General features: G+C 56.8%; 55 protein-coding genes and 1 tRNA gene (1 of these 56 cut by a window edge). 27 read left to right on the top strand and 29 right to left on the bottom strand.

What is annotated here, in order from left to right:
• The 3 genes in view from fahA to hmgA are tightly spaced (at most 7 nt apart) and all read right to left on the bottom strand, a layout consistent with a single transcriptional unit that may run on beyond the window.
• Positions 1-273 carry the 5' end (the start) of a fumarylacetoacetase gene (gene fahA, locus Q0864_RS12805; protein ID WP_298570548.1) on the bottom strand. The gene continues 987 nt to the left of window position 1, outside the view, so only the first 273 of its 1,260 coding nucleotides appear in the window; the start codon lies at positions 271-273; the stop codon falls past the left edge of the window.
• Between the two features lie 7 nt (positions 274-280).
• Entirely contained in the window at positions 281-919 is a 639-nt protein-coding gene (gene maiA / locus Q0864_RS12800; RefSeq protein WP_298570546.1) for a maleylacetoacetate isomerase, read from the bottom strand.
• Positions 919-2,271, bottom strand: coding sequence for a homogentisate 1,2-dioxygenase (gene hmgA / locus Q0864_RS12795; RefSeq protein WP_298570544.1), 1,353 nt, complete (start codon positions 2,269-2,271; stop codon positions 919-921). The genes maiA and hmgA overlap by 1 nt, the downstream gene beginning before the upstream one ends.
• 190 nt (positions 2,272-2,461) lie before the next feature.
• On the opposite strand from hmgA, the gene Q0864_RS12790 reads away from it, so the two are divergent.
• The 5 genes from Q0864_RS12790 to Q0864_RS12770 all read left to right on the top strand — a co-directional run bounded on the left by Q0864_RS12790 (position 2,462) and on the right by Q0864_RS12770 (position 8,306).
• Positions 2,462-3,274, top strand: coding sequence for a flagellar motor protein MotB (locus Q0864_RS12790; RefSeq protein ID WP_298570542.1), 813 nt, complete (start codon positions 2,462-2,464; stop codon positions 3,272-3,274).
• Positions 3,275-3,394: 120 nt separating this feature from the next.
• On the top strand, positions 3,395-4,702 hold the full coding sequence (locus Q0864_RS12785) for a flagellar hook-basal body complex protein (protein ID WP_298570541.1): 1,308 nt from the start codon (positions 3,395-3,397) through the stop codon (positions 4,700-4,702).
• Between the two features lie 26 nt (positions 4,703-4,728).
• A complete protein-coding gene (gene flgK, locus Q0864_RS12780) occupies positions 4,729-6,186 on the top strand; it encodes a flagellar hook-associated protein FlgK (RefSeq protein WP_298570539.1) in 1,458 nt (485 codons plus the stop codon).
• A gap of 9 nt (positions 6,187-6,195) precedes the next feature.
• Complete coding sequence (locus Q0864_RS12775; RefSeq protein WP_298570537.1) at positions 6,196-7,206, top strand: flagellin; 1,011 nt, start codon at positions 6,196-6,198, stop codon at positions 7,204-7,206.
• Positions 7,203-8,306: a flagellar basal body P-ring protein FlgI gene (locus Q0864_RS12770; RefSeq protein ID WP_298570535.1), complete on the top strand. Its 1,104-nt coding sequence runs from the start codon at positions 7,203-7,205 to the stop codon at positions 8,304-8,306. The genes Q0864_RS12775 and Q0864_RS12770 overlap by 4 nt, the downstream gene beginning before the upstream one ends.
• 170 nt (positions 8,307-8,476) lie before the next feature.
• Here Q0864_RS12770 and gyrB read toward each other — a convergent pair whose 3' ends face one another.
• The 9 genes from gyrB to mutM all read right to left on the bottom strand — a co-directional run bounded on the left by gyrB (position 8,477) and on the right by mutM (position 18,625).
• Positions 8,477-10,894 (bottom strand): DNA topoisomerase (ATP-hydrolyzing) subunit B, encoded by a 2,418-nt coding sequence (gene gyrB / locus Q0864_RS12765; protein WP_298570533.1) that lies wholly within the window; start codon positions 10,892-10,894, stop codon positions 8,477-8,479.
• 100 nt (positions 10,895-10,994) lie between these two features.
• Positions 10,995-11,615, bottom strand: a complete 621-nt coding sequence (locus tag Q0864_RS12760; RefSeq protein ID WP_298570531.1) for a LysE family translocator — start codon at positions 11,613-11,615, stop codon at positions 10,995-10,997.
• Entirely contained in the window at positions 11,612-12,028 is a 417-nt protein-coding gene (locus Q0864_RS12755) for a VOC family protein (RefSeq protein ID WP_298570529.1), read from the bottom strand. Before Q0864_RS12755 ends, Q0864_RS12760 begins: the two co-directional genes overlap by 4 nt.
• A gap of 97 nt (positions 12,029-12,125) precedes the next feature.
• Complete coding sequence (gene recF / locus Q0864_RS12750; protein ID WP_298570527.1) at positions 12,126-13,244, bottom strand: DNA replication/repair protein RecF; 1,119 nt, start codon at positions 13,242-13,244, stop codon at positions 12,126-12,128.
• Positions 13,245-13,284: 40 nt separating this feature from the next.
• A complete protein-coding gene (gene dnaN, locus Q0864_RS12745) occupies positions 13,285-14,403 on the bottom strand; it encodes a DNA polymerase III subunit beta (RefSeq protein WP_298570525.1) in 1,119 nt (372 codons plus the stop codon).
• Between the two features lie 137 nt (positions 14,404-14,540).
• On the bottom strand, positions 14,541-15,896 hold the full coding sequence (gene dnaA / locus Q0864_RS12740) for a chromosomal replication initiator protein DnaA (RefSeq protein WP_298570523.1): 1,356 nt from the start codon (positions 15,894-15,896) through the stop codon (positions 14,541-14,543).
• Between the two features lie 608 nt (positions 15,897-16,504).
• Positions 16,505-16,768: a 30S ribosomal protein S20 gene (gene rpsT / locus Q0864_RS12735; protein WP_298570521.1), complete on the bottom strand. Its 264-nt coding sequence runs from the start codon at positions 16,766-16,768 to the stop codon at positions 16,505-16,507.
• Between the two features lie 161 nt (positions 16,769-16,929).
• The gene (locus tag Q0864_RS12730) at positions 16,930-17,706 is read right to left on the bottom strand and encodes an enoyl-CoA hydratase (RefSeq protein ID WP_298570520.1); all 777 of its coding nucleotides are present in this window, start codon (positions 17,704-17,706) and stop codon (positions 16,930-16,932) included.
• 67 nt (positions 17,707-17,773) lie between these two features.
• On the bottom strand, positions 17,774-18,625 hold the full coding sequence (mutM, locus tag Q0864_RS12725) for a bifunctional DNA-formamidopyrimidine glycosylase/DNA-(apurinic or apyrimidinic site) lyase (protein WP_298570519.1): 852 nt from the start codon (positions 18,623-18,625) through the stop codon (positions 17,774-17,776).
• Positions 18,626-18,699: 74 nt separating this feature from the next.
• Between mutM and ubiE the strand changes: the two genes are divergently transcribed.
• The gene (gene ubiE, locus Q0864_RS12720; protein WP_298570518.1) at positions 18,700-19,452 is read left to right on the top strand and encodes a bifunctional demethylmenaquinone methyltransferase/2-methoxy-6-polyprenyl-1,4-benzoquinol methylase UbiE; all 753 of its coding nucleotides are present in this window, start codon (positions 18,700-18,702) and stop codon (positions 19,450-19,452) included.
• A 1-nt stretch (position 19,453) separates the two neighbouring features.
• On the top strand, positions 19,454-20,983 hold the full coding sequence (gene ubiB / locus Q0864_RS12715) for a 2-polyprenylphenol 6-hydroxylase (RefSeq protein WP_298570517.1): 1,530 nt from the start codon (positions 19,454-19,456) through the stop codon (positions 20,981-20,983).
• Here the strand turns inward: ubiB and Q0864_RS12710 are convergent.
• The 3 genes from Q0864_RS12710 to Q0864_RS12700 form a co-directional block, all read right to left on the bottom strand.
• A complete protein-coding gene (locus Q0864_RS12710; RefSeq protein WP_298570516.1) occupies positions 20,969-21,850 on the bottom strand; it encodes a phosphotransferase in 882 nt (293 codons plus the stop codon). The genes ubiB and Q0864_RS12710 overlap by 15 nt on opposite strands.
• A gap of 63 nt (positions 21,851-21,913) precedes the next feature.
• A complete protein-coding gene (locus Q0864_RS12705) occupies positions 21,914-22,585 on the bottom strand; it encodes a flagellar hook capping FlgD N-terminal domain-containing protein (protein WP_298570515.1) in 672 nt (223 codons plus the stop codon).
• 11 nt (positions 22,586-22,596) lie between these two features.
• Positions 22,597-24,135, bottom strand: a complete 1,539-nt coding sequence (locus Q0864_RS12700) for a flagellar hook-length control protein FliK (protein WP_298570513.1) — start codon at positions 24,133-24,135, stop codon at positions 22,597-22,599.
• 115 nt (positions 24,136-24,250) lie between these two features.
• Here Q0864_RS12700 and Q0864_RS12695 point away from each other — a divergent pair, with 115 nt between their 5' ends.
• The 6 genes from Q0864_RS12695 (at position 24,251) to Q0864_RS12670 (ending at position 28,041) form a co-directional block, all read left to right on the top strand.
• The gene (locus Q0864_RS12695) at positions 24,251-24,553 is read left to right on the top strand and encodes a rod-binding protein (RefSeq protein ID WP_298570512.1); all 303 of its coding nucleotides are present in this window, start codon (positions 24,251-24,253) and stop codon (positions 24,551-24,553) included.
• Positions 24,540-24,890, top strand: a complete 351-nt coding sequence (locus Q0864_RS12690; protein ID WP_298570511.1) for a flagellar biosynthesis protein FlgN — start codon at positions 24,540-24,542, stop codon at positions 24,888-24,890. The genes Q0864_RS12695 and Q0864_RS12690 overlap by 14 nt, the downstream gene beginning before the upstream one ends.
• 208 nt (positions 24,891-25,098) lie before the next feature.
• The gene (locus Q0864_RS12685; protein ID WP_298570510.1) at positions 25,099-26,391 is read left to right on the top strand and encodes a flagellin; all 1,293 of its coding nucleotides are present in this window, start codon (positions 25,099-25,101) and stop codon (positions 26,389-26,391) included.
• 77 nt (positions 26,392-26,468) lie between these two features.
• A complete protein-coding gene (flaF, locus tag Q0864_RS12680) occupies positions 26,469-26,849 on the top strand; it encodes a flagellar biosynthesis regulator FlaF (RefSeq protein WP_298570509.1) in 381 nt (126 codons plus the stop codon).
• A complete protein-coding gene (gene flbT / locus Q0864_RS12675; protein ID WP_298570508.1) occupies positions 26,846-27,250 on the top strand; it encodes a flagellar biosynthesis repressor FlbT in 405 nt (134 codons plus the stop codon). Before flaF ends, flbT begins: the two co-directional genes overlap by 4 nt.
• Positions 27,247-28,041: a DUF1217 domain-containing protein gene (locus Q0864_RS12670; RefSeq protein WP_298570507.1), complete on the top strand. Its 795-nt coding sequence runs from the start codon at positions 27,247-27,249 to the stop codon at positions 28,039-28,041. The genes flbT and Q0864_RS12670 overlap by 4 nt, the downstream gene beginning before the upstream one ends.
• Before the next feature lie 21 nt (positions 28,042-28,062).
• Here Q0864_RS12670 and Q0864_RS12665 read toward each other — a convergent pair whose 3' ends face one another.
• Positions 28,063-29,379, bottom strand: a complete 1,317-nt coding sequence (locus Q0864_RS12665; RefSeq protein ID WP_298570505.1) for a FliI/YscN family ATPase — start codon at positions 29,377-29,379, stop codon at positions 28,063-28,065.
• An 84-nt stretch (positions 29,380-29,463) separates the two neighbouring features.
• On the opposite strand from Q0864_RS12665, the gene Q0864_RS12660 reads away from it, so the two are divergent.
• Genes Q0864_RS12660 through Q0864_RS12620 form a run of 9 tightly spaced genes read left to right on the top strand, consistent with a single transcriptional unit; the run spans position 29,464 to position 34,039 of the window.
• Positions 29,464-29,856 carry a FlgB family protein gene (locus tag Q0864_RS12660; RefSeq protein ID WP_298570504.1) on the top strand — a complete coding sequence of 131 codons (393 nt, stop codon included), beginning with the start codon at positions 29,464-29,466 and terminating at the stop codon, positions 29,854-29,856.
• A gap of 11 nt (positions 29,857-29,867) precedes the next feature.
• Complete coding sequence (gene flgC / locus Q0864_RS12655) at positions 29,868-30,260, top strand: flagellar basal body rod protein FlgC (protein WP_298570503.1); 393 nt, start codon at positions 29,868-29,870, stop codon at positions 30,258-30,260.
• A gap of 11 nt (positions 30,261-30,271) precedes the next feature.
• Positions 30,272-30,562, top strand: a complete 291-nt coding sequence (gene fliE, locus Q0864_RS12650) for a flagellar hook-basal body complex protein FliE (protein ID WP_298570502.1) — start codon at positions 30,272-30,274, stop codon at positions 30,560-30,562.
• On the top strand, positions 30,562-30,831 hold the full coding sequence (locus tag Q0864_RS12645; protein ID WP_298570501.1) for a flagellar biosynthetic protein FliQ: 270 nt from the start codon (positions 30,562-30,564) through the stop codon (positions 30,829-30,831). Before fliE ends, Q0864_RS12645 begins: the two co-directional genes overlap by 1 nt.
• 3 nt (positions 30,832-30,834) lie before the next feature.
• The gene (locus Q0864_RS12640; RefSeq protein WP_298570500.1) at positions 30,835-31,554 is read left to right on the top strand and encodes a flagellar hook-basal body complex protein; all 720 of its coding nucleotides are present in this window, start codon (positions 30,835-30,837) and stop codon (positions 31,552-31,554) included.
• Positions 31,555-31,566: 12 nt separating this feature from the next.
• Positions 31,567-32,352 (top strand): flagellar basal-body rod protein FlgG, encoded by a 786-nt coding sequence (gene flgG, locus Q0864_RS12635; protein WP_298570499.1) that lies wholly within the window; start codon positions 31,567-31,569, stop codon positions 32,350-32,352.
• Complete coding sequence (flgA, locus tag Q0864_RS12630; protein ID WP_298570497.1) at positions 32,352-32,792, top strand: flagellar basal body P-ring formation chaperone FlgA; 441 nt, start codon at positions 32,352-32,354, stop codon at positions 32,790-32,792. Before flgG ends, flgA begins: the two co-directional genes overlap by 1 nt.
• Positions 32,793-32,801: 9 nt before the next feature.
• A complete protein-coding gene (gene flgH / locus Q0864_RS12625) occupies positions 32,802-33,530 on the top strand; it encodes a flagellar basal body L-ring protein FlgH (protein WP_298570496.1) in 729 nt (242 codons plus the stop codon).
• Positions 33,531-33,541: 11 nt separating this feature from the next.
• A complete protein-coding gene (locus tag Q0864_RS12620) occupies positions 33,542-34,039 on the top strand; it encodes a flagellar basal body-associated FliL family protein (protein WP_298570495.1) in 498 nt (165 codons plus the stop codon).
• Between the two features lie 20 nt (positions 34,040-34,059).
• Here Q0864_RS12620 and Q0864_RS12615 read toward each other — a convergent pair whose 3' ends face one another.
• The 3 genes from Q0864_RS12615 to Q0864_RS12605 are packed head-to-tail and all read right to left on the bottom strand — an operon-like array spanning position 34,060 to position 37,238.
• Complete coding sequence (locus Q0864_RS12615) at positions 34,060-35,307, bottom strand: FAD-dependent oxidoreductase (protein ID WP_298570494.1); 1,248 nt, start codon at positions 35,305-35,307, stop codon at positions 34,060-34,062.
• Between the two features lie 45 nt (positions 35,308-35,352).
• Positions 35,353-36,288 (bottom strand): proline racemase family protein, encoded by a 936-nt coding sequence (locus Q0864_RS12610; protein WP_298570493.1) that lies wholly within the window; start codon positions 36,286-36,288, stop codon positions 35,353-35,355.
• Positions 36,279-37,238, bottom strand: coding sequence for a dihydrodipicolinate synthase family protein (locus tag Q0864_RS12605; RefSeq protein ID WP_298570492.1), 960 nt, complete (start codon positions 37,236-37,238; stop codon positions 36,279-36,281). Before Q0864_RS12605 ends, Q0864_RS12610 begins: the two co-directional genes overlap by 10 nt.
• A 163-nt stretch (positions 37,239-37,401) precedes the next feature.
• Here Q0864_RS12605 and Q0864_RS12600 point away from each other — a divergent pair, with 163 nt between their 5' ends.
• Positions 37,402-38,067: a GntR family transcriptional regulator gene (locus Q0864_RS12600; RefSeq protein ID WP_298570491.1), complete on the top strand. Its 666-nt coding sequence runs from the start codon at positions 37,402-37,404 to the stop codon at positions 38,065-38,067.
• Here Q0864_RS12600 and Q0864_RS12595 read toward each other — a convergent pair.
• The 9 genes from Q0864_RS12595 to Q0864_RS12555 all read right to left on the bottom strand — a co-directional run bounded on the left by Q0864_RS12595 (position 38,064) and on the right by Q0864_RS12555 (position 49,696).
• Positions 38,064-38,762, bottom strand: a complete 699-nt coding sequence (locus Q0864_RS12595) for a fumarylacetoacetate hydrolase family protein (RefSeq protein ID WP_298570489.1) — start codon at positions 38,760-38,762, stop codon at positions 38,064-38,066. The genes Q0864_RS12600 and Q0864_RS12595 overlap by 4 nt on opposite strands.
• On the bottom strand, positions 38,759-39,595 hold the full coding sequence (locus Q0864_RS12590) for an alkaline phosphatase family protein (protein ID WP_298570488.1): 837 nt from the start codon (positions 39,593-39,595) through the stop codon (positions 38,759-38,761). The genes Q0864_RS12595 and Q0864_RS12590 overlap by 4 nt, the downstream gene beginning before the upstream one ends.
• Before the next feature lie 29 nt (positions 39,596-39,624).
• The gene (locus Q0864_RS12585; RefSeq protein WP_298570487.1) at positions 39,625-41,262 is read right to left on the bottom strand and encodes an ABC transporter ATP-binding protein; all 1,638 of its coding nucleotides are present in this window, start codon (positions 41,260-41,262) and stop codon (positions 39,625-39,627) included.
• Positions 41,259-42,074 (bottom strand): ABC transporter permease, encoded by an 816-nt coding sequence (locus tag Q0864_RS12580; protein WP_298570486.1) that lies wholly within the window; start codon positions 42,072-42,074, stop codon positions 41,259-41,261. The genes Q0864_RS12585 and Q0864_RS12580 overlap by 4 nt, the downstream gene beginning before the upstream one ends.
• The gene (locus tag Q0864_RS12575; RefSeq protein ID WP_298570485.1) at positions 42,071-43,027 is read right to left on the bottom strand and encodes an ABC transporter permease; all 957 of its coding nucleotides are present in this window, start codon (positions 43,025-43,027) and stop codon (positions 42,071-42,073) included. Before Q0864_RS12575 ends, Q0864_RS12580 begins: the two co-directional genes overlap by 4 nt.
• 1 nt (position 43,028) lies before the next feature.
• A complete protein-coding gene (locus tag Q0864_RS12570; protein ID WP_298570484.1) occupies positions 43,029-44,612 on the bottom strand; it encodes an ABC transporter substrate-binding protein in 1,584 nt (527 codons plus the stop codon).
• Between the two features lie 222 nt (positions 44,613-44,834).
• A complete protein-coding gene (locus Q0864_RS12565; protein ID WP_298570483.1) occupies positions 44,835-47,492 on the bottom strand; it encodes a TRAP transporter large permease subunit in 2,658 nt (885 codons plus the stop codon).
• Between the two features lie 12 nt (positions 47,493-47,504).
• Positions 47,505-48,503, bottom strand: a complete 999-nt coding sequence (locus Q0864_RS12560) for a TRAP transporter small permease subunit (protein ID WP_298570482.1) — start codon at positions 48,501-48,503, stop codon at positions 47,505-47,507.
• Between the two features lie 110 nt (positions 48,504-48,613).
• Positions 48,614-49,696 carry a TRAP transporter substrate-binding protein gene (locus Q0864_RS12555; protein WP_298570481.1) on the bottom strand — a complete coding sequence of 361 codons (1,083 nt, stop codon included), beginning with the start codon at positions 49,694-49,696 and terminating at the stop codon, positions 48,614-48,616.
• A gap of 396 nt (positions 49,697-50,092) precedes the next feature.
• On the opposite strand from Q0864_RS12555, the gene Q0864_RS12550 reads away from it, so the two are divergent.
• From Q0864_RS12550 to Q0864_RS12540, 3 genes are read left to right on the top strand one after another with little or no spacing between them, the layout of a single operon-like run.
• A complete protein-coding gene (locus Q0864_RS12550) occupies positions 50,093-50,560 on the top strand; it encodes a MarR family transcriptional regulator (protein WP_298570480.1) in 468 nt (155 codons plus the stop codon).
• Between the two features lie 10 nt (positions 50,561-50,570).
• Entirely contained in the window at positions 50,571-51,620 is a 1,050-nt protein-coding gene (locus Q0864_RS12545; protein ID WP_298570479.1) for an efflux RND transporter periplasmic adaptor subunit, read from the top strand.
• Between the two features lie 13 nt (positions 51,621-51,633).
• Positions 51,634-54,681, top strand: coding sequence for an efflux RND transporter permease subunit (locus tag Q0864_RS12540; protein ID WP_298570849.1), 3,048 nt, complete (start codon positions 51,634-51,636; stop codon positions 54,679-54,681).
• Between the two features lie 81 nt (positions 54,682-54,762).
• Here the strand turns inward: Q0864_RS12540 and Q0864_RS12535 are convergent.
• Positions 54,763-54,836, bottom strand: a tRNA-Gly gene (locus Q0864_RS12535).
• Positions 54,837-55,649: 813 nt separating this feature from the next.
• On the opposite strand from Q0864_RS12535, the gene Q0864_RS12530 reads away from it, so the two are divergent.
• The gene (locus tag Q0864_RS12530) at positions 55,650-56,081 is read left to right on the top strand and encodes a hypothetical protein (RefSeq protein ID WP_298570478.1); all 432 of its coding nucleotides are present in this window, start codon (positions 55,650-55,652) and stop codon (positions 56,079-56,081) included.
• Positions 56,082-57,079 lie beyond the last annotated feature (998 nt).

The following is a 57,079-nucleotide window of genomic DNA, read 5'->3' as shown; positions in this document are numbered from 1 at the left end:
CTGTTCCATACGGGTACGTAGGGCAGACCAAGCGTCTGACCCCTGCTCCATCAACTCGTTCCAGAACGGGACGTCGAAGACGGGGTCGTCGCTAATTTCGATCAGGCCAGCCTCTTCTGCTGCGGCCACATCAAAGATCATATCCCCGATAGCGACGCCACAGCGCGGCTCATCATCCCCGACCGAGAAGACACCATAGGGCAGGTTGTTCAGCGGAAAGGGTGTGTCGGCGGAGTTCGCGCTTTCCACCCAGGATTTTTTCAGTTTGCTCATGTGATCCTCACTCGGCGTCCGGCTGTGCCTCGGGTCGCGCATCGGCGAAGGCGGGTAGGGCCAGACAGGTTTCTTCAATCTCGGTCAGACGCGGATAGGGGGCCAGGTCCACCCCCCAGCGCCGCGCATTGTAGTATTGCGCGACAAGGCAGATGTCCGCCAGTGACGGCGTGTCGCCAAAGGAAAAGCGCGTATCCTTGCGCACCATCTGTTCCAGCGCCGCAAAGCCCCTGTCCATCCAATGGCACATCCACGCTTTCTTGTCTTCAGGTCCAGCGCCGAAAGTGTCGCCCAGATGGGCCACGACACGCAAGTTGTTCACCGGGTGAATGTCCATCGCGACAACATGAGCGGCGGCAAGCACATGCGCGCGCTCAACCGGGTCAGGCGGAAGCAATGCGGGGTCGGGCTGTAGTGCCTCAAGATAGTCGATGATCGCCAAGGACTGCGTTAGAACCGTTCCGTCATACAGCACCAGTGTCGGCACCAGATGGGCGGGGTTCATTTCAACATACGCTGGCGAATGTTGCTGCCCGCCATCCTTCACCAGATGAACGGACTCAAGATCCGCGTTGATCCCTTTCAGGTTCAACGCAATGCGCACGCGGTAAGCCGCGGTGGACCGCCAATAGGTATAAAGCTTCATTATTTCTTACCGGGCGTGCCGTCGAACTTCTTCTCAAGGCTCTCCCAGCAGTCGATGTAGTCGTCCTGCAGAGGTGCCTCGTTCGCGGCGAAGGCGGTCAGGTGTTGGGGGAAGCGGGTTTCAAACATGAAGGACATGGTTTTTTCCAACTTATCAGGTCCAAGGTTCGAATTCGAGGCACCCTCGAACGCATCACGGTCTGGCCCGTGCGGCAGCATCATGTTGTGCAAGCTCACGCCGCCCGGAACGAAGCCCTGCGGTTTCGCGTCATACTGACCATAGATGTTGCCCATCAGCTCGGACATGATGTTCTTATGATACCATGGGGGGCGGAAGGTGTTTTCCGCCACCATCCAGCGGTCGCGGAACAGAACGAAGTCGATATTCGCCGTGCCGGGTTGACCCGAAGGCGCGGTGAGGACGGTGAAGATCGAGGGGTCCGGGTGATCGAACAAGATCGCGCCGACCGGGCAATAGGTGGTCAGGTCATATTTGTAAGGCGCATAGTTGCCGTGCCATGCGACCACATCCAAGGGCGACTGGCCGATCTCGGTCTTATGGAACTGGCCGCACCATTTGATGGTGATGGTAGAGGGCACTTCGCGGTCTTCAAATGCTGCGACGGGAGCTTTGAAGTCACGCGGATTGGCCATGCAGTTCGCGCCGATCGGGCCACGCCCCGGCATCTCGAACTTCTGGCCGTAGTTTTCGCAAACGAAGCCGCGCGCGGGGCCGTCCAGCAGTTCGACGCGGTAAACAAGGCCACGCGGGATGATGCCGATTTCCTGCGGGGCAAGGTCGATGATTCCAAGCTCGGTATAGAAGCGCAGCTTGCCTTCCTGCGGCACGACCAGAAGCTCGCTGTCTGCCGAGAAGAAATAATCGTCCACCATCGATTCCGTCACCAGATAGACGTGGCTTGCCATGCCGACCTGAGTGTTCACATCACCGGCTGTGGTCATCGTGCGCATGCCCGTGATCCAGTTCAGACCCTCGGCAGTCGGCACGGGATCCCAACGATATTGACCCAGCGAAATCACGTCCGGGTCCACATCTGGCGCGGACTTCCAATAGGGTACGTCGATCTTCGTGTAGCGCGCGGAATGTTTCACCGATGGGCGAATGCGGTAACACCACGTCCGTTCAGGCGGGTTGGCCGTGAAAGCGGTGCCGGACAATTGCTCGCCATACAAGCCGTATTCGCATTTCTGAGGGCTGTTCATCCCTTGCGGCAGCGCACCGGGCAGAGCCTCGGTTTCGAAATCATTTGCCCAACCGGGCATGTAATGGGTTTCGGTGCCGACCGACGACACCGCGCGCGTCATGTCGCGCCCAGAGCTTTGCTGGTTCATCTGAAGCCTCGTTTCAATGCCCACGGAGGGCGATCCTGTTTGCAGGGCAATGGTATCGTTGCGCTTGCAATGAAGTCAAGGCGGACGGAGGCAGGGATCGACCAGCTGAAAACCCGAACAATTTGAAAGGTTAAACGCCCGTCAACACACCTTTGCTATCCATGTCCTTGGGTGAAAATGAGGTGGTGGGATGAGCGCGAAAACAAATGCGCCTATAATCATCAAGAAAGTGAAGAAAGTCAGTGGCGGTGGCCACCATGGCGGCGCTTGGAAAGTCGCTTATGCAGACTTCGTGACAGCCATGATGGCGTTCTTCCTTCTGATGTGGCTTTTGAATGCAACAACGGAAAAACAACGCAAAGGTATCGCGGATTATTTCAGCCCCACGATCCCGGTCAACCGTGTTTCCGGGGGCGGTGATGGGTCGTTTGGGGGTGACAGCATCTTCACGGATGAGACGCTGTCGCAGACCGGGACTGGCGGTGTGCCGCTGAACACACCGGGTGGCCAAAACGGCGAACCGGACGCCGAAGAATCAGCTAAGCTGGAGAAGCTAGAGGATATGTTGCTGGGGCGCAGCGGTGAAAGTATGGCAAGTGATGGGGTGGAGCGCCACATCGTCACCCGTGTCACCGACGAGGGCTTGTTGATCGAACTGTTCGATCTGGAAAACGAACGTTTGTTTGAACCACAAAGCAGCGTTCCAACTGCGGCGATGAAAGATCTGATCGCGATGGTGGCCCGCGTCTTCGACCTTGTCAAAAATGGGGTCGCGATCGAAGGTCATGTTGCGACGATGCCGATCGTGATTGCCAACAACACCGCCTGGGATCTTTCCTCGGACCGCGCTAGCGTCGTGCGCAAGCTGTTTGGCGCGCAGGGCTTTGAGCCAGAACGAATCCGACGCGTCACGGGCCATGCCGATCGTCAGCCAGTTGCAGGAAACACGATGGCAGTGCGCAACAATCGCATAGAACTGATCCTTCTCAGGTCTGACAAATAGTGACCCCGTGCAGGTCGAGCACTGACATTTCAGAAGATTTTCTTCCGTTAGCCGCCTGTTAAGGTCGCACCGGTAATGATGTGCCTCAAGACGAAGAATGATGCAGCAGAAAGGCGCACCATGACAATCTCCTCTTCCTTGAGCGCCGGCGTAGCCGGTTTGAACGCACATGCAACGAAATTGGCCACGATTTCGGACAACATCGCGAACTCCTCCACATTCGGATACAAACGGGCGACAGCAGATTTCCAAAGTCTCGTCATTGGCGGCTTGGCGGGATCCGGCACCTATTCAGCCGGCGGGGTCCGAACCACAACGCAACGCCTGATCGATGAACATGGGCCACTGATTTCGACTTCAAACCCGATGGACATCGCGGTCGGTGGGCGCGGTATGCTGCCAGTCACGCAGGAGGTCTTTGCCGACGCAAATCCTGGCGAACGACCGATGATGATGACCACGACCGGCTCGTTTCGAACGGATTCCGAAGGCGTGCTGAAAACCGAAACTGGTCTTGTCCTGCTGGGTTGGCCAGCGGACGCTGATGGAAACATTGCGACCTACCCGCGCGATACGGGAGTCGGGCTGGAGCCGGTTGTCATCAACGCCAACCAGACAGCAGGCGACCCGACAACTGAAATGAAGCTGGGCGTCAACCTTCCGGCAATTGAAACTCAGGCAGGGGCTGACGGAACTGCTCTACCGCTTTCGGTCGAGTATTTCGGAAACTTGGGCACCTCCGAGACTCTGGATTTCTCATTTACCCCGACCGTACCTGGCACCGGGTCGTCAAACGAATGGACAATGGTCATCACGGATAGCGCGTCAGGCGGTGCCTCGATCGGGGAATACACGCTGACGTTTGACAATAGCCGTACAGATGGCGGCACCCTTGCGTCGGTCTCGGTCGTTTCGGGCGGAACATACAATGCGGCGAATGGGACTTTGGACCTGACGGTCCTGGGTGGCCCCATGTCACTGACAATCGGTAAAATTGGCGATCCAAACGGGTTGACCCAACTGTCTGACAGTTTCGCTCCTGTTTCGATCACCAAGGACGGATCACCTGTCGGCAACCTAACGGCCGTCGAGGTTGACGAACACGGCTACATCAAGGCGACCTATGACACCGGCTTCATCCGGACGATCTATCAGGTGCCGCTTGTCGATGTGCCAAATCCGAATGGTCTGATTTCGATGTCGAATCAGGCCTACCAAGTCTCTCCCGAAAGCGGTTCTTTCTTCATGTGGGACGCCGGTGACGGCCCAACCGGAGAGGTTGTGGGTTTCGCCCGTGAAGGGTCGACAACCGACGTAGCCGGCGAACTGACAAACCTGATCCAGACGCAGCGCGCCTACAGCTCGAATGCGAAGGTGATCCAGACCGTGGACGAGATGCTTCAGGAAACAACCAACATCAAACGGTAATGACGCGCGCCACCGGGAGCTAATTCATGAGCATCGCAGGAGCCCTCTCCAACGCCCTTTCAGGCCTGAACGCAAACGCCAGAGCCGCAGAACTTGTGTCTTCAAACGTGGCCAATGCGATGACGGAGGGCTATGTACCCAGATCGTTGGAGCTGTCGACCAGATCGCTCGGTGGCGCGGGTTCGGGCGTGCGCGTCGAAGGTGTCATCCGGCATACGGACAACGTGCTGATTGGCGACCGTCGCCTTGCCGACGCAGCTATAGGGCACACCGGAACACATGCTCAATTCCTCTCGGATCTGGAGCGTGTGATCGGAAGCCCCGACAGCGCGGGGTCCCTTTCGGGACGCATCGCTCAATTCGAAGCGTCTCTGGTCGAAGCTGCAGCACGTCCCGACAGCGAAGCACGCCTGTCCGCAGTTCTGGACGCAGCCAAAGGTTTGACCTCCCATTTGAAGACGACCACCGACAACATTCAAAATGCGCGCCTTGAAGCTGACCGGGGCATCGCGCTTCAGGTCGACCAGCTGAACGCTGGCCTGAAAGATGTTCAGTTCCTCAACACCAAAATTCAAGAAGCCATGATGCGTGGCGTCGACCCGTCCGGCATGATGGACCTTCGCCAAATGAAGATTGATGAAATTTCGTCAATTGTCCCACTCAAGGAGATACCCCGCGACCACGGCCAAGTAGCGCTGATCACCACGGGTGGGGCTTTACTTCTGGATGGCAAAGCTGCCGAGCTGGAATTCTCCACCGTAAACATGATTGTTCCAGAAATGACACAAGCAGGCGGGGCACTATCCGGCTTGACGATCAATGGGCGGGCAATTGTCACCTCGGCTGAGCGAGGCCCGATTGCCGGCGGCTCACTGGCCGGTCTGTTCGATGTCCGCGACGATCTTGCGGTTTCTGCCCAAAGCCGCGTTGACGCTGTTGCCCGCGATCTGGTTGAACGGTTCCAGGACCCTTCACTTGACCCGACACGTGCACCCGGTGGTGCCGGTCTTTTCACGGATAACGGCGCGCCGTTTGACCCACTCGATGAAGTCGCGCTTTCAACGCGCCTTACGGTTAACGCTGCTGTCGATCCTGACCAAAGCGGCGCGATTTGGCGCTTGCGCGATGGGCTTGGCGCGGCCGTTCCGGGCGATGTTGGAAATGCCTCGTTGCTAGGAGACCTTGCCGATGCCTTGTCTGAAAACCGCGTGCCCGCATCGGGCGGGTTTCTTGGCGCGGCCCGGTCGTCCGCTGGCCTTGCGGCTGATCTTTTAACAGTCATTGGCGCAGAACGAAATCAGACCGAAACGCGCCTGACCTTCTCAACAGCACAACACAACAGTTTGCGGCAAATGGAGTATTCGAAGGGTGTCGATACTGATGCGGAAATGCAAAAGCTCATGATGATCGAACAGGCCTACGCGGCGAACGCACAAGTCATTTCGACCGTCGATGAGATGCTTCAAACGATCCTTGGGCTGTAGGAGGCGACCATGTCATTTGCCACATATGGTGATCTCGCAAGCACCTTTCAGACACGACATTTGAATGCCCGCATGAAGCAGGATCTTTCACGACTTGGGATGGAGCTTGCCACAGGTCGCAAATCCGACGTGACCTCTGCGACGTCAGGGGATTACGGTCCGATTGCCGGAATTGAACATAGCCTGAAACTCCTGACCGCCCACAAACAGGCAACCAACGAGGCGGCGACATTGACCGCAACAGCGCAGCTTGTTCTTGGAAATATCCAAGAACAAGCGCAAGATGTATCCAGCGGATTGATTGGCGCCATCAGCTCGCACAACACGACGCTAATTGGCGTCACAGCTGTCGATGCACGCGAGAAGTTCGCTTCGATCATTTCCTCTCTGAACACCAACGTCGGCGGTCGATCTCTGTTCGCAGGGGCCGCGACAGATGGTCAAGCACTGGCCGACACAGACACAATCATCAGCGCCCTTCTAAGCGCCGCCTCAGGGCAAACCACAGCATCTGGTGTCGCGATGCAAATCGACGCTTGGTTTGATGACGTCGGCGGCGGATTTGAAACCACCGGTTACATTGGCGCCGACGCAGATATGGGACCTATCCAGCTGGGCAATGGTGAAACCGTGTCGTTGTCAACGAAAGCAGATAGCACCGAAATCCGTGATTTGCTTAGCGCCCTCGCAAAGTCGGTGGTGATTTCGGAAGGCGTCCTTTCTGGGGACGCCACCGCACAAAGAGAGCTAAGCGCGTTGGCCTCGTCCGAGCTGCTTGGCGCCATTGATGGGCTTACGATGACACGCGCCCGGGTCGGAGCGGTCGAAGCGCGGATCGAAAATGCCACTGTTCAAAACGCTGCTGAACGCGCCGCTCTTGAGCTTGCACGAAACGAACTGACGGCCGTTGACCCTTATGAAACCGCAACGGCACTTGAAGCACTCTATGGACAAATGGAGTCGCTCTACACAGTCACCGCGCGGCTCTCGAAACTCTCATTTACGGACTACATGCGATGATCCGACTTTTCGTTCTTCTCGCTGCTTTTTGCTTGATCGCCAGTTCTTCGACCGCGAATTCCGTTCGCATCAAAGACCTTGTTGAATTCGATGGCGTGCGCGGCAATGACCTTGTTGGCTACGGCCTTGTCGTCGGCTTGAATGGTTCAGGGGATGGCATCCGGAACGCGCCATTCACTGAAGATATTATGTCAAACATACTAGAGCGGCTCGGTGTTAACATCACCGGTGAACAGTTCAGGCCAAAGAATGTCGCGGCCGTTTTCGTCACCGCAACCCTGCCGCCTTTTGCGCGTGCTGGTTCGCGAATTGATGTCACGGTTTCTGCAATCGGTGACGCCAAAAGCCTTCTGGGCGGAACGCTGATCATGACCCCCCTGAATGCAGCCGACGGAGAAATCTACGCGGTTGGTCAAGGTACCGTAATCGCAGGGGGGGCGACTGCAGAAGGCGATGCAGCAACAGTTACGCAAGGTGTTCCAACAAGCGGCGTGATCCCGAATGGTGCACGTGTAGAGCGAGAGATTGACTTTGACTTTACAAAGTTGAAATCAATTCGCCTTGCGCTCAGAACACCCGACTTCACCACAGCCGAACGTATTGAAACCGCAATTAATGGCAAATATGGGCGCATCGTTTCGCGCATGCTGGACAGCGGCACAGTTGTTGTCGACATCAGCGCAACACGGGCTATTTCACCGGCTCATGCAATTGGCACGATCGAAAACCTCGGTGTCCAACCAGAACGGAAAGCAAAAGTTGTCGTTGACCAAAGATCCGGCACGATTGTGATGGGTGCCGATGTCAGGATTAGTCGGGTGGCAGTTTCTCAGGGAAACCTGACACTACGCATCCAGGAGCAACCAGTCGTTGTTCAACCCAACCCATTCTCGGCCGGAGAGGCTATCGTCGTCCCCCGCACCAACGCTAGCATCGAAGAAGAGCCGGGGACAGGCCTTGCCGAGGTTGAAGGCGGCACATCGCTTTCAGAAGTGATCGCTGGGTTGAATGCTTTGGGGGTCGCGCCACGTGACATGATCGACATATTGAAAAGCATAAAGGCTGCCGGCGCGCTGCACGCTGACTTCATTGTCAGATGACCACTAAGATATGGCGCTTTGCGCAACGCAAAGGGCGACCACCTTTCATTGAAAAAGGCCAACTCAGACCTCGGCGGGCTGGTCCGCTCAGCTAGGGGGTCCGCATCTTCGATTGCTTATCAGCAAAACTCATGGAGGCGGCAGTGTTGGCGAGTCCCGTCCTTCGTTGATTAGAAATCCAGATTCTCAACTGACAACGCATTTTGTTGAATGAACTCTCGACGCGGCTCAACCACATCCCCCATCAGCTTTGTGAAGATGTCGTCAGCTTCGGCAAGATCATCTACTTTCACCTGCAAAAAGGTGCGCGCTTCTGGATCAAGTGTGGTTTCCCAAAGTTGGTCGGGGTTCATTTCACCCAAGCCCTTGTATCTCTGGAGGGTCAAACCCTTTTCGCCCTCGGTCAGAATGGCTTTCAACAGATCGATCGGTCCCTGCACCAGTATCTCGCGATCCTTGCGAACAAGTTTGGAGTTGTCGTGGTAAAGGTCACGGGTTTCCTTTGAAATCTCGGAAAGGCGTCGCGCCTCACCGGATCTCAACACCGCGCCATCAAGGGTCCGGATTTCTTCGACGCCGCGAAGCACTCGTGCCAGACGAATCCCATGGTCTTGCGTAATCCGGCCCTGCCAACCCTTTTCATACTCGACTGCGACCTTGTCCAACCGCGCCGCAACACTTTCTGCGACGGCCTGCAGGTCTGCGTCTGCGCGTCCGGCATCAAAGGCACCTGAGAGCGCCGCTTGTTCAACAATATTGCGTGGATAGTGCGTCGGAAAAGCGTCCAGTATTCGCTTGAAATTGCGCGCGGCCTCCACCACGCGTGCCAGATCTGCGCCAGCGATTTCTTCGCCATTTGTCAGGCGCAAAACCGTGCCGTCAATGCCCTGCTCGATCAGATAGTCCTCTAGCGCGACTTGGTCCTTCACATAGACCTCGGACTTGCCGCGGCTCACTTTGTAAAGCGGCGGTTGCGCAATATAGAGATAGCCCCCTTCAATCAGCTCGGGCATCTGGCGGAAGAAAAACGTTAAAAGCAGCGTGCGGATGTGCGCACCATCGACATCTGCATCGGTCATAATGACGATCTTGTGGTAGCGCAGCTTCGATATGTCGAATTCGTCACGGCCAATCCCGGTGCCCAGCGCGGTGATGATCGTGCCGATTTCCTGGCTCGACAGCATTCGATCAAACCTTGCCCGTTCCACGTTCAGGATCTTACCTCGAAGGGGAAGAACGGCCTGATTATGGCGCGAACGGCCTTGCTTGGCAGAACCACCGGCCGAGTCCCCCTCGACCATGAACAGTTCACGCTTGGCTGGATCACGCTCTTGGCAATCAGCGAGTTTGCCGGGAAGGGACGCCACATCAAGAGAGGATTTTTTGCGCGTCATCTCACGGGCTTTGCGCGCCGCCTCGCGGGCGAGCGCGGCATCAATGATTTTTCCGACAATCATCTTGGCGACGGTCGGGTTTTCCTCGAACCATTCTTGCAGCTTTTCGTTCATCAAGCCCTCGACAGCGGGTCGCACTTCCGAGCTGACCAGTTTGTCTTTGGTCTGGGACGAGAATTTGGGGTCGGGAACTTTAACAGACAGCACGCAGGTCAGCCCCTCACGAGCATCATCGCCCGTGAAATTCACCTTTTCTTTCTTCGCTAGTCCTGTTGAATTTGCGTATAGGTTCAGCGTTCGCGTCAACGCGCCGCGAAAGCCCGCCAAGTGTGCGCCACCGTCACGCTGTGGAATGTTGTTGGTGAACGGCAACACGTTTTCATGGTAGCTATCATTCCACCACATCGCCACTTCGACGCCAATTCCGTCCTTTTCGCCGGTTACAAAAATCGGCTCTTCCATCAAGGCCGTTTTGGATCGATCAAGGTATCGCACGAATTCCTTGACGCCCCCGTCATAGTGCATTTCCGAACGCAGTTTTTCTGCAGGACGCTCGTCTTCGATGATGATCCGCACGCCCGAATTCAGGAAAGACAGTTCGCGAAGGCGGTTCTCTAGCGTCTTGAATTGATATTCCAGGTTCGAGAACGTGGTGGTTGAAGCAAGAAACCGCACTTCGGTTCCGGTGCGATCCCCGCAATCACCGACAACTTTCAGATGCTCGACGGTCTCGCCCCGCTCAAACTTGGCATAGTGTTCCTTGCCATTGCGCCAAATACGCAATTCAAGCCAGTCGGACAGTGCATTCACAACCGAAACCCCAACGCCGTGCAGGCCGCCTGAAACTTTGTAGGAGTTTGAGTCGAACTTACCGCCTGCATGCAGTTGGGTCATAATGACTTCGGCAGCCGAAACACCTTCTTCGGAGTGAATATCAACCGGAATTCCGCGCCCATTGTCTGAAACCGAAACCGAACTGTCGGCGTGAATTGTCACGTTCACTGCGTCGGCATGGCCAGCCAATGCTTCGTCGATCCCGTTATCGACAACCTCATAGACCATATGGTGCAGGCCTGACCCATCATCGGTGTCACCGATATACATGCCCGGACGCTTGCGGACAGCATCTAAACCTTTGAGAACTTTAATAGATTCGGCGCCGTATTCGGTGCCGTTCTGCGCGTCATCAGCCATGTGGGCATTCCTGTTTATTGTTCCGGAAAATATAGGGTTTTCCGGGGGTGTTGTCACCTATCTGACACAAGATTTAGTGTCAAACCGCCCAGATTTCCGCTTATGCGAAAGGAATGACCAGACCGACCAGAATTAGCAGGCTTCCGGCGGCCAAATTCATGCGCTTAAGCGACTGTGGTGAGGACAAAAGGCTGCGGGCGCGGTCGATGAAGAACGCCAGTCCCAAATTGCCGACAAGCGGGACCACAAACGAGGCGACGCCAATCGCTACGACATCCGGAAGCGTCAACCGCGTCAGGTCGAAAAATCCTGGCAATACACCCATGTAGAATAGGATCGCCTTGGGGTTGGACAGTATGACAATCAGTCCTGCCACGAACCCCGCCCAGACGCCGGGGCGGGTCAGTCTGCGGTCTCCCGATATGCCCGCATCTGCTGACCGGATAATGGTGACCCCGAGCCAGATGAAGAAAAGGGCAGCGATGGCCCTCAACACCAGCATTGCACCGCCGATGCTGGAGGCGACCCAGCCCATTCCCAGCGCGGCCAGCACAGCCCAGAAGATATCCCCAATTGCGACACCCATCGCCAGCGGCCACGCCTGCGCAAAGCCGCCCGCCAAGACGCGCGCGACCAAGGCAACCCATACCGGACCAGGGGTGAGAAACAGGATAAACAAACCGAGGATGTAGAACCCCAGCTCGGCGACGGTAAGCGTCAAACCAAATGACCTTCTTCATCCAGCGGCCAGAACGGGTTGAATGCATATTCCCAGATATGCCCATCAGGATCGGCAATATAGCCCGAATACCCACCCCATTCCGTCTTCACTGGCGCAGTGACTTCGCGCGCACCAGCTTTCAGTGCGCGTTCATACGCCGCGTCCACTTCGGCTTCCGAAACAAAGCACTGCGAAAGCGTCATTGCACCGGTCGACAGGTCTTCCATGGGACGACCCTGTTCACGCGCAAGCCCTTCGAGCGTGAAGAAACCAAACTTCATCCCGTTCATGTTGTAGAAAACGACAAGGTCCAACACGGTATCAGGCACCCACCCGATCGCTTCGTAGAAGGCACGCGCGCGGTCTATGCTGGCCACACCAAGAGTGATCAGGCTGACACGGTTCATGTTCATTTTGTTTCGCCTCGCTTTCATGACGCCCCACACGGAAGGTCGTGATCAGGCGCGTGAACTCTGGCAAATCAACTGCCTTTCGGCAATGGGCTAGTTGTCAAATCGCGCCGTCGTGCAGAACCTCTATGAACGATGTTCCATCAACTTCGCCCACGCTCATATGCTGGGCACGAGCCCCAAGCGTGCTGAACAACTCGGGCCCGGTTCCCGTCATGAACGCTTGCGCCCCCAAGGCGCAGATCTCGTCATACAGGGCGGCACGTCGACCGGCGTCAAGATGGGCCGCCACTTCGTCAAGAAGCAGGATCGGAGGGGCGCCAAATGTCTGGGCCAGCGCGCGACCATTGGCCAAGATTAGTGAAACCAAAAGCGCCTTCTGCTCGCCTGTTGAACAATCGCGCGCGGCCATGCCTTTGGTTGCATAGCTCGCGGCCAGATCAACACGGTGCGGCCCGACAAGCGTGCGGCCTGCCAGCACATCGCGCGCGCGGCTTTCGGCAAACGCAACTGCAAGTCCTGCCTCATCTGTCGGCGCGTCAGATTCTTGCGCATGAACAAGTAACAGATCGGCGACGGGAAACGCGGTTTCTGCCTCGGCTTGCGCCGCCCTCAGTTGGATCAGCGTCGCCGCCCGGTTCGCCGAAATTGCCGCACCCGCCTTGGCCATCTGCGCCTCGAGCGCGCGATACCAATGGGCATCGCGCTGCCCGTCCTTCAAAAGGCGGTTCCTTTCGCGCATCGCTTTTTCATAGGTCAGAACCGCATCTGCATGTGAGGGCTCGAAACTCATGGTCATGCGGTCCAGAAACCGCCGGCGACCGTCTGCGCCTTCGACCCATAGCCGGTCCATCACCGGCACCAACCAGATCACGCGCGCAATGCGACTAAGCGCAATCTGTGGCGCGGTCTTTCCGTCAATTCGAACTTGCCGGGTTGCGCCGGCCTCAACCCAGGTTTCGACCTCGTGCATCTGGTGCAGGCTTTGCAAGATCGCAGCGACCTTCCAACCGACGCCCTCGGGTCGCCGGATCATTTCATCAACCGTCGCACGGCGAAGCCCCCTGCCCGGCGACAGCATGGATACCGCTTCAAGAATGTTCGTCTTGCCCGCCCCGTTGACCCCGTGGATCGCCACGGGGCGTCCATCAAGATCCAGCTTGGCGGCTTTATGACTGCGAAAATGGCTCAATCGCAGTTCGCGAAGGGCAAGTGTCATGGCGCCCACCCCTCTGGTTCGTCAGGGCTGATACACCGGTTCACACACGCATCGGCATCACGACATAAACGGCGCTGGTGTCGTTGCCTTCGCGCATAAGCGTCGGGTCGCCGGACGAATTGAACATGAACACGGCATTCTCGCGGTCCACTTGGCTGGCGATCTCAAGCAGGTATTTGGCGTTAAAGCCGATTTCGAGCCGCTCATCACCATAGGCCACGGCAAGTTCTTCTTCTGCGGCGCCTGCGTCGGGCGCATTGACTGACAGGATCAAGCGATCTTCGTCAAGTTGCAGCTTCACAGCGCGCGATCGTTCGCTGGACACGGTCGCCACGCGGTCGACTGCCTGCGCGAATTCGGCAGCGTCCACCTCTAACTTCCGTGTGTTTCCGCTTGGGATCACGCGGGTGTAGTCCGGGAAAGTGCCATCAATCACCTTCGACGTCAGTGTGATCGCAGGCGTCGCAAACCGGATCTTCGTTTCCGAGACAGACACCGCGATGGTCGCGTCGTCGTCATCCAGAAGTTTGCGCATTTCGCCAACCGTCTTGCGCGGCACGATCACACCCGGCATGTCTTCGGCACCTGCGGGCAAGTCAGCATCGATGCGGGCCAGACGGTGGCCGTCGGTGGCCACACAGCGCAAGACTTTGCCCCCTTCCGCCTCAGAGACATGCATGTAGACACCATTCAGATAATACCGCGTTTCTTCGGTGGAGATGGCGAATTTCGACTTGTCAAACAGGCGCCGCAGAACCGGCGCAGGGGCCGAGAAGTTCGCCGAATACTCAGACGAGGCCATAACCGGGAAATCTTCCTTGGGCAGCGTCGCCAACGAGAAATTCGACCGCCCGGCTTCGACCGTCAAGCGCCCAGTTGCGCCATCGTCGGTCAGTTGAATCAATGCGCCATCGGGTAATTTGCGCACGATTTCATGCAGGGTTACAGCGGATACAGTCGTGGCACCTGCGCGTTCTACAACCGCATCCGCTTTGTCGACCACTTCGATATCCAGATCAGTGGCACGGAAGGTGACACTGTTTCCGTCCGCTTCGATCAACACGTTTGCCAAAATTGGGATCGTGTTGCGGCGTTCTACAACTGATTGCGCTTGGGCCACGGCCTTAAGAAGCGCGCCGCGTTCGATACTGATCTTCATGTCCCACTCCTGACAGATACCGGGGCGGGGAACATATCACGTTCACCGCCCGGCTCAATTGATTATTCGGAATGTCTGATTCTTTCGCGGGCGGGTCAAGGCTTTAGCACCCTAAAACCCGCCAAATCCAAGCCTGTTCAGGCTTCAAGCGCCCTTCGCAGAAGCTCCAGGTCTTCGGCGATCTGATCGTCGACGCCCTTCAGTTCGTCAATTCGCTTTACCCCGTGCATCACCGTCGTGTGGTCGCGACCGCCGAAGCGGCGCCCAATTTCAGGCAGCGACCGCGACGTCATATGCTTGGCAAGATACATCGCCACCTGACGTGGCCGCGCGATGGTGCGCACCCGTTTGGGGCCAATCAGGTCAGACAGTCGGATATTGTAATGCTCGCTGACCTTGCGCTGAATCTCTTCGACCGTGACCTTGCGATCGGATGCGCGAAGGATGTCGCCAAGGCAATCTTGTGCCAGCTCAAGTGTGATTTCGCGGCCCACCAGCGACGCAAACGCGAAAAGACGCATCAAGGCGCCTTCCAGCACACGCACATTGGTCGAAATACGGTGCGCAAGGAAATCCAGAACACCATCTGCAATCACAAGACCATTATATTGCGCCCGGTAAGAATCGACCTTCTTTTGCAGGACACCAAGGCGCAGTTCAAAGTCGGTCGGGTGCAAATCCACCACAAGACCGCATTGCAGGCGGCTTTTGATGCGATCCTCAAGATCCTTGATTTCACCCGGCGCGCGGTCACCCGAGATGATGATTTGCTTGTTCTGGTCTACCAGCGCATTGAACGTGTGGAAGAACTCCTCTTGCGTTGAATCCTTGCCTGCGATGAATTGAACGTCATCCACCATCAGCACATCCACGGACCGGAAAAGCTGTTTGAAATCCATCATCTGCTTTTCGCGAATGGCCTGCACAAAGCGATACATGAATTGTTCGGCCGACAGATAAACGACGCGCAGTTCTGGATTGCGGGTCTTCATTTCATGCGCGATGGCGTGCATCAGGTGGGTCTTGCCAAGCCCTACGCCGCCATAAAGGAAAAGAGGGTTAAAGGTGACAGGACCACCTTCGGCGACCCGGCGCGCGGCAGCGTGCGCCAGTTCATTCGGTTTACCGACCACGAAGCTGTCAAAGGTAAATCGGGCGTCAAGCGGAGCGCCCGGCAGCTCTTCCTGATCTGTTTTGGCGGGTATCGCGCTGACCGTGTCGACAGCAGGGGCCGCTTGGGTGGCAACCGTCCTGGCAGGGACGGAAAATTCCAAACGCGAGACTTTCAGGCCTTCGCCGATCATGTGACGCAGAATCTTGTCACCAAAGTTGCGATCGACCCAATTGCCCATGAAATTCGTCGGGACCAGAAACGTCGCGACCCCGTTTGCGAGGTCGGCAAACTCAAGCGGTTCGATCCAGTTTGTATAGTTGTTTTGTCCCACTGCTTTTTGCAGCTTGCTTCGGACCTGTCCCCATTCTTCGTTCGTCATGTCACCTCGACCCGAGTTTCTTGTAACAAGGCCGTTCGACGGCAGCCTTTTACCAATACTATCCAACGCTCAAATTGCGCTTGCGCACCGCAATTCACGTCGGTTTCGTCGCCTCTGCCCCAACAGAGGAAACCGAAACGCCGAGCCAAGACATGCACCTGACGCAAACAGAAAGTTCGCAACTCAGATGCCCTCACAGGCAAAGAGACATGACAATAGCTTGTCCGCCGGGCCAAAAACGGCCCCACAGACATCAGCACGATCAATACTGGAAACCCACCCCCAAGCAGGCACAGAATTCTCATGCAGCTGGGCCAGGTAAGAATCTGGTCCAACCAATAAGCTAAGGATAGAAACCCTTAAGTTTCGCGGGTTTAGCCCGCATTTTTATCATAGTCCCAAGTCGGCGATGTGAATCGCTGAGGGCAAGCTAGCAATCTGTCCGCAGCGCGCGCAATAGAACTTCGCGCTTGACTCTGACTTTCCGAAAGCGAATCCCAAGCCGCTTGCACATTTGCAATTTTTGCCGCCAAAAACGGAAACAGAGCGTGCCATTCCGGACACGCTCTGCTTGTTTTTCATCAGTGACCTTTGGGTCGAAGCGACGCTTAACCCAGGGCCTTCACGCGAGACGACAGGCGCGACATTTTGCGCGCCACGGTGTTCTTGTGATAGACGCCTTTGGTCACGCCGCGCATCAGTTCGGGCTGGGCTGCCTTGAGGGCGGCCGAAGCTGCGTCTTTGTCGCCGGACTCGATCGCTTCTTCAACTTTACGCAGGTAGGTGCGGATGCGCGAACGGCGGGCTTTGTTTACAGCAAAACGAGCTTCGTTCTGACGCGCGCGTTTTTTAGCTTGGGGCGAATTTGCCATGTGTCTGATCCCTTCATCGGGTGTGTATTACGTTTCAATAGCTGCGCGTCAGCACCCGACCGGGTTCAGAACCGGTGATTCTGGCCAGAGCGGGCCTCACGCGCATGTATGACGGCACCCTTTACGGAAAAACTTCCGCAAAGGGAACCCAAAAAACGGCGTTACTTGTCGCGGAACTGCGGTTCGCGCTTCTCGGTGAAGGCGGCCATGCCTTCCTTTTGATCTTCCGTCGCAAACAGCGAATGGAAAACGCGGCGTTCGAACAGGATGCCCTCGGTCAGCGGAAGCTGCTCTGCGCGGTTGACCGTTTCCTTGATCGCCATGACGGTGATCATCGACTTCTCGGCAATCTTCGCGGCTGCAGACATGGCTTCGTCCATCAGCTTTTTGGCCGGCACGACGCGGCTGACAAGCCCGGAGCGTTCAGCCTCTTCCGCGTCCATGAAACGACCGGTCAGATTCATATCCATTGACTTGGCGCGGCCAACCAGCTTGGTCAGACGTTGAGTGCCGCCCATACCGGCCATCACGCCCAGATTTACCTCGGGCTGGCCAAACTTAGCGGTGTCAGATGCGATAATGAAATCACACATCATGGCCAATTCGCACCCGCCGCCCAGCGCATAGCCAGACACGGCTGCGATGATCGGCTTGCGAATGCGCATGATGGCATCTTCTTCCGGGGTGAACAGATCGCCCGCAAAAACATCAACGAAGCTTTTTTCCGCCATCATCTTGATGTCGGCGCCAGCCGCGAAAGCTTTTTCAGATCCGGTGACGACGATGCAGCGCACCTTGTCGTTCTTCTGGGCGTCTGCCAGCGCATCGCCAAGTTCACCCAACAGCTGAAGGTTCAAAGCGTTTAGCGCGTCGGGTCGGTTGAGCTTGATCAGGCAGATATGATCTTCGGTCTCAACGATAATATTCTTATAGGCCATGGTTCCCCTTGCCTTTGTCCGTGGTGGTCGAAGCGGAGTCGTAAGCATGCCCGCCTCTGTGATCAAGCTATCTTTGGCATTGCGCGCAATAGAAAGTTGAGCGACCGGATTGCGTGATTCGCCTTATTTTTCCAGTGCAACCTTGCGTCACGCAGGGTTCACCCTCGCGGCCATAGACCCGAAAATTGTGTTGGAAATAGCCCAGATCGCCGTCTGTCTGGCGATAGTCTTTCAACGACGAACCGCCACTTTCGATCGCTTCAGACAGCACGTCACGGATGATCGGAACAAGCCCCGCAATCCGCGCCGGTGCAATGCGCGCGGCCTTGCGGGTTGGGTGAATCCCTGTGCGAAACAGCACCTCGCACACATATATGTTGCCCAGCCCTGCAATGATTCCCTGATCCAGCAGGGCAGTTTTGATGGGCGAATTGCGGTGACTTAGGGCGGCTTGCAGATATGGCTCGTCAAAGGTGTTGCCCAGCGGCTCTGGCCCAAGCACGCGGATCAACTTGTGGTCGCCCAATGTCGCAGTCTCGCATAAATCCATTGCCCCGAACCGGCGAGGATCGTTGAACGTCACCCGCGCGCCGTTGTCCATGTCCAACACCACATGGTCATGTTTTTCGGGCGCCGGGTGGTCGTGCTGAAACTCCCCCAACTGATGACCCGAGATCAGCATCCGCCCTGACATGCCAAGATGGGTAATCAACGTCTCACCCGTATCGAGGTCAGCCAGCAGGTATTTCGACCGCCGCCCAAGCCGCAGCACGCGCGCACCCGTCAGGCGCTCTGCCATCCGGTCGGGAAACGGCCAACGCAGCCCGTCACGCCGGGTTTCGGCGCGCGCAATCCGCGCGCCCTCCATCACGGGGGACAAGCCGCGGCGAACCGTCTCGACTTCAGGTAATTCGGGCATCTCGTCCGCCTCTCCATTGTGTGCCACCATTCGTCACGATATGAGGGATCAATCGCAAGGAATGGGCAAGCCTGATGAGCACCTCCGAGAAGAAAACAACCCATTTTGGGTTCAAGACGGTCGCGGAAGACGACAAGGCCGGCATGGTCCATGGCGTTTTCACCAACGTCGCGTCGAAATATGACATCATGAATGACGTCATGTCGGTCGGCATTCACCGTGTCTGGAAAGACGCGATGATGGATTGGTTGGCGCCGCGAAACGGTCAGCGGCTGTTGGACGTAGCAGGTGGCACCGGCGATATCTCGTTCCGGTTTCTTGACCGCGCGTCCGAGGCTTCCGCCGTCGTGCTGGACATGACAGAGTCGATGCTGGTCGAAGGGCGCAAGCGCGCGGACGCGGCCAACAAGGCCGACCACCTTGACTGGGTGGTGGGCGACGCAATGGCGCTGCCCTTCGAAGACAACAGCTTCGATCGCTACACGATCAGCTTCGGCATTCGTAACGTGACGCGCATTCCTGATGCTTTGGCCGAGGCCTATCGCGTTCTGAAACCCGGTGGTCGCCTGATGGTTCTGGAGTTCAGCCAGCTTCCCAATGACGGGATGCAGAAGCTCTATGATCTCTATTCATTCAACGTCATTCCCCGCATGGGCAAGTTGATCGCGAACGACGCGGACAGCTATCAGTATCTGGTCGAATCCATTCGCAAATTCCCCGATCAGGACAGTTTCGCTCAGATGATCAGCGAAGCAGGCTTCGAGAACGTCAAGTATCGCAACCTGTCCCTGGGCATCGCGGCGCTGCATTCCGGGTGGAAAATCTAACATGCGCGGACCCCACAACATCTGGCGGCTGATCCGCACCGGTGCGACCTTTCAACGGACGGGCGCAATGGGCGTTGTGCTGGACGCGATGAATGCGCCTCCGGTTATCCGACTTGCGGCCCGCGTCATTGGCTTTCCGTTCGCATGGCTGGGCAAGAAGGGCGACACGTCCCTGCCGCCCCTGACCCGCGCGATCACGGCGCTGGGCCCGGCGTATATTAAGTTCGGTCAAATCCTTTCAACCCGACCTGATGTTGTCGGCGCTGAACTGTCTGACCAATTGCAGTATCTGCAGGACAAGCTGCCGCCGTTCCCGTCCTCTGTTGCCCGGCGGATGATCGAGAAAGAACTTGGCGTGAAAGTGGACGACGTGTTTTCGGAGTTTTCCGAACCTGTCGCCGCCGCCTCCATTGCGCAGGTGCACCGTGCGCGGGTCGCCGCGACTGGCGAAGATGTCGCGGTCAAAGTGCTGCGCCCGCATATCGAACGCGCGTTTCGCACCGATATCGACGCGTTCCATTTTTCGGCCAGCTTCATCGAATGGCTGCTGCCCTCCACACGCCGCCTGCGCCCCACCGATGTGGTCGAACATTTCGAAGGCGTGGTGATGGGCGAGCTTGATTTGCGTCTGGAAAGCGCCTCGGCCAGCGAGTTTGCAGAGAATACGGCGCAGGACGCGGGCTTCGTGGTGCCCAAGGTGAACTGGGGCCTGTCTGGCCGAACCGTGATGACATTGGGCTGGGGCGAAGGCATTCCGGCAAACGATCTTCCCGCCATTCGCGCCTCGGGGTTGGACATGGACGCGCTGGGCGAACGGGTGTTGCAACTGTTCTTGTCGCATGCGCTGCGCGATGGGCTGTTTCATGGCGACATGCATCAGGGCAACCTGAAATTCGCCGCAAATGGCGATATCATCGCCATCGACTTCGGCATCATGGGGCGGATCGACGAATACACCCGTCGCGTCTATGCCGAGATCTTGTTTGGTTTCATCACCCGCGACTATCGACGCGTGGCCGAGGTGCATTTTGAAGCGGGCTATGTCCCGGCAGACCAAAATGTTGAGGAATTCGCCCGCGCCCTGCGCGCCGTCGGCGAGCCGATTTTCGGCATGGATGCCACGCAGATTTCGATGGGGCGTCTATTGTCATATCTGTTCGAAGTGACCGAGAAATTCGGAATGGAAACTCGCACCGAGTTGATTTTGCTCCAAAGAACCATGGTAGTTGTCGAAGGCGTTGCCAGATCCCTGAACCCACATATCAACATCTGGCAAGTCGCCAAGCCCGTGGTGGAAAGCTACATCTCTAACTCGATCGGTCCCAAAGCATTGATCCGCGATCTGGTGCGAACCTTGCGCGTTCTGGCACGCTTCGGTCCGCGCCTTCCCGAATTGGCCGAGGCAGCGTTGATCCAACAATCGACACCTGAACCTGCGCCAGATCGTGCCCGCCCCTTGCGCGCGATGAGCTATGTGACTTTAGGCGGCGGTCTTGCCCTTGCGGCGGTCTGGGTATCAACGCTGCTCTAACCGGTCCAACGCCGCCAGTTCCAGCCCGATCCCCTGCGCGTAAGCGTCGTCGCCATGCGCCACCTTCCATTGACAATACGCCGCCATGCGCCAGTGAAAAAGGGGCGCAAGGGCACGGTATCTATCGACTGTCAAACAGTCGTGACTGGCGTCGGCATATGTGGCCAGGAAAGTACTGACTTCCTCGGCGCTTAGTGGGCGGCGACCATAGGCCACCTGCATTGCGGGCGACAAAAACACCGCTAGGTCAAGGCTTGGATCACCGATCGCCGGGCATTGCCAATCGATCAACCGAACACCTTTTGGCGTGACAAGAATGTTTCCCGGGACGATGTCGCCGTGCAAAAAAGCTTGGCGTGGGGCAGGCAAATCCGGTGCGGACGGTGGGGCTGGCAAGCCTGACTCAGTCTCCTTCAACATGCGTTGTGCGGTGGCAATCAAGGACTTAGGCGCCGAGCTAAGCGACGGAAGCGCAGCGGGTGGCTGCAACTGATGCAGTTGCGCCATGAGCACTGCTATTTCTTTCAAATCGCCCTGCCAAGTGTTGCCCTCGATGTGTCGGTAGACAAGGCTTTCGCCAATCGCACTTGTCCGAAACGCCACGAATCGCGGCGCGATCGAAACGCCCTCCAGGGTTTGCAACGCTAAGGCCTCGCGGTTTCCATCATTGGCAAACAAGGGTGTCGCGCTGCTTGGGTCATAGAGCTTGCACACAAGGCTCGGCCCGTCAGCAAGGTCTACACGCCAAATGGGGTTCGATCGCCCCCCATCCATGGCGGTCCAGACAGCATCATCCGCAATGACCTTGGCGGCGGACCACATGCGTCTAAGATGTTCCTGTTCGCTCTGAACATTCCGAATTGCCATCTGGCGCACCTCTGAAACCAAACTGGTTCATATCAGAGGCACCTGCCGCGGCAAGCGTCTTCACTACGACTCGCGGATGGCCGAAATACTATCGGCCGAGATTTTTGCACCGCTTTCGGTGATCAGCCACAGCGTCCCACCTTCATTTTGCGTTTCGGTGATGCGGCTGTAGGCTTCGACCGGATCTGACGACAGCACCTGTTCATTCCCGAAGCTGATCAGCTCGAACGAGTAGGTGCCAGATGGCAGAGGATTCCCTGTGTCGTCGACACCTGCCCATTCGATCGGGTCCGATGACACCGGAATGATGGCGTTGTCGACGATATCCCCGACGTCATTGCGAACCACAAGCCGCGTCTCATCCGCGCCGACCGCAGGGTTTGGCACAATCGTAACCGGGCTTTGGTCAAAATAGACAGGCGCTGCCACGCGCGCCTCCATTCCGACCCAGCCAGCGATATCAGACATACCCATAAGGCCAAGCTTTGCACCCAACCCCTCAAGAATATCATTGGTTCGCACCTGCTGCTCGACACCAGAAAAGGTCGCCAGTTGCACAGCATAATCCGTCGATTCAACCGGATTGAGCGGGTCTTGGTTTTCCATTTGTGCCGTAAGCATCTTCAAAAAGGTTTCAAAATCAGACGAGATGACGGCTGCTTCGCCATCCTGTGCTTGAGTGTATTGTGCAGGTGTTGCCGTCAGTGCGGCTGGCATTGGCTGTCCGATCTCCATGACCGTTCCTTTCAAATTCTGATATCGATCCCAGCGCCGTCACTTAGGGTGACGCGAATTGGGTTCATAGCCGCCCTTTCGGCCGTTGAGTTGAATTGCGGCTGCTCAGGGGCAGCATGTTTTTGTTTCTTTTCCTCGCCTGTGTCGTTGCCGCCTTGATCGTGAAACGCGAAATTCACGCTTTCATATCCAAGGTCGCGCATTTCCTGTCCGAGCATGTCGATATGGCGCCGCATCAGATCCAACGTTTCCGGTCGTTCGAACTGCAAAACAACGTTCATGGTAGTCGCCTCAGTGTGAAAGGTCACCCGAAGGCGCCCCAGCTCTTCCGGGTTAAGCACCAACTCCGTCGGCTTGTCAGGCGTCAAACGCGCAATATCTGCAACCTGAAGCGCAATCTGTCGGGGGTATTCGTTGGGTCGTAGCCCGGCAATCGGTGCTTTCAAATCCGCCCCACCTTGCACATTCTTCAGTTCCAGCGGTGAAACTTCGACTTCGCTAAGGGGCACCTCATCCGTGGTAATCGTATCTGTTACGAACAGATCTCCCTGAGGTCGATCTTGGTTTGGGATGGGGACAAGCGTCGATCCTGCGCTCGCTTTTGTAACCTCGGCATTGCTTGTCGTGCTGCGCCGCTCAGTTGGCGATTTACGCTCGTGGGTCGGCGCGTCGGCCTGGGTGATCTCTAATGGCGCGGCCGCGCCTGGCGACAACGGCGTTGGCTGTGGGGCGGAGGATACGAACTGTCCGCCGTCCACCAGCCCGGCGCCTGCTTGCGTTGCTGTGGCGTTGGTGGATGCCTTGTTGTTGTCTGCGGCCACCACTGAAGCTTTCGACGCTTGCCAGGTGTTTAGTGCAATCCCATCGGTCTCGATCGTTGGATCAGCGACCGGTGTCGGGTCTAAACCGCGACCCGTTTCTTTGACAGTTTCTGCTTCGACTGAAGGCTCTGCCAAAGCAGCTGCCGCTGGCAGTTGGACCTTCCCGGCGGCCATGATTTGTGCAGCAATTGGCCCAACGACCTGGCGCCGCTCTGGCTCTATTCGACGAACCTCATTGCCTTGATGGGGCGGAACAGTTTCGCCCGGTTCGAATTGCGCCTTCGGCAAAGCAGTCCGGTCCGTGGTTTCTGCGGAGGGCAGAATTGCCATTGCGTCCGGCAAAGTCTTCGTTTCGAGGGCACGATCAAGCGTAACTATAGCATCCACCGCTTCACCACTTGCGGCACTTTCCAGCGGTGACTTCGCTTCAGATTTTGCAGCTACTTGCGCAGATGCAGGCTCCAGCTTGATGGCTGAGGTCAACACATTCGGCAAGAAAACCTTGGGACTGACAGATAGGTCGGGTTGCAGCGCGGCCTGCTGCACTGGAAAAGGCAGAGAATCACCCTCCATCTCCGCGCTCAAATCCGTGCCAGCAACTGTCACATCAATCAGCAACGCCTCGAAATCAGGCACTTCGCCCTGCGGTGCGGTGGCGTCTGCACCGGCGGTTCCCGCACCAGCTGGCTCACTAAAACCGCCACCAAGTAGCGCCTGTATTATCTGCATATCAACATCCGGGTCTTCTGCCTCCGATGGATGAACCATCGCAGACGCGAGTTACCAGTTCTTTACCGCTTGATGAGATAACAAAAAAAATTGTCATCAAATACGAGGGGCGATCATGGAGCCGATTTCTACAGGAATGACATTTGGCAAAGCGCCAGCAGCAACCCTAAATGCGTCGAAAGAGGACGCGCAGTTGATGGAGGTCGCGCGCGATCTGGAAGCCAGCTTCCTTTCAGAAATGCTCAAGACCGCAGGGCTTGGAAAACCGCGCGAAAGCTTTGGTGGAGGTGCGGGCGAAGATCAGTTTTCGTCGTTCCTGAGGCAAGCGCAGGCTCAGGAAATGGTCAAAGCGGGCGGGATTGGCCTGGCACAGACTCTGTTTGAAGCATTGAAGGAGCACAGCGTTGACGCTTTTTAACCAACCCGCAGCCAGAGCATTGGAGACTTTGCTGGACCGCGAGCGCGCTTTAATCATCAGCGGCGACATTCAAAAACTCGCCCGCCTGTTGCCTGAAAAGGAACGACTGCTCGAACGCGTTAAAACCATGGGTGATAGCGCAGGTAGGTTGGAGCATATCCAGGGAAAGGCCGATCGCAACCAGTCCCTGCTTGATGCCGTTGCCTGCGGAATCAAGTCGGTTCAGAGCCGGCTGGAAGCCATGCGCGAGGGGCAAAAAGTGCTGCGCACATACACTCAAAAAGGGGAAAGCCAGTCCATTTCTCGCAAGACGACAAAGTTTGAGCGTCGGGCCTGACGGTCTAGATTTACTTCAAATTGCGGACATTGCGGATGGCGCGATTCAGTTTTCCTTCAGATTTTCGCGCCAAATTTCAAGGGCATCCAAAGCGGGTGGCGCGTGTCAACGATATGACGTCGCAGAAGACAGAATGGCTTTTAACCCTGCCCGGACAGGCAGATACGAAATCCAGGTGCAAAGCACCTAAGACCGAAGGAACTATTCCATGTCCAGCATTCTGACGAACAACAGCGCAATGGTAGCGCTTCAAACCCTGAAATCTATCAATTCCAATCTTGCCAGCACGCAGGCCGAAATCTCGACCGGTAAGGCTGTCGGATCGGCAAAAGACAACGCCGCTGTGTGGGCGATTTCCAAGGTGATGGAAGCTGATGTAAAGGGCTTCAAAGGTATCTCTGAAAGCCTCTCGCTTGGTGAAAGCACGGTCGCCGTCGCGCGGCAAGCCTCGGAAACAGTCACTGATCTTCTGACCGAGATCAAAGGCAAGATCGTTGCAGCGCAGGAAGACAATGTAGATCGGGCAAAAATCCAGACAGACATCGTTGCTCTGCGGGACCAGATCAGCTCTGTTGTCGGCGCTGCTCAGTTCAATGGCCTAAACCTTGTTGACGGCACTCAATCCGGCACAAACGCCAATGGCGCGGCTGGAATTGATGTCTTGTCGTCGCTTGATCGCAAGTCTGATGGCACAGTCGTCACCAGCTCAATCGGGGTCGATGCGCAGAACCTGTCTTTGACCGCCGGCACCACACTGGCCGCTGCAGCCGCATCGGTCGGCACTGACACCGGCACGGCTGGTGTGATCGACGCCAATGATGGCGGGACAAACGATTCGATTACTTTGGATACGTTTGCCTTCCTTGATGCTTCGGGTGGCGCCACGGCAACCGCCGCTGTCATGCCCGATGCGGCAGGTGTGGATACGGCGGTGAATACCGGTCTGGTCGTTGGCGACGCACTTGCGCTGACTATCGGTTCAGTTCAAGGCAACTATGTCGTGAAAGAAGGCGATACTGCTGAATCCGTCGTCGCAGGCATGAAGAACGCGATGATCTCCGCCGGTCTTGATGGCAACAGCTTCAGCATGGATATCGACACCAATGCCGGTCAGCTTGTTGTCACCAACGAAACCAACGGTGACGCAGCATTCTCGTTCAGCGCCTCACGTGGGTCGGGTGGCCTTGCGGGCCTTACGACCATGGATGTTTCGACTTCGTCAGGGGCTGATGCCGCATTGGGCGCAGTGGAAAACATGATCCAGACTTCGATTGATGCATCCGCCTCGTTCGGTTCGGTCGAAGGTCGTATCGAAATTCAGTCGAATTTCGTCGGCAAACTTTCGGACTCGTTGAAATCTGGTATTGGCGCTCTGGTTGACGCCGATATGGAAGCTGCTTCTGCAAAGCTGCAAGCACTTCAGGTTCAGCAACAGCTTGGAACACAAGCACTTTCGATTGCCAACCAGGCTCCGCAGAACATCCTTTCGTTGTTCCGCTAAGCCATTGACCGGGGCGCCAAAAGGCGCCCCGTCTAGCATCATACCTTGAGCGAATTCGTCACCGGAAGGAAAACCCCGTGAACGCAGTAACCCTGGCCAAAACGGCCTACGCTTCGTCGTCCAGAGCACCGCTACAAACATCTAGAGGCACCGAATACGAGGCTTTCGCGAAAATCACGCACCAACTCCAATCAGCATTGAAGAAAGGACGTTCAGGTTTCGCGCAACTCGCCAGCGCCCTGCATGAGAACAGGAGGTTGTGGACCTTGCTGGCGATTGACGTCGCAGAAGACGAAAACGGCCTTCCAAATGACCTACGTGCAAGGGTCTTTTATCTGTCCGAATTTACAGCTGACCACAGCCGCAAGGTTCTGTCCGACGGCGCAGATGCGTCGGTTCTTGTCGAAATCAACGCCGCAATCATGCGTGGTTTGCGCCAAAAGGGGGATGCAGCATGACAGGACTTGTTCTCAAGCTCAGCCCAAAAGAACGTGTTTTGATCAATGGTGCGGTCATTGAAAATGGGGATCGCAGGTCGCGGCTTTCAATTGTCACACCAAACGCCAATATTCTAAGGCTGCGCGACGCGATTCACCCAGAAGAGGCAAATACCCCAGTAAAAAGGGTATGCTACATCGCCCAACTTGTCCTGTCAGGCGATGTCGAGAAGGATGAAGCGCGTTTACAATTGCTCCGCGGTATCGAGCAGTTAAGCCAAGTTCTGACGGATGAAGACAGTCGAGATCTTCTCGGAAAGGCGACAGCAGCGGTCGCGGCAAGCGACTATTATTATGCGATGAAGCAGTTGCGCGCACTGATGCCACGCGAAAATCGCCTTCTTGCGGCTCAATACTCATGACGTTCCAGCCGGTCATACCATACGGCGGTGCGGCCGGTTGGGCATTCCTGCAGCGAACGCAAGAAAATCAAAAGCAGGCGTTTGAAAGCTCTGCAGAGATTCAACGCGATGTCCAATACTTCAAAGAGAAGATCGGAAAAGTCGAGACCAGCGATGATCTGGTCAGTGACCGCAGACTGCTTTCAGTGGCGCTTGGCGCCTATGGATTAGATGACGATATCAACAACAAATACTTCATCAAAAAAATTCTCGACGACGGAACGTTGGACACAGATGATTTGGCCAACAAGCTTTCGGATAAGCGCTATTTGCAGTTCGCAAAAGATTTTGGTTTTGGCGACTATTCGATCCCAAGGACGCAAATATCTGACTTTGGCGATAATACCGTCGCAGCCTATAAAGAGCGGCAGTTTGAAATCGCTGTCGGCGCACAGAATCAAGATATGCGGTTGGCGATGAGCTTGGAGCGCGAGCTGTCTGAGATCACGCAAAAGAACGCCTCAGACGATACAAAATGGTTCACCATCATGGGCAATCCACCTTTGCGAAAGATATTTGAGACCGCATTTGGCCTGCCGAGCGCGTTTGGAACTCTCGATCTGGATCAGCAGCTTGAAACCTTTCGCGACAAATCCACACAGTATTTTGGCGCAGCAAACGTGAGCCAGTTTGCAGAGCCCGAGAAGCTGGACGAATTGAACAGGCTATTTCTTGTTCGGTCCCAAATTGCCGCTGGCAATGCCGCGATGTCCGGTGGCGCCATCGCTTTGACGCTTCTTCAAAACTTCTAGAGGCAGCTCACCCTAAGCTACTTACGCTGTGACACAATTCGCCAGGCGTCCGAAGCTTGCGACACTCGTATCGACTTCGGGCTCTGTCAAGAAAGCGTCCAGTTTCGGCCAAGCCGCAATTGCTTCATCAAGGGCTTGATCGTTCCCGGCAGTGTAAAGACCCGCCTGGATCATCATCTCCGACCGATCGTAAAGTCCAAGCAACCTGCGCCCCTTCGAGATGAGCGCGTTTTCTTCATCCGTCGCCGCATCTGGCAACGCCCTGGACACGGACCGCAACAAATCGATGGCCGGAAAACGACCCCGCTCGGCGATCTTGCGATCCAGAACCACGTGCCCATCCAGCACACCACGCAGGATATCCGCGACAGGTTCCTCCATATCCGACCCAGCAACCAGAACAGAGAAAACTGCTGTAATATCGCCACCCGCTCCGGCACCCGGACCTGCTCGCTCACACAGGGTCGTAATCTGCTGCGCGGTTGAGGGTGGAAATCCACGCAAATTTCCACCTTCGCCCGAGGCCAGGGCGATTTCCCGGTGCGCCTCGGCGAATCTGGTAACGCTGTCAGCAAGAAACAAAACGTGGTTGCCCTGATCCCGAAAATGCTCGGCCACCGTCATCGCGGCCCACCCGCAGCGTCTGCGCACCATCGGGGATTGGTCCGACGTCGCCGCTACGACCACAGCGCGTTTCATTCCTTCAGCGCCAAGCACACGCTCGACAAACTCGCGAACTTCGCGCCCCCGTTCACCGATCAACGCGATCACAACGACATCGGCATGAACACCGCGCGCCAGATTCGCAAGCAAGGTGGATTTTCCGACTCCAGAGCCTGCAAACAGTCCAATACGCTGGCCTTTGACGATTGGCAGAAAGGTGTTGAACGCTGCAAGCCCTGTTTCCAACCGTCCACCAAGCGGTCGTCGATTGGTCGGGTTGCTGACCTTTCCCCTTAGAGATCGACCCTTTTGCCCGCGCATGATTGGTCGGCCGTCCAAGGCTTGCCCCATCGGGTCAATAACCCGTCCAATCCAACTGTCGTCCGGGGCGATTTCGGCATGCCCGTGCAAGACCACTTCGCCACCGATCTGAAGGCCTTCGATATCGCCGTCCGGCAGAACGGTTATCATATCCTGACTCAGGTTCAGGACTTCGCCCATGCGCAGGCGACCCGATTTGGACTTGAATTCGACCAGATCAGACTGCGCGGCCACCTTTGACAGACCGGAAACCTGCAATGTGCCGCTTCCAATCGCTGCCACCCGGCCAATATCGACGACCGCACGCACTGAGGAAATTTCGGCGCAGAGTTGTTCGAATCCTATTTGGGTCATGTCGGCCTCCGTTTGAGCGTTGAAACTGTTTATAAAGGAATCAGGGTTAAGCCTTGGTTGAAGCCAATCGAGGGAGAAGCCCCGATGATCGAAAAAATGGATATCTTTGCCAAGGCAAGCGGACTGGCCAAACATGCCGCCGCACGCCAATCGGTAATCGCGCAGAACGTTGCGAACGCAGACACGCCTGGATACAGAGCGCGTGACATCGCGTCGTTTGCGGACGCGTTTCAACCCAATGACAGCGCCGGAATGCGTGCGACGCGTGCGAGCCACAGATCGACAGCCGATGCCACCCAGACTTCAGCCACTCCACACGCGGTCTATCGCGAAGGGGCGCTTTCGCCCAATGGCAACTCGGTCGCGCTAGAGACCGAGATGATGGCCGCAGCAGAAGCGAAGCGCGACCATGATCTGGCGCTTGCGGTCTATCAAACCTCACTTGGCATCATGCGCAGCGCGCTGGGCCGCAGGTAGGGGGATAGACAATGAACGACCTTCGAAATTCAGTTGCCGCAGCGGCCTCGGGTATGAAAAGCCAGGCAGCTCGCTTGCGACATGTCTCTGAAAATATCGCGAACGCCGACACTCCGGGGTATCGTCGCAAGATCGCGACCTTCCAGGCTGCCTTGGAAAGCGGTCAGGCCACGGGCCGTGTTGAAGTTGGAAAAGTGACGCTGGACCGAACCGCATTGCCTTCGATCTATGATCCGTCGCACCCGATGGCCGACCAGACCGGGCACTATGAAGGCTCGAACGTCGATCTGGTCATTGAGATCGCGGACGCCCGCGAAGCCCAGCGCAGCTACGAAGCAAACCTGAAAATGTTCGACCAGTCGCGGCAAATGTCGCGCGGACTGCTTGAACTTCTGCGCCGATAGGAGCGTTCGACATGGATATCAAATCAGCCCTCGCCTCGCAGCAATACGCAGCATCGAAATTGGCGACCAAACCAACAGCGCAAAATGAACAAAGCACGAACGCATTTACCAAGGTCGCGCAGGATTTCTCGCAAACAATTCAGCAGGGGGAAAAGACGGCAATGGCAGCGATGTCAGGTGGCGCGGACCCTCACGCCTTGGTGCAAGCCCTGGCACAAACTGAACTTGCCGTCGAAACCGCTGTGACCGTGCGCGACAAAGTCGTGGAAGCCTATCAGGAAATTCTGAGGATGCCGGTCTGATGATGGATGACGTCATCTTCTATGACACATTGCGGGCAGGTCTTTGGAACGCTGTTCTGATCTCAACGCCGATATTGGCCGTTGCGCTTGTCTCGGGGTTGCTGGTCGGTCTTTTTCAGGCACTGACATCTATTCAGGAAATGACCCTGACCTTCGTTCCAAAACTGGTCGCAATTCTTGTCGTGTTCTGGGGCAGCATGGGGTTCATGACGGAAACCCTGGTCAGCTTTTTTCACACACGCGTCATTCCGTTGATTGCAGGAGGATAGGTCTTGGACAATATCGGTTACACCTCTTTGACCCGCCAATCTGGTTTGATGCGCGAAATGCAAAGCATCGCCAACAATATCGCCAACGCCTCGACCACTGGTTTTCGACGCGAAGGTGTCATCTTTTCGGAGTTTGTTCACGCGCTTGAAAAGGACGACCCTTCGCTTTCGATGGCCACAGCGAACACGCGCGCTTTGAACCTTCAACAAGGTGCGCTGACTCAAACCGGCGGTGCATTCGACTTCGCCATCGAAGGCGTGGGCTTTTTCATGGTCGAAGGTCCGAACGGTCAATTCCTGACCCGCGCAGGTTCCTTCACCCCCTCATCAGAAGGTGAGCTGGTTGCCCCTGATGGCTATCGCCTTCTGGACGGTGGCGGATCTCCAGTGTTCGTGCCACCCGACGCTCAGTCGGTGTCCTTGGCCGCAGATGGAACCCTTTCAGCCGACGGTCGCGCGCTTGCCTTGATTGGCCTCTTCAGCCCGACAGACCAAAACGATCTGCGTCACGTGGCCGGATCTCGGTTCGAAGCACCTAACGGGGTGGAACCTGCACTGGCCGATGCGGTCGTTCTGCAAGGTTTCATCGAAGGCTCGAATGTTGATCCCATCACCGAAGTTGCGCGGATGATCGAGGTGCAGCGCAGCTATGAACTGGGTCAGCAATTTCTTGAAAAAGAGGACGAGCGCATTCGCGCGGTTCTGAAAACAGTCATTGGATAAAGGAGGCCCGACATGCGTGCATTGAACATTGCAGCTACAGGTATGATGGCCCAGCAAATGCGGGTTGAGACGATTTCGAACAACCTCGCGAACATGTCGACGACAGGCTACAACGCCCGCCGCGCAGAGTTCGCCGACCTGCACTATCAGCAAATGGCACGTGCGGGCACGATCAATGCCTCGGACGGAACGGTGCTGCCAACCGGTATTCAGCTGGGTCTTGGCGTGCGTCCGACCTCGGTGTCCATGCTGGTTCAACAAGGGACCCTTTCACAGACAAACGGCAACTTGGATGTCGCCATTGAAGGCAAGGGCTATCTGGAAGTTACCCTTCCTTCAGGTGGCTCGGCTTATACGCGTGACGGCGGGTTAAAACTGTCTGGCGACGGACTTATCGTGACCTCTGACGGATATGCTGTCGCACCAGAAATCACAGTGCCCAACGATGCGCGTTCAATCTCGATCAATGCAGATGGAGAGATCTATGCCTATTTCGACAACGCAGTCGAACCAGAGCTTCTGGGGGCATTTACGTTGGCCGGATTCACCAACGACAAGGGCCTTGAAGCCATCGGGTCAAACCTGTTTCGCGAAACGCCAGCCTCCGGCCCAGCTTTTGTCGGTGCGCCAGGCGAGGATGGGCGCGGAACATTGCGACAGGGATACTTGGAAAACAGCTCGGTCGATGCCGTGCGAGAGATCACCGAACTGATCGAGGCACAAAGGGGTTACGAACTTAACTCCAAAGTGATCACCGCAGCCGACCAAATGCTCGCCGCAACCACGCAGGTGCGCTGATGAGGGTCTTATTGTCCATTTTCCTGCTGGCGTTTGGCTCCAGTTTTGCGGTGGCGGACACGGTCGTTGCAGCTCGAAATATACGCCACAATACCGTTATCGCACCGTCAGACCTCAAGCTGGTTGCCACCGATATGGCGGGTGGGTTCACATCCATCGAAGACGTGGTCGGACAGGAAGCGCGGGTCGTTTTGTATGCAGGTCGACCCGTTCTTGCAAATGACATTGGCCCCCCTGCGCTGGTCGAACGCAATCAGATCGTGTCGCTGATCTATGCCACAGGTCCGCTGATGATCTTGGCGGAAGGCCGAAGTCTGGCCCGTGCCGGAGTCGGGGATCGCATACGTGTCATGAACCTGATGTCCCGCACGACCGTCACTGGTTCCGTCGCAGCCGATGGATCAGTTCTTGTTTCTCAACCTCACTTTCAGAACCGTTAGGGAGTTCACATGCGCCCGGTCACTTTTGTTCTTATCTTTTTCGCCTTCGCAGCATCTTGTGCTCGCATGGAGAACGTCGGCAAAGCGCCGTCGCTCAATCCAATAGAAATGAGCGCCGAACACACTGCGATGAATGCTTCAGCCTTGCCGCGCACCGCGCCACCAAAAAGCTCGCCTGTGCGCGCTTCGCTTTGGAGTGGTGGCAGGCAATCGCTTCTGGGGGATCGTCGCGCGCAAGCTGCCGGAGACATTCTGACCGTAGTCATCGAGATCAATGACCGAGCTGAGTTTTCCAACAGTTCCGCCAGATCGCGCGGCGCGTCCGAGGATATGGGCGTTCCTGATTTCTTTGGGCTACCGCAGTCGATTAACGAAGGCTTGCCTGATGGCGCATCAATGGGAAATGCTGTGGCGCTTTCTTCAAACAGCTCATCAAAGGGCAACGGTTCGGTCAAGCGAAACGAAAAGCTGGAACTTCGCGTAGCTGCAACTGTCATCGGAACGCTGCCCAACGGGGTCTTGCAGATACAGGGCACTCAGGAAGTCCGGGTTAACTTCGAACTTCGCGAGCTGCTGGTGACCGGGTTTGTGCGCCCGGAGGATATCTCGCGTCAGAACGAAATATCTTACGACAAGATCGCGTCAGCGCGGATTTCCTATGGTGGCCGCGGACAGATTACCGACGTTCAGCAACCGCGATACGGACAACAAGTCGCAGATATCATTCTGCCCTTCTGAGGACCAAGAACATGGGTAAAATCCTTCCTATCCTTTTGGCGATCATCGGTCTTGGCGGTGGCGTCGGCGTGGGGATGATGTTGAAACCGCCTTCTGAGGTGGTCGAAGTCAATCCGTGCGGCGAGGCCGCTGATCCTGCGAAAGAGCACACTGAACCTTCTGAAAGTGGGGATGCCGCAAACGGAACGACCGAGTTCGTGAAGATCAACAACCAGTTTGTGATCCCTGTCGTCCAAGGCACAAAAATAGCCTCGCTTGTCGTTATGTCTCTGAATGTAGAGGTGAAAACGGGTGGTCGTGAAATTGTCTATCAACGCGAACCGAAACTGCGCGACGAGTTCCTACAGGTGATGTTCAACCACGCCAACAATGGAGGTTTTGACGGAATGTTCACTCAATCGGGTCGCCTCGCCAGTTTGCGCATGGCGTTGAAAGAAGTGGCCGTAAGCATTATTGGCGACACGGTTAGGGATGTGTTGGTAACCAACATCGTGCGACAAGACATCTGAAGCGACCCGACGACCGGCGGCTAAAACCTTTTGGCCGAAAACGGCGACAGGTTGATATCTGGCTCTGTGCCTGCAATCAGATCCGCCGCCAGCTCTGCCGTTCCTGCCGATTGGGTTAGCCCCAGATGCCCATGCCCGAATGCATAAAGAACGCGGTCATCACTTGGCGAGGCCCCGATCACCGGAAGGCTGTCGGGCAAAGATGGGCGATACCCCATCCAGTGTTCTCCGTTTGCCACTTGAAGCGTCGGGAAAAACGTCTTCGCTTTTGAAACGAGCGCCTCTGCACGTCGAAAATTGGGCGGCAGTTCCAATCCACCAAGTTCGACGGCACCTCCTATGCGCAAGCCCTCGCCAATCTTTGACATGACGAACCCATGCGCGGAGAACGAAACATGCGTTTTCAGGTCGACAGATGACGTTTCGAATGTCGTGTTGTAGCCCCTCTCCGTTTCCAGCGGGAATTTGTCGCCAATCATTCTTGCCAGCCTGTGCGACCACGCCCCAGCACAAATGACAACACGCTGCCCGGAAACCAGCCCCTGTTCCGTTTCAAGCTGAATGCAGGAAGGCTTGAGTTGGATATCGCTCACCGTAGAAATCCGAAGCGCACCGCCAAGCTCAAAGAACGCCTGTGCCAGTTTCTCGGTCCACTTCAACGGATCCGTGGTGTTGAACCAACCCGGCGTAAACCCTGCATGGGTAAACCGATCGCTCAAGCCGGGTTGTATCTCCCTGATTTCCTCGGCGCGCGTCAGCAGATCGAAAGGTATGCCAAGCTCTTCTCGCCGTTTCCAAAGGGGGAGCGCCGCCTTGAACGCGGCTGCGCCTTCGTAAAGCTGAAGCTGACCCTCGCGCCGTATCAATGCTGGGTCTCCGAAAGCGACCAACTGCCGTTCAAACGCTGCTGCGCAATGGTGCATCAATGAGGTCTGAGCTTCGACCGCATTTTCATATCGGTCTTTCCAGCTGGATCGCCAGAATCGGAGCATCCACGGCAAAATCCTGATTGCGTAAGAGGGCGGAACTGATAGTGGGCCAAGCGGGTCAATCAGCCATTTCGGGGCTTTTCGCATGATGCCCGGCGTGGCCAAAGGCTCGACCTCGCTGAAGGCAAACGCGCCGGCATTGCCACGCGAAGTTTCTTGCGCAACGCCTTTTCGGTCAACCAGCAGAACCTTTCGGCCCTGAGAGGCAAGCCTGAGCGCCGTGCTGACACCGATGATGCCCGCCCCGATCACGATGATGTCGTGTGTGTCCTGTGTCATAGGTTTTCCAAACGAGACGCGCCCTTTGCACCATCACTATCTTGATCACGTTGGTCGAATTCCATTCCGGAAAGGGTCGCCACCGGCAAAAAGCAATTCAGCTTGCGCGGTGACGTAAGCGCGACCTTCAATTGTTGCGATGACTCCGCCGGTCGGTCCGGGTTCATAACTGACCTTATAGGTGCTGCCGATGATGCTTTCCTGCACCCATACTTCTCCGGCGCGGAGCTTTGCATCAGCCGCCTTGCAAGCGACCGCGGCTGAACAGCCCGTTCCGCAGGGGGACCGATCATACGCGCCGCCGGGACAGAGGACAAAGTTCCGGCTATCTGAACCTGCCAGATGTGGCGGACCGAACAATTCGATATGGTCGATTTGCGCTCCATTTTCTCCAGCTATCCCTTCGCGCTCCAACGCCTCGCGAATCGCTGTCGCTCTGCTTGTCAACGCTGGTATGTTGTCGAAGTTAGCTGCGATGGTCTCGCTATTCGTCAGGAAAAACCAGTTCCCACCCCAAGCCACATCGCCAACAACGGGTCCGACTCCCTCAACATCGATCTGAACGTTCTGCCGATACCGATAGCTTTCGACATTTGTCATGCGCACCGTGTTTGGATCGAGCAGATCGACCGTGACGACCCCGACTGGCGTCTCGAACCGATGAGATCCCACGCCAATCTCGCCTAGATGCGCCAAGGTAACAGCCAGCCCGATCGAAGCGTGACCACACATTCCAAGATTACCGACAGTGTTGAAAAATATTGCGCCAGCCGCACAGGTTTTGTCAGCCGGAGGCACCAAAAGCGCACCGACCATGGCGTCGTGTCCGCGTGGTTCGGCAAGCGCGGCGGCATATATCCAGCTGTGATCGGCTTCCAGCCGCTTTGCACGCTCGGTCACGCTGCCCGACCCAAGGTCAGGCCCGCCCGCCACGATAACCCGCGTCGGCTCTCCTTCGGTGTGACTGTCGATTACGCGCATTCGGTTACGACACCCCCTTGTCGTGCCCATACGGCATACCAGTCTCTAAACAGGCCAAACTGTGCTTCACAATAGTTTCGTTGGGCCGCCGTCAGGCTGTCGGTTTCGTTGAAATGCGTTCGGTAGGCTTCATCCCCTGACAGCGCCATTAGGTGTTTGTAATAAAGCACCAGATCCGGGCCTTCATCGAAGCTCGACAGGACGCCAAGAGCTTCTTCCAGTTCACGCGCCTTCAAGCGGGCATCCCCATCACCGGCTGCGGCACGTTCACACAACGCCACAAGGTGCAAAACCTCGCGCGGCAGCACGTTGCCAATCCCGGTGATCGCACCCTTTGCACCGCAGTTCACATAACCGTGGAACACCGTGGTATCGACCCCGATCATCAGCGTAACATCATCGTCCTGTGAAGTGATGTTTTCGGCGGCATAGCGCATGTCGTCAGCGCCTCCAAACTCCTTGAAGCCAATCAGGTTCGGGTGTTCTGCACGCAAAGCAAAGAATAGGTCAGCGCGGGTCGCGAAGCCATAATAGGGACTGTTATAGATCACCGCAGGTAGGTCTGGTGCAGCAGCCAGGACTGCCGAAAAGTGGTGACGTTGGGCGGTCAGCGATGATCCGCGCGATAACACGCGTGGAATAACCATCAAGCCTTTCGCACCAACTTTGGCAGCGTGGGCAGCATGCGCGACAGCCATCTTTGTGTTCACGGCCCCAGTGCCGACGATGACGGGAATGCCAGCTTGGGTGAGGCGGGCGACCCCTTCCATTCGTTCACCATCTGTCAGAAGCGGCCAATCGCCCATCGAGCCGCAATAGACGACCGCAGACATGCCTGCGGCAATCAGCTCCAGCCCCTTGGCGACGAGGGCGTCGTAATCTGGCGTGCGACCCTTGGTGCACGGTGTCATGAGGGCTGGAATGCAACCTTTGAAGATATCGGCGTTCATTTAAGTCTCCTGCACGGGTTCTGTGTTGCAGCTGGTCGTCAAACCCGCTGCGGCATCGCTTGACTCAGAGCTAAGCAAAATTGTATCCAATATTCAATCTTTATTCATCCGGGCCTTTTCACGACCGGCGCGCGTCGTGAGCTTGCCGGAAGGAGAATGCCCTATGCCATTAGAATCCGTGGATATTTCCCAAACGGCCTCGGCTGCGTCGATCATTTTCGAAGCGCTTAAGAAAGCCATCATCGAAGGTGAGATCAAAGAAGCTGCGCCGCTTCGGCAAGACGAGATTGCGAAAATGTTCAACACATCACGCATACCGGTTCGCGAAGCGATTCTGCGGCTGGAAGAGCACGGCTTGGTCAAATCGCAACGCTATAAGGGCGCGGTCGTATCAACGTTGTCGTCTAAAGAGGCGTCCGAGATTTTCGACTTTCGTGCCGTGTTAGAGCCACATGTCATTCGCGCAGCCGTGCAAAAAATGACGCCCGCGACGCTGGCCAAAGCGCGCGCATATTGCGAGGCGTTTTACACCGAGGCCGACCCGATGAAATGGGGCGATCTGAACCGGCAGTTTCACGCGACGCTCTATAACGCCAGTGGCTTGGCCTATCATCTGGAGGCGATCGACGGCGCGCTAAACAGGATCGACCGCTATCTACGCGCCCAGTTGGTGCTGAGCGATGGCATGGCACGCGCCAATGACGAGCACATGCAAATTCAGGCGGCGTGCGAACGCAGAGATGCCGATCGAGCGGCCGAGTTGACAGAACGCCATATTCTTGGCGCACGCGACAGTTTACTCACGCATCTGTCGTCGATTGGGGGCTAGGCGGTTGCCGACCCAATATGGGTTGTTAGTTGACCCAACCCTTCAATCACGACCACGCAGACATCGCCCTGCACAAGGGGGCCGACGCCTTCTGGCGTGCCTGTGAATATCAGGTCACCGGGCGCGAGCACGACCATAGATGATAGGTAGGCGATCACATCTGCGACCGGCCAGATCAGGTCTGACAGGTCCGAAGACTGGCGTAGATCACCATTCACGGACAAGCTGATCGCGCCAGCAGTCAGGTGGCCCGAAGTTGAGACCGGATGAAGCTGCCCGCACGGGGCAGAGTGATCAAATCCCTTTGCCATGTCCCATGGCCGCCCAACTTTCTTGGCGGCGGCCTGAAGGTCACGGCGGGTCAGATCATTGCCGATGGCGTAACCCCAGACGTGATCCAGCGCCGTTTCAACCGGAATGTTCGCCCCACCGATGCCGATGGCGACGACCAGCTCGGCCTCGTGATGCAGGTTGTCCGTGCCGGGCGGGTAAGGCACCGTTGCCCCATCCGCGACCAGCGCATCGGCGGGTTTTGAGAAAAAGAACGGTGGGTCCTGATCCGGGTTCGACCCCATTTCACGCGCATGGGCCGCGTAGTTCTGGCCGACACAATAGATGCGGCGCACGGGAAAGCGGTCGTCCGACCCAACGATGGGCAGCGACGGCTGCGGGGGGCAGGGAATGGCCCAAGTCATGTCAAAAATACCTCGGCTTTCATGGTGTCGGGGATCGGTGCGCCCAGTCGCGACAGGATCGTGGGGGCGAGTTGTAGCTGGCACAGGCGGTCATCGAAATCGGGGCCAGCGGCGGGTCCGAAATAGTAAAGCGCCGCGTCCTGCTGCAAATCTTCGCGCCCGCCATGGTGGCCGCGGTCGGTTTGGCCGTGATCGGCGGTCACGATGATCTCATACCCATCTGCGCGCCACCGGTTGATGAACAGCGCCAACTGTTCGTCCGCTTGAAAGCAGGCGTGGTCCATTTCCTGACAGTCGTGCCCGAACCGATGGCCCATGCTGTCCAGCGTGCAAGTGTGCAGGATGCCATAGTTCAGGTTGAACCGTTCACACAGCATGGTCAGCGTCGCGAACAAGTCGATGTCAGCAGGAGTTGTCTGGTTGATCAACCCATATCCGGTCATCGTGTGAAATCGACCGTGGTTGATCGAGGTGCTGTCGGGCTCGTCGTATTCGATATCGCGCACCAGATCAAAGGGCGCGCGGCTGAAGAACTCGGACCAGAAACTGTGGGTGACAGCGCCCGTGACACCACCGGCCTTGCGCACCTGACTGAAGATATCGGGCTGAGCCAGGCGGAACACGTTGTTGTTGCCGGTGCAGCCATGGTCTTGCGGCGCAACGCCCGTGTGGATCGAGGCATAGCAACTGGCCGATGTCGACGGCAGCACCGAGCGCATTTTCCAGCGCTGTGCATCGCCACTGTCCACCCAGCCTTCCAGATTGCCAAACAACCTGCGCCAGTTTCGCCAAGGCACGCCATCGAGAATGATCAGAAGAAGTTTTCGGTCCATGATGCCCACATCTCAGCAATGGCCAACTATCAGTTCCCTGCGCTTTCCATCTTGCGATGTTCGACGACTTCTTCAAGCCACCCCAACCGCATTTCCGGAACCGAGCTGAGCAGAAGATCGGTATAGTCGTCAAACGGCGGCGACAGCACCTCGGCCTTTGTGCCATAGCGCACGACGCGCCCCTGATACATCACCGCGATGCTGTCCGCGATGGCGCGCACCGTGGCAAGATCGTGGGTGATGAACAGATAGGCGACCTGTTCGCGCTTCTGAAGGTTATGCAGAAGCTTCAGAATGTCCTCGGCGACGAGCGGGTCCAGCGCCGATGTCACCTCGTCGCAGATGATGACCTTGGGCTTCGCAGCCAAGGCGCGCGCAATGCAGACACGCTGCTTTTGCCCGCCCGAAAGCTCGGCGGGATAGCGGTCTTTGAACTCGGCTCCCATCTCGATGTCGTCAAGAAGCTCGTCGATGCGCTTGTGCTTCTCAGCGCCGCGCATCCCGAAATAGAATTCGAGTGGTCGGCCAATGATCGTGCCAACCGTCTGGCGCGGGTTCATCGCCACGTCCGCCATTTGATAGATCATTTGAATTTCGCGCAGATCGTCGCGTGCGCGGCCTTTCAAATCGGCGGACAATGTGCGGTCTTCGAAAACGATCTGCCCTTCGCGCGCGGGCAACAGCCCTGTCATCACGCGGGCCGTGGTTGACTTACCTGACCCGCTTTCGCCGACAACGGCCAGCGTTTGGCCCGCGTGCAGCTCCATCGACACGTCATGCAGCACGTCAAAGTTGGTGCCTTTATAGCGCGCAGTGACGTGCTCAATGGTCAAAACCGGATTGTCTGAAGGTGGCTTGCCTTCGTGCTTACGCGACCGCACCGACACCAGATCGCTGGTATACTCTTCTTTTGGCGCGTTGATGATTTGGTCAGTGGTGCCATGTTCCACCATATCGCCCATGCGCAGCACCATGATCTCATCCGAGACTTGGGCGACAACGGCAAGGTCGTGGGTGATATACAGCGCTGCAACACCCGTGTCGCGGATCGCTTTCTTGATCGCCATCAACACGTCGATTTGCGTGGTGACATCCAGCGCCGTGGTGGGTTCATCAAAGACCACCAGATCGGGTTCCGGGCACAGGGCCAATGCAGTCATGCAGCGCTGCAACTGCCCGCCAGAGACTTGGTGCGGATAGCGGTCGCCAATGGTTTCAGGGTCGGGCAGGCCTAACCTGGTGAACAGATCAATCGCGCGGGCCTCGGCATCTTTCTTCGAGAACTTGCTAGCGTGGATCGATGCCTCGATCACTTGCTCCATGATCTTCTTGGCGGGGTTAAAACTGGCCGCCGCCGATTGCGAGACATAGGTGACCTCGGTCCCGCGCAGTTGGCGCAGGTCCTTAAGGCTGGTGCCAAGGATCTCGCGCCCGTTGACCCAAACCTCACCGCCAGTGATTTCGACGCCACCGCGCCCATAGGCCATTGTCGCAAGCCCGATGGTTGACTTACCGGCCCCGCTTTCTCCGATCAGGCCAAGAACTTTACCCTTTTCAAGATCGAACGACACGCCATGCACGATATCGATATCACGCGGCTTTTCGCCCGGCGGATAGACGCGCGCACCGATCTTCAGGTCGCGGACTTTCAAAAGCGCGTCGCTCATCCGCGGCCTCCTTTTAGGCTGGTGGTTCGGTTCAACACCCAGTCGGCCACAAGGTTTACGGAAATGGCGAGCGTCGCGATGGCGACCGCAGGAACAAGCGCCGCCGCGATGCCATAGATGATGCCGTCCTTGTTTTCTTTCACGATGCCGCCCCAGTCTGCATTGGGTGGTTGGACTCCAAGGCCTAGGAAGGACAGGGTCGAGACGAACAGAACCGCAAAGATGAACCGAAGCCCCATTTCAGCCACAAGCGGCGATAGCGCGTTGGGCAGGATTTCACGGAAGATGATCCAAACCCGGCCTTCGCCGCGCAGCTTGGCGGCTTCGACGAAATCCATCACGTTGATATCCACGGCGACGGCGCGTGCCAGTCGATAGACGCGGGTGGCATCCAGAAGGCCCATGACAAGGATCAGGATCGTCAGTGTGACCGGCATGACCGACAAAACGACAAGCGCGAAAATCAGGGTCGGGATCGACATGATCAGATCGACAAAGCGGCTCATAACCTGATCAACCCATCCACCGATGACGGCAGCTGTAAAGCCAAGGATCGATCCGGTGGTGAAACTGATCATCGTGGCAGCAGTCGCGATAAAGATCGTCGTGCGCCCGCCATAGATCATACGGCTTAGAAGGTCGCGGCCAATATTGTCGGTGCCGATCCAGTGGTCGGCCGACCACGGCTCCCAGACATCGCCAACGATTTCTGTCATCGAATAGGGCGCGATCCATGGAGCGAGGATTGCCATCAGGAAATATAGGCTGGTGAAGAACAGGCCGAACAAAGCGGCTGGGGGAATTCTTGTCATTTCGGATGCCTCAGCCTTGGGTTGGCAAGGATCGACACGATATCCGCCACCATGTTGAGCCCGATATAGACCGCCGCGAAGATCAATCCGCAGGCCTGCACCACAGGCACGTCACGCTTGGACACGTGGTCCACCAGATATTGCCCCATGCCGGGATAGGTGAACACGACTTCAACCACCACGACCCCGACGACGAGATAGGCAAGGTTCAACATCACCACATTCACGATTGGCGCGATCGAGTTGGGAAGGGCGTGGCGGGCGATGACTTGAAAGCTGGTCAGTCCCTTCAATTCGGCCGTTTCAATATAGGCCGATTGCATCACGTTCAAAATGGCGGCCCGCGTCATACGCATCATATGGGCCAACACGACCATGGTCAGCACGGCGACCGGCAGGGCGATGGAGCTTAGCTTCTGCCCCAGGCTCATTCCGTCATGGATCATTGACACGGTGGGTGCCCATCCCAGCTTCACGCCGACGAAATACATCAGGATATAGCCGATCAGAAACTCCGGCACGGAGATCGAGGCCAGTGTGACGGCTGAAATCAGCTTGTCCGGCCAGCGTTCGCGGTACCGGACGGCCAGCAGGCCCAGAAAGATTGCCAGCGGCACGGCAACCACCGCGGCCCAGAAGGCTAGGAACAATGTGTTTTTCAGGCGCGAGCCAAGGCTGGCAGCGATATCCTGTCCAGAGGTGAGCGCAGTGCCCAGATCGCCCTGAACAAGCCCGCCCAGCCAGTCGAAATAACGGCTTAGCGCAGGTTCGTTCAGACCCAGTTCTTCGCGAATATTGGCCAGTGCCTCGGGTGTGGCGGACTGACCTAGGATGGATTGGGCCACATCACCCGGCAGAATATTCGTGCCCCAGAAGATCAGGACCGAAACCATCAGCAGAAGAAGCAGGCCCAGCGCTATGCGCTGGACCAGCAGTTTTAACAATAATGGCATATCAGCCAGCGACCCACATTTTCATCGGGGCGTAGAAGTTCATCAGGTCAAAGCCCTTGTGGCCTTCGATCCAGCCTGCGACCCGGTTGGTCGTGCCATCAATGAAGTCGTTGAACATCGGGCAGACCAAGCCGCCTTCGTTGTGAAGCAGCATGCCCATATCGGCATACATTTGGGTCCGCTTCGCCTCGTCCAACTCGCCACGTGCTGAAAGCAGCATCTGGTCGAACTGGTCGTTGAAGAACCGCGTGTCGTTCCAATCCGCCGACGACAGGTAAGCGGTGGAATACATCTGGTCCTGCGTCGGGCGCCCGCTCCAGTAACTTGTGCAGAAGGGCTGTGCGTTCCAGACCTCGGACCAGTAACCGTCGTTGGGTTCGCGCTTGATCTCAAGGTCGATCCCAGCGGTTGCCAGCGACTGCTGAAACAGCGCCGACGCATCCGGCGCGCCGGGGAAGCTGTTGTCAGATGTGCGCAGCAGGATCGGGCCTTCGTGCCCCGACTTGTCGAAGTGGAACTTGGCCTTGTCGGGATCGTAGGTGCGCTGCTCCATCTCGGTAAACAGGGGATAAGAGCTGTTGATCGGCGTGTCGTTCCCAACCGAGCCATAGCCAAAGAGGATCTTTTCGACCATCTCTTGACGGTTGATGCCGTGTTTCAGCGCCAGTCGCAGGTCGTTGTTGTCAAACGGCGCGGTGTTGCAATGGGCGATGAACACGTAGTGGCCCGGCCCAGGGGTCGAATAGACGTTGATGTTGGGTGCACGCGCCACAAGGTCGGCGGTCCGGGGTGGGACACGTCCGACCATATCGACCTGACCAGACTGAATGGCTGCCATGCGCGCGGTGTCGTCATTGATCACCACAACCTCAATCGTGTCGGCATGGCCCAGATCGCCCCAATAGTTGGGGTTCTTCTCGGCCACGAAGCGCACGCCCATATCCACTTCTTTCAGGATATAGGGGCCGGTGCCGATTGCCGCCGCCGGATCATCCTTGCCGCCATTGGGCTGGATCATCAGGTGGTAGTCGGTCATCAGATACGGAAGGTCAGCGTTCGGCGTTTCAAGTTCGACGATAAATTTGTCGCCATCAACACTCATCGACGAGATGCCGCGCATGATACCCAGCGCGCCGGATTTCGTGTCTTCGCCTGCGTGACGCTCCATCGTCGCCAGCACGTCATCTGCGGTCAGAGCTTTACCATTCGAAAACTCGACGCCCGAGCGGATCTTGAACGTCCACACCTTGGCATCCGCCGAGGCCGAAACTTCTTCTGCCAGCTTATTTTCAAGCCCACCTTGCGGCGCAAGTTCGACCAGTGGTTCACCCCAGAAGCGGCTGACCATGGTGCCGGTTGAGTTTGTCGTGGTCGCTGGGTCAAGGCTGTCGGTGGTCGACCCACCCGGAAGGCCAACGCGGATGGTTCCACCCTTGACCGGCGTCTGGGCGTAACCGGCCGACGACAGCAGCGTGTTGGCACCAGCAGCGGTCAGACCAAGCGCAGCGGCCCGTCCCATGAAGTGACGGCGCGACAGTTTGCGCGAGATGACCTGCTTGGACAGATATTCAAGTTCGTTGGACATTGAGTGCTCCCTGAGTGTGTTTACGGGCCTTTTGGCCGCTATTTTTTTCTGGGTCGACTGACAGAGTTGACCAGTTGGCGGGGTTTCGCAAGGTTTGATACCGACGAACTATCCCCGATTTCCGACACTTATCTTACGTCAGGGCGCAAAAATCCACCCTTGAGGGCAAATAAAAAGGCCGGAGTCACCCCCGGCCTTTCAAAAAGCGGTCTCTGAATTTTCCTAGAAACTCAACGAGATATCGCGGTGATTTGCAGAACAAGATGCCATGGCAAGCGCCTGTTCGCGGCTTAGACGGGACTGAACGCGAATGCCAAGACTGTCGCGCAGCGTTTCAAGATAGCCCGTCAGGACCGGCCTTAGCGAAGCTTCAGCCTCGGCGCGCCATTTCAGCTGCGATTCGAATACAGCAATTGCCGCGTCATACTCCTCCAACGCCTTGTCGCGATCCGGGGTCTTGTCGCGCAGCGCCTTGCGAACCTTGCCCAACGCGCTTTTGACGTCGCCCGCGCCATCGACTTTGCCAAAGGCCTTGGACACGTCGTTCACAACCTCTTGCGCCTGATCTTCCGGTTGCGACTGGATCGTCGCCTTCAGATTGCGCAAATCAGTCTCTAGCGCAGCAAAATCAGCATTGGCATCAAGCGCTGCCAGAACCTCGGCCGGACCTTCATAGGCATCATCGGCGGCACGGCGATACTTCACACGCGCGGCGTCTTCAGCCTTGGTGAGCGTCGCGAACTGGTTGTGCACTTCTTCCCAACTGGCGGGAATTTGTGCACGCAGATGCTCGATCTCGGCGTCCAAAACGGCGACGTCAGCTTCAAGTGCGGCACGCGCTTCAGCCTGGCTTTCGGCGCGCATCCGACCGATCCGTGTTCTAAGCTTGTCTGCCTCGTCGGCCGCGTTGCGGATCTGCTTTTCGATCCCGCGCACCAACCGAAGCTGGGGTCGGTAGTCATCGGCGGCGGCCTCGACCTGACCTGCGGCTTCAAAGGCGGATTCCAGATTGGCAATCGCCGCATCTGCGGAATCAAGCCCATCGGTCATGTCACCTGCCAGACCTTTTGGCAAAATGGACAGATCCAACGCCCGCGCAGCGGCAATCGCGTCTTGCGTTGCGGTGCCTTGGAACAATTTCTGTCCGACATAGTCTTCAAGACACAACTGCAGTTTCGGATTGCGCGGCGGTGGGCTTTGTTCCGACAGGAAGCTTACCCGGTTTGGCAGATAGTTCACCAGCGGCGGATAGGCCCCAACGATTGCCAGCGCGACAAGTTGCAACAGGATAAATGCGATAACGCCCTTATACATCTGCACGGTTCTAACCACCGCAGGTGCAACCCCGCGCAGATAGAACAGCGCAAAACCGAAGGGTGGCGTCAGGAAACTGGTCTGAATGTTCAGACCAATCATCACACCCAGCCACACCGCGGTGATATTTGCACCTGGATCAGCCAGAAGAATCGGCGCCACGATCGGAACCACGACTACCGCAATTTCGATGAAGTCGAGGAAGAACCCAAGGATGAAGATCACCAGCATGACGATGATGAACTGCGACCAGAAACCACCAGGCAGGGATATGAGGAAATCGCGCACAAGCTCTTCGCCCCCGAAGGCGCGGAACGCAGCCGTCAGCATTGCGGCACCCAGCAGGATGATGAACACCAAGGACGAGGTTTTGGCCGTTTCAAGCATAACCGCTTGCAATGTGTTGTCGTTGCGATGGGTGCGGATGCCGGACCAGATCAACGACACCAGCAACAGCAGCGTTCCGACGACACCCAAGGTGATCCCAAGCTTGTCTTCAGGTGTGTCCATTGCCTTGACGTTCATTTCGAAATTGGACAGGGCAAAGGTCAGAACCGCCATGCCCGCGATCCCGAACAGGGCAGGCAAGAAGATACCGCGGGATCCCTTTTCAGGCAACCGATAGCCCGCCATGATCAACGCCCCGGCGGCACCGATGGCACCAGCTTGGTTGACCGTCGCGATACCCGCAATAATCGACCCAAGCACTAGAAAGATCAGCGCCAAAGGCGGCACAAGGGTCAACAACGCGCCACGCCAGAACGCGGCGTTATAGCGCCCATCATACTTCACCGCTGGCGCGGCATCGGGCTTGAAGATCGCAAACAGCAGGATGTAGAGCATATATAGCCCCACCAGCACGAGGCCCGGAATGAAGGCGCCCAGAAACATCTCGCCAGCGCTGGTGCCTGCCACGTCGAAAAGCGATGGCATGGACAATTCACCCGTCACCTCTTTGTGCAAGGTTTTGCGCAAAGTGGACGCCTGATCAGCAGCCGAGGCAAGCTGGTCGGCCAGGATGATCAAAACGATTGACGGTGGGATGATCTGCCCCAGCGTCCCTGACGCCGCGATGGTGCCTGTGGCAAGCGGCGTGGAGTAATTGTTGCGCAGCATCGCTGGCAGAGAGATCAGGCCCATCGCCACAACCGTCGCGCCGACAATCCCGGTTGTCGCCGCCAGCAAAGCGCCCACGAAGACAACCGAAATGCCCAACCCGCCCGGCACAGGCCCGAACAGTTGCGCCATGGTCACCAGAAGGTCTTCGGCGATCTTGGACCGCTGAAGCATGATCCCCATGAAGATGAACAGGGGAATGGCGATCAGCGTATCTCGTTCAACCTCCAGATAGACACCCCTGAGATTGGTGACCCCTGCGGAAAGCCATTGTTGCGGCCCGCCCGAGTGGAAATAGGCATCAGGATTGCCCGCGAAAATCCAGCCCGCACCGGCGGCAAGGCCCAGCGTGATGATCGCCGCACCCGGAAGCGCGAAGGCGACCGGATAGCCAGAGCCCAGCGCCGACGCCATGATAATGATGAGGAGTAAGAGAAAGAAAAGTTCCATAATATCCTCAGCCTAGTGTGCGGATGATTGGTTGGGTTCGCGGTGGCCGGGTTCGTCCCGCTTGTCCGCAACCGATTCAAAGAAATAGCTGACAAACTGGATCAGCATCGTGATGGCGAAAAGCCCGATAAAGGCCGCCATTTGGTATTTGATATACATGCCGAAGGGGCCGGCCTGACTGATTTCGAAGTTCCGGACCGGGGCATTCACAATCGACTGCTTTCCGTTGAAAGCAATGACAAGGATGACCCAAGCGGTCGTCATGCCCAGCAGGATCGTGCCTTGCGCGTTCAGATAACCGCGCGTCGTTCGACCAAGCCCGGCATACAGGATATCCACGCGCACGTGGCCATCGTCATAAAGCGTATAGGCCGAAGCGAACAGGAACAGAGCCGCATACCAATAGCGCACCAGATCACCCATCAGCGCCTGCTCATACGAAAAGACGAAGCGAGAGATCACAATCAACAGCTCGGCCGCGACGATCAGAAGGGCGAGCCATGTAAAACCTAGGGTCCGGGTGAACAGCGCGATCACGAAACTGGCCACAATCAGCGGCACGTGCACCCAAGGTCCAACCCAGCTTGCCCGCGTGAAGTTGTTTGCAATTGCGCCGCCGAACAGAACTTCGGACAAATTCTCGGAGCGCAGGAAAGCGATGCTGGCATCGGTCAGCCCGACAAGGAAGACTGACCAGAAAAGCGCGCGGATCAGATAGACGTTGAAGCTGTGCACCATATGTGCGTCCCAGCGCAAGGCGCGGTCGCGGGTGGTCATGACCATGGCGATGGCAGCTCCGATCGCGATGACATATAGCGCCAAGTTCACCATTGCACCGGCGCTGCCACCTGCCGTCAGGCCGCGCAGGCCAGGGAAACCGAACCAGACCACCAGAACGTTATTGATCAGAAATGCCGCCAAAGCAGCAAGAACGGACCAGCCGAAGGTGCGCGCGACAAGGGCGGGCGGGCCGTGCCGTGGAATGTCTGTGTTTGTGCTGAAGCTAGTCATCTGGCTCCCCTTCAGATGGCGCCCTGACCGACCAGATGACCGGCCGTCAGATCATTAAAGAACGGGGCCGAAGCCCCGCTCAGGTTTTTTTGGATCTGATACTCAGACCCTTATAGGCCCAGGATCCGGTTACGCTGACCAACGAATTGGCCTTCGAACAGCGAGATACCGCGACCGATTTCGCGCATTTTCGACTGAACCGCATCGTTAACTTCAGCAGCAAGCGCATCGTAACCAGCGGTTTCTTCGAAGACTTCTTCTGCGGCTTCGCCCATGGCATCCCACACGTCTTCACCGAACGAGCGGACTTCGACGCCATGCTCTTCTTCGAGCTTCTTGAGGTATTCACCGTTCAGAGCCATCGATTCGAAATAGGAGTTCGAGTTCTCTTCCAGTGCTGCCGCTGTGATGATCGCCTGTTCGGTTTCCGTCAGGCTGGACCACCACGACTTGTTCGACGTCAGCGAAAGCTGTGCGCCCGGTTCGTGCATGCCGCCGGTATAGTAGTATTTGGCAGCTTCATAGAACTTCATGAAGTAGTCGTTGTAAGGACCAACCCATTCGGTCGCGTCGATGGTGCCGGACACGAGGTTTTCATAGATCTGACCACCCGGAAGCGACACGGTCGAGGCGCCCAGTTTCGACAGAACCTGACCACCAAGGCCCGGAATACGCATTTTCAGACCTTTGAAGTCGTCCGCGCTTTCGATTTCCTTGTTGAACCAGCCGCCGGCCTGTGTGCCGGTGTTGCCTGCGGGCAGACCCTTCAGACCGAACTGGTCCTGAACCTTGTCCCAAAGCGCCATGCCGCCACCATACAGAACCCACGCGTTGATTTCGGCGAAGGACATGCCAAACGGAACAGCCGTGAAATAGGCCAGCGCCGGGTGTTTGCCGGTCCAGTAATAGTCTGCGCCGATATAGGCTTGGCTGTTGCCCGATGCGACTTCGTCAAATACGTCCAGCGCGCCAACACGTTCGCCGGCCGCAAAGTATTCGGTCTGAATGGCACCTTCCGAAAGCTGGGTGATGCGGGCTGCAAGACGCTGAGCCGAAACACCAAGACCAGGGAAGTCCCGCGGCCAGGTCGACACGATGGTCATTGTTTTCCCACCCTGCGCAAGTGCAGGTGTTGCCAATGCGGTTGCGCCTGCACCAAGTGCGGCACCTTTCAGAAACTTACGGCGTTCCATGTATGTGATTCCTCCTCCGAGATTTCAGTTTTATTCGTTGTTCGGGCACAGGACGCACCAAAGCCCCCCACGCTGCCAGCGCAATTACTACGTAGATGTAAGCAGATTTCAAATGATATTTCCCAAACTGGTAATATTTTTTTACCAGTTTGGGCGATTGCCGTCAGTCCAGTGGCTGCGGATCAACACCTCAGACTGGACCTAACACCTTGATGATTGCCTAGGAAACGCTGCTTCGCAATGGAAAGCGCCGGGTTACGTATGGGCAGATCGCCGCTTTTCCACTCGTCGCGCCCGAAGCATACTCAAAAGGCGGTATTTTTGCTTCTCACTCTGGATGTTTCAAATAATGAAGTATATAGAGCGCGCAAATTCACTCCACCTAAAGTGTCTGTCATGAGATCCCAGCCTAACGACTCGGCCCAAACGGCGGCACCTGCCGAACCGGAACTGCGCGCCCTGATGGGTGTCTTTGCGCTATACCATTTCATCGAAGCGAACCTGGGCAAGGCCGCCTTGTGCGAACACCTTCCTCATACCGAGCGCAGAATTGTCGTCTGGCTCGACCACCCCAAACGATTGGGCACACTTGCCCGCGAATTGAACGTGTTGCCGTCGACCATGACCTCAGCTGCGGACCAGCTGGAAGCGCTTGGCCTTGTCGAACGCACCCGCGACCCTGCCGACCGCAGGGCTTGGCTGTTGGGTCTGACCGAACGCGGCTTGCAGACGCGAAAGGAAATGGTGTCGCTGGCGCAAGAGCTGCTGCGCGACATGCTACACCTGACGGAAGACGAACTGGCTCGCTTTGCCGATATCTCTACAAAGATCCACTCCAACGTCCAAAAACTGACGTCTTGCTAAGGAGCAAACCATGACTTTCTTTCAACGCGCCCTTGCCACGGCGGCTTTGCTTTTGACCGCGGTCACGCCTGCAGCATTTGCCGATGACGCCCTGAAACCCGTGAAGCTGATGACCGTGTCCGCTGATGATCAAACCTTTAGTCGCGTTTTCTTTGGCAAGGTCGTCGCGCGCCAGACTGTCGATCTGGCCTTTCAGGTTGGCGGTCAGATCGTGGAGTTTCCAGCCGTCGCGGGTGAATTCGTTCCCCAGGGCGATATGGTCGCCCAGTTGGAGCAGGAACAGTTTTCCCTCGCGCTGGAGCAAGCTATTTTGCAACGCGATCAAGCCGAGCGCACGCTGGAGCGCCTGACCAAATTGCGCGGCAACACGGTTAGCCAAGTGGCGCTGGACGATGCAACGACACAAGCCAGCCTCGCAGACATTGCGGTGCGGCAAGCTGAACGGAACCTGAACAACGCGACGCTCTGGGCTCCCTTTGATGCCTTGGTGGCTTCACGAAACGTGGGCAATTTCATCACTATTGCACCGGGAAACCCGGTTGTGCGCTTGCATGACATGAGCGAAATTCGAATAGAAATCGACGTGCCCGAGATCTTGTTTCAAACGGCAGGTAAAGAAGAAAACGTGCAGTTCTTTGCCAAGTTTGCATCGCATGACACGGAATATCCGGTCGATATCCGCGAATTCAACGCCGAGGCCGCGACAGCCGGGCAAACCTATCGCCTGACCCTTGGAATGGCCCCGCAAGCTGACCTGCGGGTGCTGCCCGGATCATCAGTAGATATTCGCGTGTCCGCAACGCACAGCGCACCGGGCATTCAGATCCCGGCAACCGCCATCGCGACGGAGCCCGATGGATCGCTGATGGTCATGCGCTTTACCCAAACGGACGGTGAGACCGGGACACTCAGCGCGACGCCGGTTCAGGTGGACCCTGCTTCAAACGGCAATTTCATTCTGCGCTCTGGCTTGTCTGAAGGCGACGAGATCGTCGCGGCTGGCGCGTCGGCGGTTCGTGACGGCGAGACCGTGCGCCGTTTCACCGGCTTTGCGAACTGAGGAACGGACAATGATGAACATCGCCCGCGCCTCTATCGAAAAGCCACTTTATACGTGGCTGATCATCCTGACGATGCTTCTTGGCGGCATTTGGGGGTTTTTCAACCTCGGCCGTCTGGAAGATCCTGCATTCACAATCAAACAAGCGGTTGTCGTGACACAATACCCGGGTGCCAACGCCCAACAGGTCGCGACCGAGGTTTCCGAACCGCTTGAGAGTGCGATCCAGAAGATGGAAGAGGTCGAAAAAATCACCTCGACCAACCGGCCTGGCGAAAGCAGGATCGACGTCGAAATCAAGTCGACTTACCCTGCCGAAGCTCTGCCCGATATCTGGACGCGCCTGCGCGCCCGCGTTCGGGATTCGTCTCGAAAGTTGCCGGAAAGCGTTCTGCCGCCCTTCGTCAATGACAGCTTCGGTGACGTTTTCGGACTGTATTATGCTGTGACCGCTCCGGGGTTCACCGACGCCGAACAATATGAACTTGGCACGTTTCTGCGGCGCGAGCTTCTGGCCGTGGACGGTGTGGCCGATGTGGATCTGTCCGGGCTGCCGGAAGAAGCAATCTATGTCGAACCCAACATGACGCTTGCCGTCAATCAGGGCATCCCACCACAAGCCATCGTAAGCGCCGTTTCATCTGCGAATTCAGTTTCGTCCGCCGGTGCGTTGGGGATGGGCGACACGCGCACCATGTTCCGCGCACCTGATGGCACTGAAACAGTGTCTGATATTGCCTCGCTCAGTATCGGTGTGAACGGTCAACTGATCAATGTCGCAGATGTCGCCAATGTCAGCCGCGGTCGCGTCGTCACGCCCGACCAGATCATCCGATTCAACGGGCAAGAGGCATTCACCATCGCGATTGCCGGACTGGAAACCGAAGATATCGTCGAGGTGGGTCACCGCGTCGATGACCGACTGTCTGTGCTCAGCGCTGATATTCCGCATGGGATCGCATTGCAGCCGATCTATCAGCAACACATGGTCGTCGAACAAAGCTCGAATGACTTCCTGAAGAACCTCGCAATGTCAGTCGCAATCGTGATTGTCGTGTTGGGCGCTTTCATGGGGTGGCGTGCTGCAATTGTGATCGGGGCGACGCTTCTGTTGACCGTTGTTGGCACGCTTCTGTTCATGGCGATTTTCTCGATCGAGATGGAGCGGATTTCACTGGGCGCCCTGATCATCGCAATGGGGATGCTGGTAGACAACGCCATCGTGGTGGCAGAGGGCATGCAGATTTCGCGATTGCGCGGGCGCAGTTCCCTTGAAGCCGCAGACGATGCCGCACGCAAGACCCAAATCCCGCTGCTAGGGGCTACGGTGATCGGCATTATGGCCTTTGCCGGGATCGGCCTGTCCCCGGACGCAACGGGCGAGTTTCTGTTCTCGCTTTTCGCTGTGATCGGTATTTCGCTTCTTTTGTCATGGGTCTTGGCCCTGACCGTTACGCCGCTTCTGGGGCACTACCTGTTCAAAGAAGGCTCTGCGGATGCCGCAGATGCGTATTCAGGCAAGTTCTTTCAGCTCTACAAGCGCATCCTCGATAAGGCTCTAACCCTGCGCTGGCCGGTGATTGCGGGGCTGATCGCCATCACCGTGGCCTGCTTTGCCGGCTTCGGGTCGGTCAAGCAGCAGTTCTTTCCCAATTCGAACACGCCGCTGTTCTTCGTCAACTACAAGCTTCCTCAGGGCAGTTCGATCCAGAAAGTGTCCGATGACCTGAAGGTCATGGAGGCCTGGCTGCTGCAAGAAGACGCGGTTGAATCGGTGGCGTCCTATGCGGGTCGCGGTGCTGTGCGCTTCATGCTGACCTACGATGGTGGCAAGGATAATCAGAGCTACGGCCACCTGATCATTCGCACCAGCAAGCTTGAGGACATCCCAGACCTGCACGCGCGCCTTGAAGCGTTCGGCAAAGCATCCTTCCCCGAAGCCGAATTCCGTGTGCAAAGGCTGATTTTTGGCCCCGGCGGCGGCGACCCCATTCAGGCGCGGTTCTCGGGCAGTGACCCGGCAGTGCTGCGCGCTTTGGCCGAAGAGGCGATGACGGTGATGCGCGACAGGTCTGACAGCCTTCTGAACCTGCGCACCGACTGGCGCGAACAAGAGCTGGTGATCGAACCCACCTACGCGACGCAACGCGCCCAGACGGCTGGGATCAACCGTGAAGATGTCGCAAGTTCGCTTCTGTTTGCGACCGACGGGCTGCGCGCCGGGGTTTACCGAGAACGCGAACGATTGATCCCGATTATCATGCGACGTCCACAGCCCGACGAATTCAGCCTGTTTGACCAACTGGTCTATTCCTCGGTCGCAGGCACCTATCTGCCGATCGAACAGGTAACTGATGGGTTCGATTATCGTGTCGAAGACACTTTGGTTCATCGGCGCAATCGCGTGCCGACCATATCGGTCGGTGCGGATGTCATCGAAGGCGTCACGGCCGCAGAGGCACACGCCGAAATTCGCGCCGCGATCGAGGCGATTGATCTGCCCACGGGGTATGACCTGGAATGGGGGGGTGAGTTTGAAAACTCGTCCAAAGCACAGGCAAGCCTGGGTGCCCAACTGCCCCTCAGCGCGCTGATCATGGTGATGATCTCGGTTCTGCTGTTCAACGCCATACGCCAGCCGATCATCATCTGGCTGCTTGTGCCGATGTCTGTGAACGGTGTGGTGATCGGGCTTTTGGGCACTGGCCTGCCGTTCAGCTTTACCGCACTTCTGGGGCTGCTCAGCCTGTCTGGAATGCTGATCAAGAACGGCATTGTGCTGGTTGAAGAAATTGACCTTGTGCGGGCAGAAGGCGTGCCATTGCGCCAAGCGATCATTGACGCGTCCGCCTCAAGGGTTCGGCCTGTGGTCTTGGCCGCCGTCACGACCATTTTGGGCATGGCGCCACTTTTGACCGATGCCTTCTTTGTGTCCATGTCGGTAACGATCATGGGCGGGTTGGCCTTTGCGTCAGTTCTGACGTTGGTTGCTGCTCCGGTCTTCTATTACGTCTTCTTCAAACGAGACGAGAAGACCGTGCCGCAAGCTCTCCCGGCCTAGGCTGAGCGACCGAAAACACACAAAACAGCCGATCCGAAAGGGTCGGCTTTTTCAGTGTCGGCTATTTGTGAAATGAAAGCTTGGAGCGGGCGGCGGGAATCGAACCCGCGTCATTAGCTTGGAAGGCTAAGGTCTTACCACTACACAACGCCCGCCCAGTGAAAACATGACCTATGCCATGCCGACGAAGTCGTCAAGTGCACGCTAGTTCCTTATGATATCTATAACTCCACCCTAGGGTTTGGCGCAGTCACAACTAGTTCATTCTGACCCACCACCGCTCTAGCTCAGGGGTAGAGCGATCCATTGCGGGAATGCAATTCCTCTTCAGTAAAGCTTACAGGCCGAGCGCTCGCTAACTTGGCACAGAAAGCACGAGCCTACTCGCTGAACTCATTGGTATTGAAAGCTCTTGACTGTCCTGAGTGTTTGTACTGGATATCCGCACATAGACTTGTGGATTGAGAGTTCGACTTGATAATGCTTGGCCGCTGGAGAGTCCAATTCGAGCGCTGCCCTGCGGCAAACCTCTCGCTAATCATAGGGCTGTTCTTAAGGAAATCTTTCACCATGAACTGCCTGTTCAGCGACATATGGATAGTTGAAGGCCACACCCAAATCACCCGTCTCGTTGCAAGCTTGCAAACCACTCCGGCGCCGTTTCCCTAGAATAGAACGTTTTCAATGACCACGAAACCGGGAGACCGACCATGGCACGCCGCTTTACCCTCGCCTCGCACAACGCCGCTTATACCTGTGGCAACAAAGATCCCCGCATTATCCATTATCGCTGTGGGCCGCGCCTAGCCGGCCGTGTCTCGGGAAGGCGGATCTCGTGGCCCTTTTCTGGTACTGCCGTTTCGCCCTACGCAAGCCGCTTAACCTGCTTAGCACTTCGAACAGAGGTCGCCAGGATCGTTTCCGACGGCTCGAATTCTAACCACCGACCCCATTGAAGAGGCCATCACATGCCTGACTTCTCCACTCTCGTCTCCAACTTTGCTGCAGATCCACACCCAATACTCCTTGCTATTGGCCTTCAAGGGGCTGCAATTGGGTTGATCGTTTTGGGTATTGGTGTAGTCCTTCGCGCCATTTCAAACGGATTTGGTCTTTCCGTAGTAACTATTGGCACCCGCATCATTGCTCATTGCATTGCTCTATTGCTGCTGCAGTTCGTTTTCATCCAAGCCTTCGGTTCAAGCATCCACCCGGCAATCCTGGCTATAATAACCATTTTACTGGTTTTGTTTGCTGTGCATTGGCTCATCAATTTGCTCTTCGGCAGCGAAGTTGGGAACCGTGTCATTGCGGACCTTCTCTCCTCTCTGCTGCACGGTTTGGGCTTCGTTCTCAGTAAACCTTTCAAGATGCTAAAAGAGACCTTCCGACACTTCTGACACCATCGACCATTTCATAGCAGGAAAGATATGCTGCAAGCGGATTCCTTGTATGCCAACAATGGGCAGCCCCTGAAAATCGCCCCGCTTACTATCTAAAGGTGCTGATCGAAAGTGACCCAGGTTGCACCCGCATCATAGCTAAAGTGATCCCCAGAATTGGTTGGGCGATCGATAAGTTGGATAAAGGCTCTTGTGGGACATATGACCTTTGTGACGAGGAAGTTCCCAGAAACCGTGAACAGTCTTTACCGGCAGCTCTCTACTGTCTTTTCTGCTAGGCTGAGACTGAAAACCATTAACGGAATCGAACAAGGAGCCACGTGATGCAGGTGAACCCTTCAATCCTTGAATCCGCACGAAGAGTGGTTCAAGAAAACTCGCCATTACAGGAACCGCTTGAGATTCCGTCTTACCCCGGTATGGTTGTGGGGCCTTCAGACAGCAAAGGTATCTCTGCGATTTCGTTCTTCTCTGAAAACAATCAACGATATGGGGTTGGCTCGCGCAGAACAGGATAGACGCCCATACACTTCGTTCAGAAGGGTGGTCAATCACACAAACCCTTGACATGAAAGGAAGAATGGGGATGACTTATCTGCGAAGCTCTTTGAAATCGCTGGAAAAACGCAAAATCACCGGAGGGTGGATAAAAGTTCCGATTCCGCCTGTGATATCAAAGGCTTCTAGAGGTGCTCTCGCATCCCCGCTTCGGCGGGGTTCCACTGAGACATGTCACCTCCCACTTGTCGGTGTAGGTTCCACCTCGCATCCCCGCTTCGGCGGGGTTCCACTGAGACTCCATTAGGAAGCAGCTCGTTACACGTGAAACGCCTCGCATCCCCGCTTCGGCGGGGTTCCACTGAGACTTTTGTGGCAGTTTAGTCGCAGCTTTTGCCGCCACCTCTCACCCCTGCTTCGGCGGGGGTGTTTGCGTTTGGGTGGGGCGGTTTGGGGTTGATGCTCTGTAGTTGGGTTTGGTTTGTTGCAAGCTTGCA

Source organism: uncultured Aliiroseovarius sp. (assembly GCF_947497285.1).
In the GTDB taxonomy this organism is placed as follows: domain Bacteria; phylum Pseudomonadota; class Alphaproteobacteria; order Rhodobacterales; family Rhodobacteraceae; genus Aliiroseovarius.
The sequence above is the reverse complement of the archived record's forward strand: the minus strand, read 5'-3'. Positions and strand labels throughout refer to the sequence as shown.

Coding starts and splice junctions, on each gene's coding strand:
- maiA (WP_298570546.1), bottom strand. CDS start 919: ATGAAGCTTTATACCTATTGGCGGTCCACCGCGGCTTACCGCGTGCGC.
- hmgA (WP_298570544.1), bottom strand. CDS start 2,271: ATGAACCAGCAAAGCTCTGGGCGCGACATGACGCGCGCGGTGTCGTCG.
- Q0864_RS12790 (WP_298570542.1), top strand. CDS start 2,462: ATGAGCGCGAAAACAAATGCGCCTATAATCATCAAGAAAGTGAAGAAA.
- Q0864_RS12785 (WP_298570541.1), top strand. CDS start 3,395: ATGACAATCTCCTCTTCCTTGAGCGCCGGCGTAGCCGGTTTGAACGCA.
- flgK (WP_298570539.1), top strand. CDS start 4,729: ATGAGCATCGCAGGAGCCCTCTCCAACGCCCTTTCAGGCCTGAACGCA.
- Q0864_RS12775 (WP_298570537.1), top strand. CDS start 6,196: ATGTCATTTGCCACATATGGTGATCTCGCAAGCACCTTTCAGACACGA.
- Q0864_RS12770 (WP_298570535.1), top strand. CDS start 7,203: ATGATCCGACTTTTCGTTCTTCTCGCTGCTTTTTGCTTGATCGCCAGT.
- gyrB (WP_298570533.1), bottom strand. CDS start 10,894: ATGGCTGATGACGCGCAGAACGGCACCGAATACGGCGCCGAATCTATT.
- Q0864_RS12755 (WP_298570529.1), bottom strand. CDS start 12,028: ATGAACATGAACCGTGTCAGCCTGATCACTCTTGGTGTGGCCAGCATA.
- recF (WP_298570527.1), bottom strand. CDS start 13,244: ATGACACTTGCCCTTCGCGAACTGCGATTGAGCCATTTTCGCAGTCAT.
- dnaN (WP_298570525.1), bottom strand. CDS start 14,403: ATGAAGATCAGTATCGAACGCGGCGCGCTTCTTAAGGCCGTGGCCCAA.
- dnaA (WP_298570523.1), bottom strand. CDS start 15,896: ATGACGAACGAAGAATGGGGACAGGTCCGAAGCAAGCTGCAAAAAGCA.
- rpsT (WP_298570521.1), bottom strand. CDS start 16,768: ATGGCAAATTCGCCCCAAGCTAAAAAACGCGCGCGTCAGAACGAAGCT.
- Q0864_RS12730 (WP_298570520.1), bottom strand. CDS start 17,706: ATGGCCTATAAGAATATTATCGTTGAGACCGAAGATCATATCTGCCTG.
- mutM (WP_298570519.1), bottom strand. CDS start 18,625: ATGCCCGAATTACCTGAAGTCGAGACGGTTCGCCGCGGCTTGTCCCCC.
- ubiE (WP_298570518.1), top strand. CDS start 18,700: ATGAGCACCTCCGAGAAGAAAACAACCCATTTTGGGTTCAAGACGGTC.
- ubiB (WP_298570517.1), top strand. CDS start 19,454: ATGCGCGGACCCCACAACATCTGGCGGCTGATCCGCACCGGTGCGACC.
- Q0864_RS12710 (WP_298570516.1), bottom strand. CDS start 21,850: ATGGCAATTCGGAATGTTCAGAGCGAACAGGAACATCTTAGACGCATG.
- Q0864_RS12705 (WP_298570515.1), bottom strand. CDS start 22,585: ATGGAGATCGGACAGCCAATGCCAGCCGCACTGACGGCAACACCTGCA.
- Q0864_RS12700 (WP_298570513.1), bottom strand. CDS start 24,135: ATGCAGATAATACAGGCGCTACTTGGTGGCGGTTTTAGTGAGCCAGCT.
- Q0864_RS12695 (WP_298570512.1), top strand. CDS start 24,251: ATGGAGCCGATTTCTACAGGAATGACATTTGGCAAAGCGCCAGCAGCA.
- Q0864_RS12685 (WP_298570510.1), top strand. CDS start 25,099: ATGTCCAGCATTCTGACGAACAACAGCGCAATGGTAGCGCTTCAAACC.
- flbT (WP_298570508.1), top strand. CDS start 26,846: ATGACAGGACTTGTTCTCAAGCTCAGCCCAAAAGAACGTGTTTTGATC.
- Q0864_RS12670 (WP_298570507.1), top strand. CDS start 27,247: ATGACGTTCCAGCCGGTCATACCATACGGCGGTGCGGCCGGTTGGGCA.
- Q0864_RS12665 (WP_298570505.1), bottom strand. CDS start 29,379: ATGACCCAAATAGGATTCGAACAACTCTGCGCCGAAATTTCCTCAGTG.
- Q0864_RS12660 (WP_298570504.1), top strand. CDS start 29,464: ATGATCGAAAAAATGGATATCTTTGCCAAGGCAAGCGGACTGGCCAAA.
- flgC (WP_298570503.1), top strand. CDS start 29,868: ATGAACGACCTTCGAAATTCAGTTGCCGCAGCGGCCTCGGGTATGAAA.
- fliE (WP_298570502.1), top strand. CDS start 30,272: ATGGATATCAAATCAGCCCTCGCCTCGCAGCAATACGCAGCATCGAAA.
- Q0864_RS12645 (WP_298570501.1), top strand. CDS start 30,562: ATGATGGATGACGTCATCTTCTATGACACATTGCGGGCAGGTCTTTGG.
- flgG (WP_298570499.1), top strand. CDS start 31,567: ATGCGTGCATTGAACATTGCAGCTACAGGTATGATGGCCCAGCAAATG.
- flgA (WP_298570497.1), top strand. CDS start 32,352: ATGAGGGTCTTATTGTCCATTTTCCTGCTGGCGTTTGGCTCCAGTTTT.
- flgH (WP_298570496.1), top strand. CDS start 32,802: ATGCGCCCGGTCACTTTTGTTCTTATCTTTTTCGCCTTCGCAGCATCT.
- Q0864_RS12620 (WP_298570495.1), top strand. CDS start 33,542: ATGGGTAAAATCCTTCCTATCCTTTTGGCGATCATCGGTCTTGGCGGT.
- Q0864_RS12615 (WP_298570494.1), bottom strand. CDS start 35,307: ATGACACAGGACACACACGACATCATCGTGATCGGGGCGGGCATCATC.
- Q0864_RS12610 (WP_298570493.1), bottom strand. CDS start 36,288: ATGCGCGTAATCGACAGTCACACCGAAGGAGAGCCGACGCGGGTTATC.
- Q0864_RS12605 (WP_298570492.1), bottom strand. CDS start 37,238: ATGAACGCCGATATCTTCAAAGGTTGCATTCCAGCCCTCATGACACCG.
- Q0864_RS12600 (WP_298570491.1), top strand. CDS start 37,402: ATGCCATTAGAATCCGTGGATATTTCCCAAACGGCCTCGGCTGCGTCG.
- Q0864_RS12595 (WP_298570489.1), bottom strand. CDS start 38,762: ATGACTTGGGCCATTCCCTGCCCCCCGCAGCCGTCGCTGCCCATCGTT.
- Q0864_RS12590 (WP_298570488.1), bottom strand. CDS start 39,595: ATGGACCGAAAACTTCTTCTGATCATTCTCGATGGCGTGCCTTGGCGA.
- Q0864_RS12585 (WP_298570487.1), bottom strand. CDS start 41,262: ATGAGCGACGCGCTTTTGAAAGTCCGCGACCTGAAGATCGGTGCGCGC.
- Q0864_RS12580 (WP_298570486.1), bottom strand. CDS start 42,074: ATGACAAGAATTCCCCCAGCCGCTTTGTTCGGCCTGTTCTTCACCAGC.
- Q0864_RS12575 (WP_298570485.1), bottom strand. CDS start 43,027: ATGCCATTATTGTTAAAACTGCTGGTCCAGCGCATAGCGCTGGGCCTG.
- Q0864_RS12570 (WP_298570484.1), bottom strand. CDS start 44,612: ATGTCCAACGAACTTGAATATCTGTCCAAGCAGGTCATCTCGCGCAAA.
- Q0864_RS12565 (WP_298570483.1), bottom strand. CDS start 47,492: ATGGAACTTTTCTTTCTCTTACTCCTCATCATTATCATGGCGTCGGCG.
- Q0864_RS12560 (WP_298570482.1), bottom strand. CDS start 48,503: ATGACTAGCTTCAGCACAAACACAGACATTCCACGGCACGGCCCGCCC.
- Q0864_RS12555 (WP_298570481.1), bottom strand. CDS start 49,696: ATGGAACGCCGTAAGTTTCTGAAAGGTGCCGCACTTGGTGCAGGCGCA.
- Q0864_RS12550 (WP_298570480.1), top strand. CDS start 50,093: ATGAGATCCCAGCCTAACGACTCGGCCCAAACGGCGGCACCTGCCGAA.
- Q0864_RS12545 (WP_298570479.1), top strand. CDS start 50,571: ATGACTTTCTTTCAACGCGCCCTTGCCACGGCGGCTTTGCTTTTGACC.
- Q0864_RS12540 (WP_298570849.1), top strand. CDS start 51,634: ATGAACATCGCCCGCGCCTCTATCGAAAAGCCACTTTATACGTGGCTG.
- Q0864_RS12530 (WP_298570478.1), top strand. CDS start 55,650: ATGCCTGACTTCTCCACTCTCGTCTCCAACTTTGCTGCAGATCCACAC.